Annotated in this window: 51 protein-coding genes and 1 tRNA gene (1 of these 52 only partly in view); 19 read left to right on the top strand and 33 right to left on the bottom strand. The window is 59.0% G+C overall.

Features of this window, described 5'->3' with window-relative positions; genetic code table 11:
* Nucleotide 1: 1 nt before the first annotated feature.
* Both NOM67_RS20965 and orn read right to left on the bottom strand, forming a co-directional pair.
* Nucleotides 2-74, bottom strand: a tRNA-Gly gene (locus NOM67_RS20965).
* A gap of 178 nt (nucleotides 75-252) precedes the next feature.
* Nucleotides 253-798 carry an oligoribonuclease gene (gene orn / locus NOM67_RS20960; protein WP_124241374.1) on the bottom strand — a complete coding sequence of 182 codons (546 nt, stop codon included), beginning with the start codon at nucleotides 796-798 and terminating at the stop codon, nucleotides 253-255.
* Nucleotides 799-889: 91 nt separating this feature from the next.
* Between orn and rsgA the strand changes: the two genes are divergently transcribed.
* The 5 genes from rsgA to NOM67_RS20935 are packed head-to-tail and all read left to right on the top strand — an operon-like array spanning nucleotide 890 to nucleotide 3,733.
* A complete protein-coding gene (gene rsgA, locus NOM67_RS20955) occupies nucleotides 890-1,924 on the top strand; it encodes a small ribosomal subunit biogenesis GTPase RsgA (protein ID WP_033135848.1) in 1,035 nt (344 codons plus the stop codon).
* A 28-nt stretch (nucleotides 1,925-1,952) separates the two neighbouring features.
* On the top strand, nucleotides 1,953-2,825 hold the full coding sequence (gene asd / locus NOM67_RS20950) for an archaetidylserine decarboxylase (protein ID WP_201907702.1): 873 nt from the start codon (nucleotides 1,953-1,955) through the stop codon (nucleotides 2,823-2,825).
* Complete coding sequence (locus NOM67_RS20945) at nucleotides 2,822-3,073, top strand: VF530 family DNA-binding protein (RefSeq protein WP_005341005.1); 252 nt, start codon at nucleotides 2,822-2,824, stop codon at nucleotides 3,071-3,073. The genes asd and NOM67_RS20945 overlap by 4 nt, the downstream gene beginning before the upstream one ends.
* Before the next feature lie 4 nt (nucleotides 3,074-3,077).
* On the top strand, nucleotides 3,078-3,341 hold the full coding sequence (locus NOM67_RS20940) for a DUF2960 domain-containing protein (RefSeq protein ID WP_042031708.1): 264 nt from the start codon (nucleotides 3,078-3,080) through the stop codon (nucleotides 3,339-3,341).
* A gap of 2 nt (nucleotides 3,342-3,343) precedes the next feature.
* On the top strand, nucleotides 3,344-3,733 hold the full coding sequence (locus NOM67_RS20935; protein WP_209297922.1) for a hypothetical protein: 390 nt from the start codon (nucleotides 3,344-3,346) through the stop codon (nucleotides 3,731-3,733).
* 85 nt (nucleotides 3,734-3,818) lie between these two features.
* Here the strand turns inward: NOM67_RS20935 and NOM67_RS20930 are convergent, their stop codons facing one another.
* The 5 genes from NOM67_RS20930 to gpt all read right to left on the bottom strand — a co-directional run bounded on the left by NOM67_RS20930 (nucleotide 3,819) and on the right by gpt (nucleotide 8,679).
* Nucleotides 3,819-5,072, bottom strand: coding sequence for a glutamate-5-semialdehyde dehydrogenase (locus tag NOM67_RS20930; RefSeq protein WP_255939957.1), 1,254 nt, complete (start codon nucleotides 5,070-5,072; stop codon nucleotides 3,819-3,821).
* A 34-nt stretch (nucleotides 5,073-5,106) separates the two neighbouring features.
* Nucleotides 5,107-6,210 carry a glutamate 5-kinase gene (proB, locus tag NOM67_RS20925; protein WP_005338991.1) on the bottom strand — a complete coding sequence of 368 codons (1,104 nt, stop codon included), beginning with the start codon at nucleotides 6,208-6,210 and terminating at the stop codon, nucleotides 5,107-5,109.
* A 157-nt stretch (nucleotides 6,211-6,367) separates the two neighbouring features.
* Nucleotides 6,368-6,760 carry a sigma factor-binding protein Crl gene (gene crl, locus NOM67_RS20920; RefSeq protein WP_042031710.1) on the bottom strand — a complete coding sequence of 131 codons (393 nt, stop codon included), beginning with the start codon at nucleotides 6,758-6,760 and terminating at the stop codon, nucleotides 6,368-6,370.
* A 62-nt stretch (nucleotides 6,761-6,822) separates the two neighbouring features.
* Complete coding sequence (gene frsA / locus NOM67_RS20915) at nucleotides 6,823-8,091, bottom strand: esterase FrsA (RefSeq protein ID WP_041210452.1); 1,269 nt, start codon at nucleotides 8,089-8,091, stop codon at nucleotides 6,823-6,825.
* 120 nt (nucleotides 8,092-8,211) lie between these two features.
* Entirely contained in the window at nucleotides 8,212-8,679 is a 468-nt protein-coding gene (gene gpt / locus NOM67_RS20910; protein WP_033114875.1) for a xanthine phosphoribosyltransferase, read from the bottom strand.
* Between the two features lie 966 nt (nucleotides 8,680-9,645).
* Here gpt and NOM67_RS20905 point away from each other — a divergent pair.
* A complete protein-coding gene (locus NOM67_RS20905; RefSeq protein ID WP_255939954.1) occupies nucleotides 9,646-11,097 on the top strand; it encodes an aminoacyl-histidine dipeptidase in 1,452 nt (483 codons plus the stop codon).
* Nucleotides 11,098-11,173: 76 nt separating this feature from the next.
* Here the strand turns inward: NOM67_RS20905 and djlA are convergent, their stop codons facing one another.
* From djlA to NOM67_RS20890, 3 genes are read right to left on the bottom strand one after another with little or no spacing between them, the layout of a single operon-like run.
* Nucleotides 11,174-12,007 carry a co-chaperone DjlA gene (djlA, locus tag NOM67_RS20900; RefSeq protein WP_255939952.1) on the bottom strand — a complete coding sequence of 278 codons (834 nt, stop codon included), beginning with the start codon at nucleotides 12,005-12,007 and terminating at the stop codon, nucleotides 11,174-11,176.
* Nucleotides 12,008-12,026: 19 nt separating this feature from the next.
* Nucleotides 12,027-12,695 (bottom strand): N-acetylmuramate alpha-1-phosphate uridylyltransferase MurU, encoded by a 669-nt coding sequence (gene murU, locus NOM67_RS20895; protein WP_201966934.1) that lies wholly within the window; start codon nucleotides 12,693-12,695, stop codon nucleotides 12,027-12,029.
* Nucleotides 12,692-13,702, bottom strand: coding sequence for an aminoglycoside phosphotransferase family protein (locus tag NOM67_RS20890; RefSeq protein ID WP_255939948.1), 1,011 nt, complete (start codon nucleotides 13,700-13,702; stop codon nucleotides 12,692-12,694). The genes murU and NOM67_RS20890 overlap by 4 nt, the downstream gene beginning before the upstream one ends.
* A 174-nt stretch (nucleotides 13,703-13,876) precedes the next feature.
* On the opposite strand from NOM67_RS20890, the gene lptD reads away from it, so the two are divergent.
* The 6 genes from lptD to NOM67_RS20860 are packed head-to-tail and all read left to right on the top strand — an operon-like array spanning nucleotide 13,877 to nucleotide 20,650.
* On the top strand, nucleotides 13,877-16,333 hold the full coding sequence (gene lptD / locus NOM67_RS20885; RefSeq protein WP_255939946.1) for an LPS assembly protein LptD: 2,457 nt from the start codon (nucleotides 13,877-13,879) through the stop codon (nucleotides 16,331-16,333).
* 26 nt (nucleotides 16,334-16,359) lie between these two features.
* The gene (surA, locus tag NOM67_RS20880) at nucleotides 16,360-17,658 is read left to right on the top strand and encodes a peptidylprolyl isomerase SurA (protein ID WP_043851821.1); all 1,299 of its coding nucleotides are present in this window, start codon (nucleotides 16,360-16,362) and stop codon (nucleotides 17,656-17,658) included.
* A complete protein-coding gene (gene pdxA, locus NOM67_RS20875) occupies nucleotides 17,658-18,653 on the top strand; it encodes a 4-hydroxythreonine-4-phosphate dehydrogenase PdxA (protein ID WP_255939944.1) in 996 nt (331 codons plus the stop codon). Before surA ends, pdxA begins: the two co-directional genes overlap by 1 nt.
* Entirely contained in the window at nucleotides 18,643-19,455 is an 813-nt protein-coding gene (gene rsmA / locus NOM67_RS20870; protein ID WP_041210436.1) for a 16S rRNA (adenine(1518)-N(6)/adenine(1519)-N(6))-dimethyltransferase RsmA, read from the top strand. The genes pdxA and rsmA overlap by 11 nt, the downstream gene beginning before the upstream one ends.
* 4 nt (nucleotides 19,456-19,459) lie before the next feature.
* Nucleotides 19,460-19,822, top strand: coding sequence for a Co2+/Mg2+ efflux protein ApaG (gene apaG / locus NOM67_RS20865; RefSeq protein WP_201907587.1), 363 nt, complete (start codon nucleotides 19,460-19,462; stop codon nucleotides 19,820-19,822).
* Between the two features lie 6 nt (nucleotides 19,823-19,828).
* Nucleotides 19,829-20,650: a symmetrical bis(5'-nucleosyl)-tetraphosphatase gene (locus NOM67_RS20860; protein WP_042031768.1), complete on the top strand. Its 822-nt coding sequence runs from the start codon at nucleotides 19,829-19,831 to the stop codon at nucleotides 20,648-20,650.
* A 77-nt stretch (nucleotides 20,651-20,727) separates the two neighbouring features.
* On the opposite strand, the gene NOM67_RS20855 is transcribed toward NOM67_RS20860, so the two are convergent.
* The 6 genes from NOM67_RS20855 to rplU all read right to left on the bottom strand — a co-directional run bounded on the left by NOM67_RS20855 (nucleotide 20,728) and on the right by rplU (nucleotide 26,235).
* A complete protein-coding gene (locus NOM67_RS20855; protein WP_041210433.1) occupies nucleotides 20,728-21,228 on the bottom strand; it encodes a 2TM domain-containing protein in 501 nt (166 codons plus the stop codon).
* A 227-nt stretch (nucleotides 21,229-21,455) separates the two neighbouring features.
* Nucleotides 21,456-22,445, bottom strand: a complete 990-nt coding sequence (locus NOM67_RS20850) for a luciferase-like monooxygenase (RefSeq protein WP_255939941.1) — start codon at nucleotides 22,443-22,445, stop codon at nucleotides 21,456-21,458.
* Nucleotides 22,446-22,588: 143 nt separating this feature from the next.
* On the bottom strand, nucleotides 22,589-23,959 hold the full coding sequence (locus NOM67_RS20845) for a YjiH family protein (RefSeq protein WP_208736983.1): 1,371 nt from the start codon (nucleotides 23,957-23,959) through the stop codon (nucleotides 22,589-22,591).
* A 296-nt stretch (nucleotides 23,960-24,255) separates the two neighbouring features.
* Nucleotides 24,256-25,458, bottom strand: coding sequence for an Obg family GTPase CgtA (cgtA, locus tag NOM67_RS20840; RefSeq protein ID WP_255939938.1), 1,203 nt, complete (start codon nucleotides 25,456-25,458; stop codon nucleotides 24,256-24,258).
* A 190-nt stretch (nucleotides 25,459-25,648) separates the two neighbouring features.
* A complete protein-coding gene (gene rpmA / locus NOM67_RS20835) occupies nucleotides 25,649-25,906 on the bottom strand; it encodes a 50S ribosomal protein L27 (protein WP_005304202.1) in 258 nt (85 codons plus the stop codon).
* A gap of 17 nt (nucleotides 25,907-25,923) precedes the next feature.
* Entirely contained in the window at nucleotides 25,924-26,235 is a 312-nt protein-coding gene (rplU, locus tag NOM67_RS20830) for a 50S ribosomal protein L21 (protein WP_005304210.1), read from the bottom strand.
* Nucleotides 26,236-26,477: 242 nt separating this feature from the next.
* On the opposite strand from rplU, the gene ispB reads away from it, so the two are divergent.
* Nucleotides 26,478-27,449, top strand: coding sequence for an octaprenyl diphosphate synthase (gene ispB / locus NOM67_RS20825; RefSeq protein ID WP_255939930.1), 972 nt, complete (start codon nucleotides 26,478-26,480; stop codon nucleotides 27,447-27,449).
* A gap of 63 nt (nucleotides 27,450-27,512) precedes the next feature.
* Here the strand turns inward: ispB and NOM67_RS20820 are convergent, their stop codons facing one another.
* The 10 genes from NOM67_RS20820 to NOM67_RS20775 form a co-directional block, all read right to left on the bottom strand.
* A complete protein-coding gene (locus NOM67_RS20820) occupies nucleotides 27,513-27,704 on the bottom strand; it encodes a DUF2065 family protein (RefSeq protein WP_255939928.1) in 192 nt (63 codons plus the stop codon).
* A gap of 97 nt (nucleotides 27,705-27,801) precedes the next feature.
* The gene (hflC, locus tag NOM67_RS20815; RefSeq protein WP_041210428.1) at nucleotides 27,802-28,686 is read right to left on the bottom strand and encodes a protease modulator HflC; all 885 of its coding nucleotides are present in this window, start codon (nucleotides 28,684-28,686) and stop codon (nucleotides 27,802-27,804) included.
* 3 nt (nucleotides 28,687-28,689) lie between these two features.
* Nucleotides 28,690-29,838 (bottom strand): FtsH protease activity modulator HflK, encoded by a 1,149-nt coding sequence (gene hflK / locus NOM67_RS20810; protein ID WP_033114892.1) that lies wholly within the window; start codon nucleotides 29,836-29,838, stop codon nucleotides 28,690-28,692.
* Nucleotides 29,839-29,930: 92 nt separating this feature from the next.
* Nucleotides 29,931-31,217 (bottom strand): ribosome rescue GTPase HflX, encoded by a 1,287-nt coding sequence (hflX, locus tag NOM67_RS20805; RefSeq protein WP_042031773.1) that lies wholly within the window; start codon nucleotides 31,215-31,217, stop codon nucleotides 29,931-29,933.
* Between the two features lie 63 nt (nucleotides 31,218-31,280).
* Nucleotides 31,281-31,544 carry an RNA chaperone Hfq gene (hfq, locus tag NOM67_RS20800; RefSeq protein WP_033114894.1) on the bottom strand — a complete coding sequence of 88 codons (264 nt, stop codon included), beginning with the start codon at nucleotides 31,542-31,544 and terminating at the stop codon, nucleotides 31,281-31,283.
* Between the two features lie 73 nt (nucleotides 31,545-31,617).
* Complete coding sequence (gene miaA, locus NOM67_RS20795) at nucleotides 31,618-32,547, bottom strand: tRNA (adenosine(37)-N6)-dimethylallyltransferase MiaA (protein ID WP_255939925.1); 930 nt, start codon at nucleotides 32,545-32,547, stop codon at nucleotides 31,618-31,620.
* The gene (mutL, locus tag NOM67_RS20790) at nucleotides 32,537-34,408 is read right to left on the bottom strand and encodes a DNA mismatch repair endonuclease MutL (RefSeq protein ID WP_255939923.1); all 1,872 of its coding nucleotides are present in this window, start codon (nucleotides 34,406-34,408) and stop codon (nucleotides 32,537-32,539) included. Before mutL ends, miaA begins: the two co-directional genes overlap by 11 nt.
* Before the next feature lie 17 nt (nucleotides 34,409-34,425).
* Complete coding sequence (locus NOM67_RS20785) at nucleotides 34,426-35,979, bottom strand: N-acetylmuramoyl-L-alanine amidase (RefSeq protein WP_255939921.1); 1,554 nt, start codon at nucleotides 35,977-35,979, stop codon at nucleotides 34,426-34,428.
* A complete protein-coding gene (gene tsaE, locus NOM67_RS20780; protein WP_041210423.1) occupies nucleotides 35,970-36,443 on the bottom strand; it encodes a tRNA (adenosine(37)-N6)-threonylcarbamoyltransferase complex ATPase subunit type 1 TsaE in 474 nt (157 codons plus the stop codon). The genes NOM67_RS20785 and tsaE overlap by 10 nt, the downstream gene beginning before the upstream one ends.
* A gap of 11 nt (nucleotides 36,444-36,454) precedes the next feature.
* Nucleotides 36,455-37,966 carry an NAD(P)H-hydrate dehydratase gene (locus NOM67_RS20775; RefSeq protein ID WP_255939918.1) on the bottom strand — a complete coding sequence of 504 codons (1,512 nt, stop codon included), beginning with the start codon at nucleotides 37,964-37,966 and terminating at the stop codon, nucleotides 36,455-36,457.
* Nucleotides 37,967-38,026: 60 nt separating this feature from the next.
* On the opposite strand from NOM67_RS20775, the gene queG reads away from it, so the two are divergent.
* Nucleotides 38,027-39,181 (top strand): tRNA epoxyqueuosine(34) reductase QueG, encoded by a 1,155-nt coding sequence (gene queG, locus NOM67_RS20770; RefSeq protein ID WP_255939916.1) that lies wholly within the window; start codon nucleotides 38,027-38,029, stop codon nucleotides 39,179-39,181.
* Nucleotides 39,182-39,292: 111 nt separating this feature from the next.
* Nucleotides 39,293-40,036 (top strand): polyphosphate--glucose phosphotransferase, encoded by a 744-nt coding sequence (ppgK, locus tag NOM67_RS20765; protein WP_255939914.1) that lies wholly within the window; start codon nucleotides 39,293-39,295, stop codon nucleotides 40,034-40,036.
* 90 nt (nucleotides 40,037-40,126) lie between these two features.
* On the opposite strand, the gene NOM67_RS20760 is transcribed toward ppgK, so the two are convergent.
* Nucleotides 40,127-40,582: a hypothetical protein gene (locus tag NOM67_RS20760; protein WP_255939912.1), complete on the bottom strand. Its 456-nt coding sequence runs from the start codon at nucleotides 40,580-40,582 to the stop codon at nucleotides 40,127-40,129.
* A 483-nt stretch (nucleotides 40,583-41,065) separates the two neighbouring features.
* Between NOM67_RS20760 and metN the strand changes: the two genes are divergently transcribed.
* The 4 genes from metN (at nucleotide 41,066) to rfaH (ending at nucleotide 44,165) form a co-directional block, all read left to right on the top strand.
* Nucleotides 41,066-42,109: a methionine ABC transporter ATP-binding protein MetN gene (metN, locus tag NOM67_RS20755; protein ID WP_255939910.1), complete on the top strand. Its 1,044-nt coding sequence runs from the start codon at nucleotides 41,066-41,068 to the stop codon at nucleotides 42,107-42,109.
* Nucleotides 42,090-42,743: a methionine ABC transporter permease gene (locus NOM67_RS20750; protein ID WP_201912191.1), complete on the top strand. Its 654-nt coding sequence runs from the start codon at nucleotides 42,090-42,092 to the stop codon at nucleotides 42,741-42,743. Before metN ends, NOM67_RS20750 begins: the two co-directional genes overlap by 20 nt.
* A gap of 25 nt (nucleotides 42,744-42,768) precedes the next feature.
* Entirely contained in the window at nucleotides 42,769-43,569 is an 801-nt protein-coding gene (gene metQ, locus NOM67_RS20745) for a methionine ABC transporter substrate-binding lipoprotein MetQ (protein WP_041210417.1), read from the top strand.
* A 95-nt stretch (nucleotides 43,570-43,664) separates the two neighbouring features.
* Nucleotides 43,665-44,165 carry a transcription/translation regulatory transformer protein RfaH gene (gene rfaH / locus NOM67_RS20740; RefSeq protein ID WP_041210416.1) on the top strand — a complete coding sequence of 167 codons (501 nt, stop codon included), beginning with the start codon at nucleotides 43,665-43,667 and terminating at the stop codon, nucleotides 44,163-44,165.
* Between the two features lie 33 nt (nucleotides 44,166-44,198).
* Here the strand turns inward: rfaH and NOM67_RS20735 are convergent, their stop codons facing one another.
* From NOM67_RS20735 to arcB, 6 genes are all read right to left on the bottom strand, one after another.
* Nucleotides 44,199-46,172 carry a methyl-accepting chemotaxis protein gene (locus tag NOM67_RS20735; protein ID WP_156852477.1) on the bottom strand — a complete coding sequence of 658 codons (1,974 nt, stop codon included), beginning with the start codon at nucleotides 46,170-46,172 and terminating at the stop codon, nucleotides 44,199-44,201.
* Nucleotides 46,173-46,211: 39 nt separating this feature from the next.
* Nucleotides 46,212-47,423: an EAL domain-containing protein gene (locus NOM67_RS20730; RefSeq protein ID WP_156852478.1), complete on the bottom strand. Its 1,212-nt coding sequence runs from the start codon at nucleotides 47,421-47,423 to the stop codon at nucleotides 46,212-46,214.
* Entirely contained in the window at nucleotides 47,416-51,654 is a 4,239-nt protein-coding gene (locus NOM67_RS20725) for a transporter substrate-binding domain-containing protein (protein WP_255939905.1), read from the bottom strand. The genes NOM67_RS20730 and NOM67_RS20725 overlap by 8 nt, the downstream gene beginning before the upstream one ends.
* A gap of 236 nt (nucleotides 51,655-51,890) precedes the next feature.
* Nucleotides 51,891-52,094 carry a hypothetical protein gene (locus NOM67_RS20720; protein ID WP_033114907.1) on the bottom strand — a complete coding sequence of 68 codons (204 nt, stop codon included), beginning with the start codon at nucleotides 52,092-52,094 and terminating at the stop codon, nucleotides 51,891-51,893.
* Nucleotides 52,095-52,409: 315 nt separating this feature from the next.
* A complete protein-coding gene (dgt, locus tag NOM67_RS20715; protein WP_255939902.1) occupies nucleotides 52,410-53,774 on the bottom strand; it encodes a dGTPase in 1,365 nt (454 codons plus the stop codon).
* 33 nt (nucleotides 53,775-53,807) lie between these two features.
* Nucleotides 53,808-54,599, bottom strand: the 3' end of a protein-coding gene (gene arcB / locus NOM67_RS20710) for an aerobic respiration two-component sensor histidine kinase ArcB (protein ID WP_156852481.1). The gene runs 1,521 nt beyond the window's last position; only the last 792 of its 2,313 coding nucleotides appear in the window; the start codon falls outside the window, past its right edge; its stop codon occupies nucleotides 53,808-53,810.

Here is a 54,599-nt window from a genome sequence, read left to right as displayed (position 1 = left end):
GAGCGGGAAACGAGACTCGAACTCGCGACCCCGACCTTGGCAAGGTCGTGCTCTACCAACTGAGCTATTCCCGCAACTACCTTAAAACAGGCCGTACAGCATTTGGTTGCTTGCGCTACTGTACGGGAGCCGAATTATAAGAGCAGTCCTTCCAATTGCAAGGGCTTTTTTGTCTGGTTGCGCGCGTTCGCTCAAAAGCTGGCCGAACTGTCGATTTTAGCAGCCAGCGCATGACAAACCCTTGCCGGGGAATCAGATCTTGAAGACGTGGCTGCGATAGAACTGCAGCTCGGCGATGGATTCGCGGATGTCGTCCAGCGCCTGATGGGTGCCGCTCTTCTTGAACTGATCCAGCAGTTCCGGCTGCCAGCGGCGTACCAGCTCCTTGATGGTGCTGACGTCGACGTTGCGGTAATGGAAGAAGGCTTCCAGATCGCTCATGTGCTTGACCATGAAGCGGCGATCCTGACCGATGCTGTTGCCGCACAGCGGGCTGGTGCGCTCCGGCACCCACTGGCGAATGAACGCGAGGGTCTCGGCAACGGCCTTCGCCTCGTCATGCTGGCTCGCCTTGACCCGGGCCACCAGACCGCTCTTGGTGTGGGTGTTGACGTTCCACTCGTCCATCTTGGCCAGCTCTTCATCGCTCTGGTGGATGGCGATCACCGGCCCTTCGGCCAGCACGTTCAGGTCCTTGTCGGTGACGATGGTGGCAATCTCCAGTACCACGTTCTCTTCGGGGTCGAGACCCGTCATCTCCATGTCGATCCATACCAGGTTCTGCGCGCTGACTGTCATGATTACTCTCTCTGTTGGGAGGAATGGCGGAATTTTGCCAATTTGCATGTATCATACTGGCTTTGGATCTGTTCATAAACTGGCGAATCGAGTGGCAAAGAAAGCAAAACTCAATCTGGGTCAACAAAGACGCGTCCAGGCCAACCGCGAGCGTCGGCTGCAAAAAGAGCACACCACAGAGGTGGATGACACCCTGTTTGGCCCGGCCATCGAAGGGGTGGTGATCAGCCGTTTCGGTCAGCACGCGGACGTGGAAGCGAGCGATGGCACCATTCACCGCAGCAACCTGCGGCGCAGCAGCATCAGCAGTCTGGTGTGCGGCGACAAGGTGGTGTGGCGTCCCGGCCTCAATGCCGCCATCGCCGGCGTCATCGAAGCGGTGCATCCGCGCCACTCGGTACTGACCCGGCCGGACTTCTACGACGGGGTCAAACCCATCGCCGCCAACATCGACCAGATCATCATCGTCTCGGCGGTGATGCCCGAGTTCTCCACCAACATCGTCGACCGCTATCTGGTGGCCGCCGAGGATGTGGAGATCCGCCCCCTCATCGTGCTGAACAAGGTCGATATGCTCGATGATGCCGCCAGAGCGCGCATCGAGCGCCAGCTCGAAACCTACCGCAAACTCAATTACGAGGTGCTGCTGGTGAGCTGCGAGAGCGGTGAAGGGCTCGATGAACTGAAAGCCAAGCTCACCGACAAGATCAGCATCTTCGTCGGCCAGTCCGGGGTGGGCAAATCCTCGCTCACCAACGCCCTGATGCCGGGGCTGGATGTGCTCACCGGCGAGATCTCCGAAAACTCGGGGCTCGGCCAGCACACCACCACCACGGCGCGGCTCTACCACTTCCCGAGCGGTGGCGATCTCATCGACTCCCCCGGGATCCGCGAGTTCGCCCTCTGGCATCTGGAAGCCGACCGCATCACCTGGTGCTTCGTCGAGTTTCGCGACTATCTGGGTGGCTGCAAGTTCCGCGACTGTACCCACAAGGACGATCCCGGCTGTGCCCTACGGGCAGCAGTCGACAGTGGTGCCATCAGCGCCGATCGCTTCCACAACTATCACCGCATCCTGGAAACCATGCAGGAAGCCCGTCACGGTCGCCAACAGGCGCGCCTGTGACCCTGTTTAACCTACGTTGATGATGAACATGAGCATTACTGACAACCTGAAAATTGCCGGTCAATACTGTCTGCCCAAGCACGCCCTCTCCCGTCTGATCGGCAAGTTTGCCGCCGCCGAAGCGGGCAACATCACCACCAAAGTGATCGAGGCTTTTATCAAGCAGTACCAGGTCGACATGAGCGAGGCGCTGCACGAGAGCCCGGCCCACTACAAGAGCTTCAACGAGTTCTTCACCCGCGAGCTCAAGCCCGGCATCCGCCCCGTGGTAGAAGATGCCATGACCCTGGCGCTGCCGGTGGATGGCACCGTCAGCCAGCTCGGCCCCATCCAGCAGGGTCGCATCATTCAGGCCAAGGGCCACGACTACAGCGCCCGCGAGCTGCTGGGCGGCTATGAGGATCTGGTGGCGCCGTTCAAGGATGGCGACTTCGCCACCATCTATCTGGCGCCCAAGGATTACCACCGCATCCACATGCCGCTGGACGGCGTACTGGAGAGCATGGTGTTCGTGCCGGGGGATCTCTTCTCCGTCAACCCGCTCACCGCCGAGAATGTGCCGAACCTGTTTGCCCGCAACGAGCGGGTGGTGGCCACCTTCCGCACCCCGCACGGCCCGATGGCGCTGGTGCTGGTCGGTGCGACTATCGTGGCCAGCATCGAGACCATCTGGGCCGGCAACATTGCGCCGACCAAAGAGAAGAAGGTGGTGCGCTGGGACTACACCGGCGACGAGGCCATTACCCTGCAAAAAGGTGCCGAGATGGGTCTGTTCAAACTGGGCAGTACTGTCGTCTGCCTGTTCGGCCCGGGCATGCTGGCCGGTTTCGAACCTCATCTGACCAACGGGGTCACCACCCGCATGGGTCAGCCCTTTGCCAAGCTGGCGGAGCAGGCATGAGCGAGCAACCGAACGCCTCGCAGAAGAACAACCCGCTGCACGGGCTGACGCTGGAAGCCATCGTCACCGCTCTGGTCGAACACTACGGCTGGGAAGAGCTGGGGCAGCAGATCAATATCCGCTGCTTCACCCATGAGCCCAGTGTCAAATCCAGCCTGAAGTTCTTGCGCAAGACCCCATGGGCCCGGGAGAAGGTAGAGAGCCTCTACCTCTACGTTCAGCGCAAGCAAGCCAAATCAAAGGAATAACGCCATGGCGTTCAAGATTACCTACACCTACAAGAAGCAGGCCAAAACGATCGGCTATGCCAACGACAAGTTCAACAGCATCTATGATGCGGTTGCCGCTGCCGAAGGGATCGATCTCGCCAGCTTCCACGCCATGGAGGCTCAGCTGGCTCAAGTGTGCCGGCGCGACAAGAAGAGCGTGAAGGATTACCGGGAGAACTACTTCAAGGAGCTGGGGTTCTCCAACATCGTCATCGAACGGGACAATCTCGAAGAGGATCAGGAGTAACCATGCGAACCTTGACTCTGATGGCCGCCTCCCTGCTGCTGGCGGCATGCAGTACACCGGAACAACATCTGGTTGGCAGCGATCGCGACAGCCACGGCTGCATCGGCAGTGCGGGCTATCAGTGGTCAGCGCTGACCGGCAAATGCGTGCGTCTGTTCGAGCAGGGCATCCGGCTCAATCCGACCGATGCCAGCCAGACCAGCAGCGCGTTCGTGCTGTTCAACACCGATCAGAGCAAGGCCGAACTGACCCTGCCCACCGGCGAGCAGCACCAGCTTGCCCGTCAGGGCATGGAAGGCAACTGGTCGTGGCAGGGCAGCGGTTACACCCTCTTCCCCTGGAAGGGCTATGTGCTCAAATCCGGTGACAAGGTGATCTATCAGGGGGAGTAACCCGAACGCCTGATATCTTCCCGATATCCGCCAAATAAAATGCCGACCCAAGGGTCGGCATTTTTATATCTGAAACAACCGGTTATCAGGCGCGGCTAAGGTAATCGGCCTGCCCCACCCACTTGTAGCTGGTGAGCTCGGTCAGCCCCATGGGGCCACGGGCGTGCAGCATCTGGGTCGACACCGCCACCTCGGCCCCCAGCCCAAACTGGCCGCCATCGGTGAAGCGGGTCGAGGCGTTGACGTAGACCGCCGCCGAACCGGCCCCGTTGACGAAACGCTCGGCGTTGGCCAGATCGTTGGTCAGGATGGCATCGGAGTGACCGGCGTTGTGCTCGCGCATATGGGCCAGCGCCTCGTTCACATCCGCCACCAGCTTGACTCCCAGGGTCAGTCCCAGCCACTCGGTATCGAAATCCTCCGGCCCCGCCTCGCACAGGTTGTCGGCGCCCGCCAGCAGCGTCATGGCGTTGGCCGCGCCGACCAGCGTCACCTTGCGTTCATTCATCAGCGCCACCAGTTGCGGCAGGAAGGTGGCGGCCACCTTTTCGTGCACCAGCAGGGTATCGAGGGCGTTGCAGGCGGAGGGGCGCTGTACCTTGGCGTTGTCGATAACCGCCAGAGAGCGCACCAGATCGGCGCTCTCGTCGACGAAGATATGGCTGATGCCAAAGCCGCCGATGATGACCGGAATGGAGCTGTTCTCTTTGCACATCTTGTGCAGGCCGGCACCGCCACGGGGGATGATCATGTCCACATAGCGATCGAGGCGCAGCAGCTCGGCCACCAGCGCCCGATCCGGGTTGTCGATGTACTGTACTGCCGCCTCGGGCAGGCCGGAGGCCGCCAGCGCATGCTGGATAACCCGCACCAGCTCCAGATTGGAGTGGAAGGTCTCGCGACCGCCACGCAATATGCTGGCGTTGCCGGTCTTGAGGCAGAGGCTGGCGATGTCGATGGTGACGTTGGGGCGCGCCTCGTAGATGACGCCGATAACCCCGATGGGCACCCGACGACGGGAGAGGCGCAGGCCATTCTCCAGCACCCGGCTATCCATTTCGGCGCCGACCGGATCATCCAGCGTGATTACCTTGCGCACATCCGCCACGATGCCGGCCAGCCGGGCCGGATTAAGCAGCAGGCGATCCAGCATCGCCTCTGACAGGCCAGCCTCACGGCCTGCCGCGATATCCTTGTCGTTAGCCGCGAGGATCTGCTCGCTGCGCGCCTCCAGCTCGTCGGCGATGGCGGCCAGCGCCCGGTTCTTCTGCGCCGTGCTGACGGTAGCCAGCTGATAGGCGGCTTCACGGGCCGCCTGCCCCATTTTCTCCAGACTCATCTCATTTCCCTTTGTTCATGCCGTGCCGCCCTGATTAGAGCAGCACCATGTCGTCTCGATGGATAGCCACAGAGCCGTAGCCATAGCCCAATACCTGCTCAATCTGGTCCGAGTGGACGCCGCGCAGTTTATCCAGCTCCAGATGGTCGTAACGGCAGATACCGCGGGCCAGCTCGGCGCCCTTGGGATCAAGAATGCGCACCACATCGCCCCGAATAAAGTCGCCCTTGACCGCGACGATCCCCTTGGGCAGCAGGCTGGAACCTTTATCCTTCATGGCGGCGACAGCCCCCTGATCCACATGGACTTCGCCGTGAGGGGGTGGGCCTGCCAGGATCCAGCTCTTGCGCCCTTCCAGCGGGGAGGCCAGCGCCGGAAACAGGGTACCGATACGCTCGCCCTTGGCGAGACGGCCGATCACCTCCGGCATCTGGCCGGTCGCGATCACCACATTGACGCCGGCCCTGCGTGCCACATCGGCGGCTTGCAGCTTGGTGGCCATGCCGCCGGTACCGAGGCCACTGACACTGTCACCCGCCAGCGAGCGCAGGGTATCGTCGATGGTCTGCACCTCTTCGATGAGCTGGGCATCGGGATTGGTACGCGGATCGGCAGTAAACAGTCCCTTCTGGTCGGTGAGCAGGATCAGCAGATCGGCATCCGCCAGGATGGCGGCGCGGGCGGAGAGGTTGTCGTTGTCGCCCACCTTGATTTCAGCGGTCGCCACCGCGTCGTTTTCGTTGATGACCGGAATAATGCGGTGATCAAGCAGGGTCCGCATGGTATCGCGGGCATTGAGATAGCGCTCCCGATCTTCCAGATCGGCGCGGGTCAGCAGCATCTGGCCGATATGCAAGCCATAGAGGTTGAACAGATCCTGCCACACCCGAATGAGCTGGGTCTGACCGACTGCAGCCAGCATCTGCTTGTTGGGCAAGGTTGGCGCCAGTGGCGGGTGCCCCAGATGCTCACGCCCGGCGGCGATCGCCCCCGAGGTGACCACCACGACCCGATGGCCGTGACGGTGCAAGGCCGCACACTGTCTGACCAGCTCGACCATATGGGCACGATTGAGCTGGGAAGACCCCCCTGTGAGCACGCTGGTGCCCAACTTGACGACTATGGTTCTGTTTTCCATGGGAGCATAAAGGCTAAAAAAGTAAGGAATATCTTTATACCCACGGCCATGGAGCCCTGCAAGGCAATTCATGGTGCGGTGGAAGAGGAGAAAAAACGGGAGGAGAGAGAACTGGAGCCCTGCGAGTAACAGATGCAACTCGCAGGACTTCAGGGGATCAGGCTGCCGTTACGGTCAACTCGTTGGTGACCTGCTCGGCAGGAGACAAGTGACACTCAAGTGCGGCCAACTTGTCGCTGATGAGCTTGTAGAAGCGGTTGAGGGTGCGTTCCACCTCCACCTGATGCTTCTTGGGGATCGGCTTGTCGAGCCACTCGCCATCGGCATTGTAAAAACCGAACTGATAGTGATAGCGGAACTGGTGATCATCCTGCTCCAGCACCAGCCACCAACCCCAGAACTCCCGCTTGTCCGGCGCCGGTTTGGCGCTGACGCAGACAGACAAACAGTCGAAGCGGTAACGCCCCTCTTCACAGAGATCTTCGCGCAGATAGGGGCCAATGGCAGCAAACTGCCGCAGCAGCCGCTTGTAGGTCACTCTTTCAGACATGTTAACCTCCCTGTTAAACAAGCCGCGCCACCTGGTGATGGCGTCAGATTTTTAGCGCAATATCAGGCACACAGGTGCCGTTTCAACCACTCGACAATCTCATCCAGCGCCTGGTCATAGACCTCCAGCAAGGGCTGTTTGTCAAACACGATGGCCTTGCCATTGCGGCTGGCCGACGCCAACGCCCGGACATCCTGCTCGGGACAGATGAAATCTCTCTTGTGTCCGATACTTAATATCGGCACCGATGTGCGAGTCCCGAGCAATCCTTGCGTTTTCAGTGAAAATACCTGGCACTTGGTACGCATGGTATCCCACTGGGCCGCATCGGCCCCCAACCGGTTGGCCAGACTGTCCCGCATCATGCGCGGGCATCGGGCAAACAACTCCTGATTGGTAAACACCTGATTGACCCCGGCCCCGACACAGACCACGGTTTTGAGCTTGAACGGCTCGATAAAGGCCAGCCGCGCCGCCACATTGCCCGCCAGTCGAAAACCGACCATGGCGATACGCTGGTGATCGACCCAGGCCACCTCGGAGAGGTAGTGCAGCACCGCCTGATGGAGACGGCTGGTATCCTGCACCAGTGGCCAGTGCTCGGCATAGCCGATGCCCGGCATATCCAGCGACAGCATGCCGATGCCGTTGGGTTCGAGCCGTTTGAGGTAGAAGTTGAGAAAATCGAGCTGCAGGGAGTCGATCCCCCCGCTGATGATCACCAGCGGCACCGGCTTGTCGGTGGCCGGCAGGTGGAGATAGCCCTGAATATTCTTGCCGCGAAATGGCACCTGGATCTCTTTGAGCGGTACCTTGAACAGCCGGCCTGCTTCGCGATAGGCCATGTTGCCGAGCAGCTGGGCCTGATCCGCCAGTTCATCATCTTTGAGATGGGGGTAACTGGCGATGGAGTAGTAGCGCACCGCCTTGAGCAGTTGCTTGAGAGCCCCTTCCTTATCGCCCTGCTCGCACAGTTCGCGGCCCTGCTTGAAATAGGTGCCAGCCACCTGGCTCCACTCGTAGATCCAGTTGCCGGGCACATAGCCCTTGATGGTATCGAGATAGCAGTCGTGGGTGCGCTCGCCGGTCGCCATGGCGATACGGGCCAGAGTCTGCTCCACCTCGACCGGATCTGCCCCCTGCCAGGCCCAGGATGGGCGGCGCAGCAGGCGATACCAGCTCTTTGACATGGAGCCGTCAATAAACATCTCGTCTGACTCGGCCTCGGCCAGTTCGGCAGGGCTGGAGTTGGAGATCTCGGAAGTTTCCAATACCTTCTTGACCCGGGTGAACAGTTTTTCGGTCAGATTAAGGTCGTCGTTCAAGTCCAAGATAATGTCTCTTTCAATCAGGCAATGGTTCATCTTAACCACTTTTACTGCCCGTCAGCCACCCCGCAACAGATTGATACACAAAAAAACAGGGCTCCTTCAAGGAGCCCTGTGAAACCATTACTCTTCGTCGCAGATTGGCGTGACAAACTCCAACGCCATATCCCACGGTTGCTCGATCCAGGTGTCCTGCGGAATGGCAACTTCGAAATCATCCAGCAGCGGCTCACCCATCGGCTTGGCAAAAATGGCGATGAACTTGGCTTTCGGGTAGAGATCGCGGATGGCCTTGGCGGTTGTGCCGGTGTCCACCAGATCTTCCACCACCAGCCAACCTTCGCCGTCACCGGCAGTGGTCGCACCCTTCACAACCACCAGCTCGCGCTGGTTGTCATGGTCATAGCTGGAGATGCAGAGGGTCTCTACGTTGCGGATGCCGAGTTCACGGGCCATCAGGGCTGCGGGTACCAGACCGCCGCGGCTGACCGCGATGATCCCTTTCCACTGGTTGGCAGGCAGTTGACGACGAGCCAGACGGCGAGCTTCACGTTGCAGGTTGTCCCACGACACATAAAACTTTTTCGGCATATTATCGATCTCGAATAGTTGTACAAAAACAATCACTTAAAATAATGGCATTCGAAAGTATCCTCTCGAATGCCAATAAATGGCGGCTCTTGTCCGGCTGAATTCAGATTGCACTTGTTCTGCCTGAGGGATGACCTCGGCAGCAAATCTGATAGCAGTGGAAGCAAGATGGACATATCCGGCGCTTGGGTCGATAAGAGTGCCAAAACCGCGGACAGGCTGTTGGGCCGATATGATAGCACCCTTTGCAGAGAAAATGCCTGGCAAACGTATGCCAAATTCAGGAAAAATTGGCCTCTTCATCTTCAAATGACCCAACCAGAGAGTCGAATGGCCAATCTTGCGCCCCTCTCGTCAGCGACAATTGGCGCTCTTTGACAAACGACAGATAAAAAAATAGCAGGGGGAGGATTGACCTCGCGCACCTGCTGCTTTGTCGTCTGCACCCAATCGGGTGACTTGCCCCTCAGGACAAGCTCGTCTTAGCGACGGTTGACGAAGGGGTTAGGGTAGCTGAAACCCTGGGTATAGAGAGATGGGGCGAACCAATAGGTAGAGTTGCTGCCTGGCATCTTGAATCTCCTGATTGCTTAACAAGTTACGTACCTTTATGCGGGCTCAAATCCTTGAACGAACACTCGGTTCCATGGAGGCGCACTTGCTTTGCTTCGGTTCCCTGGAGGCTTTCATCGTCATCCTGACGGGTGGCGAACCACGGGAGCTAATTTACCAGCCGGCACCGTAAATTCAATCTTTTTGTGAAGCTCGTCACATAAATATCGTTTCTGCCAAACAGTGTCACCCGAGCCTGACAATTGCACTGCCCCGGTGGCCACCGGCAGCACAACCGCCCTGCGATTTGCGCTAACCGCTCACATTTTTCTGCGATTGACTGTATTATCGTTATCCACTTTCCAGGCCCACTGACGGGGCCTCTTTCATTCCGTGCTGGTAAGGAGTCCTGACGTGGCACAACTAAGTTCCTTGTCCCCCCAACTGATTTGGCATTTCTTCGAACAGATCTGCTCCATCCCCCACCCTTCCAAGCATGAAGCCAAGCTGAGCGCCTGGATCGTCCAGTGGGCGCAAGGGGAAGGTCTGGCGGTCAAACAGGATAACGTCGGCAACATCATCATCAAAAAACCGGCTACCCCGGGGATGGAAAACCGCAAGGGCGTGGTGCTGCAGGCCCACATCGACATGGTGCCGCAGGCCAACGCCGACACCAAACACGACTTCGCGACCGATCCCATCGATGCCTATGTTGATGGCGAGTGGGTCACTGCCCGTGGCACTACCCTGGGAGCTGACAACGGTATAGGCATGGCCGGTTGCCTGGCCGTACTGGCGGACAAGACCATCAAACACGGCCCGCTGGAAGTGCTGCTGACCACCGACGAAGAGACCGGTATGACCGGCGCCTTCGGTTTGGAAGCGGGTTGGCTGGAAGGCGAGATCCTGCTCAACACCGACTCCGAAGAGGATGGCGAGGTCTATATGGGCTGCGCCGGTGGGGTGGATGCCAATATCCGTTTCCCGCTCGAGCTGGTTGAGGCTGCGGAAGGCGAAGCCCTCGAGCTGGCCGTCAAAGGGCTGCGTGGCGGTCACTCCGGTTGCGACATCCATCGCGGTCGTGGCAACGCCAACAAGCTGCTGGTGCGCCTGCTCAAAGCAGCCGAGCCGCTCGGTATCCGTCTGGCCGAGATCCACGGCGGCACCCTGCGCAACGCAATCCCGCGCGAAGCCCGTGCCACCCTGCTGGTACCCGCTGCCAGCGTAAACGAGTTCAAGGCGCTGGTTGACCGCTATACCGGTATCTACCAGACCGAGCTGGCCGCCACCGAGCCGAACCTGACTCTGCTGGTCAACAGCGCCGCCAAACCGGCCAAGCTGATGAGCGTCTCCCTGCAGCAGCGCCTGCTGGATGCCCTGATGGCCTGCCCGAACGGCGTGATGCGCATGAGCGATGCCATGCCCGGCGTAACCGAAACCTCTACCAACCTGGGGGTAATCAAGACTCAGGATGGCGAAGTGTATGTCCAGTGCCTGATCCGCTCCCTGATCGACTCCGGCCGCGAGAGCATCGAGCAGATGACCCGCTCCCTGTTCACCCTGGCGGGTGCCAGCTGCGAATTCACCGGTGCCTATCCGGGTTGGGCGCCGAACGTGGACTCCCCCGTCATGGCGCTGGTGCGCAACAGCTACCAGACCCTGTTCGGCACCATGCCCAACGTGATGGTGATCCACGCCGGTCTCGAGTGCGGTCTGTTCAAGAGCGCCTATCCGGAGTGGGACATGGTCTCCTTCGGCCCGACCATCCGCGGTGCCCACTCCCCTGACGAGAAGGTACACATCCCGGCAGTCGAGCGTTTCTGGCAGCTGCTGGTGCACGTACTGGAAGCCATTCCGGCCAAGTAAGACAGCCCAACGGCAAAACAAAAGCCCCGCACTGCTGCGGGGCTTTTTATTGTCTGCTCCAGCCTGACTTTGGCGCTTAACGAATGCCGCGGGCCTCGCGGATCCACTCCCAGGCTTGCTGGATCTCCTGGGTTTTCTCCTTGGCCATCTCCATCATCTCCGGCGGCAACCCCTTGGCGGCCAGCTTGTCCGGGTGATGCTTGCTCATCTCCTTGCGGTAGGCGCGCTTGATATCCTGATCGCTGTCGCTCTCGCTTACCCCCAGCAGCTGGTAGGCATTTTTGAGGCGATCCGCCGAGGGAGGCGCCTGCCGATACTGCTGGCTACCCGCGCCGCTCCCCTGATACTGACCATGAGCCTGATTGAAGAAGTTCATCTGCGCCTCGGCCATCGCCAGAATGCGGGCCAGCTCGATACGGCTGAAGCCCAGTTCATCAGCAATGGTGTGCAGGATGGCGCGTTCACCATCCTCTACCCGACCATCGGCAAAGGCGGCCTGCAGCTGTACTTCCAGAAAGAAGCGCAGGATATCGCGCTGGCCCTGGCTGGCACGACGAAACTCGGCCAAGGTCTCGCGCAGCGGGAAACCGGCCTCCTTGCCCTGCCGGAACGAATCCTGCGCGCGGCTGCGCAGCTCGCCGGAGAGACGCATCCGATCCATCAGATTGGAGGCGACCCGGATCTCCTGCTCGGTCACCTGACCGCTCGATTTGGCGATATGGCCCATCACCGAGAAGGTGGCATGGAAGAAGACAGCCTGTTGCTCCTGAGTCGGGGTACGGCGAAACGCCCCCTGCAGCCCCATGCCGCGATCGAAACGGTGGCCAATCCAGAGACCAATCAGGGCACCGATGATGTTGCCGAGCAGAAAACCGAAGAAGGCGCCCAGCACCTTACCCCAAATACGCATGGTTCAAGACCTCTTGATGTTATTGAGCGCGGCGCTGAAGCTGTTCGTCCAGCTCGCGCAGACGGTCGACAGTGCCGATATCGCGCCACTCGCCAGCCAGCAGGCAGCCACCTACCAGACCCTGCGCCATCCAATCCCGCAGCAGGGGAGCCAATTTGCGGGCACCGGCAGGCAGACCGGCAAAGGCTGCGGGCCGATAAAGGCCGACGCCGCTGAACGTGAAGGCGGGGGTGTCTACGACCTTGCCAGCCTGCAGGGCGAAGTCCCCGGCCGGATGCTGGGGAGGATTGGGCGCCAGCCAGAGGTGGGCCAAATGTTCACCCAAGGGCTGCTCAACCAGAGAGCGATAGTCGAGATCGAGCCAGGTATCGCCGTTGATCACCAGAAATGGATCATCCCCCAACAGTGGCAGCGCCTGGATGATGCCGCCGGCCGTCTCCAGTGCACTCTCCTCAGCTGACCAGTGGATGGTCACACCAAGCGCATTGCCATCACCCAGGGTCTCGACCAGCTTGTGGCCGAGCCAGGCGTGGTTGATCACCAGCTCGGTGACGCCGGCTGCTTTGAGCTTTTCGATATGGTGGACGATGAGCGGCTTGCCCCCGACAGCCAACAACGGCTTGGGCAGCAGGTCAGTCAGCGGACGCATCCGCTCGCCACGGCCAGCGGCCAGGATCATCGCCTTCATAGTTTCACCCCAGCGTTGGCGATCCCCGGCAATACCACCTGCTCGAGCCACAAACCAAAACGGGCCAGCACCGGATAGGCGCTACCATGGCGGCGACAGACATCCACCACGTAGCCGAGGGTACGGGGAATATCCTTGAGATAGCCGGACTTGCCGTCGCGATGATAGAGGCGGGTGAAGATTCCCGCCGCTTTCAGATGGCGCTGCATGCCAGTCAGGTCGGCATCGCGGCGGAAACTGGCGTAGTCGCGCTCGCCAAGCAGTCCCGCCTGCTGCAGAGTGGCAAAGCCATGTTGCATCCCCTGCTCGATCACCGCGTCCGGCCAGCGCACATAGCAATCTTTCAGCAGGGAAACCAGGTCATAGGTGAGCGGCCCGATGACCATATCCTGAAAATCGATGATGGCGAGTTCGCTGCTATCAGGAGTGTCTCCACCGCACACCATCAGGTTGCGACTGTGGAAGTCACGGTGCATGACCCCTTGCGGCTGAGCCAGATTGCAAGCGGTGAGGCAGGCAAAGGTCTCATCAAGCAATTGTTGCTCTTCATCGCTCAGGGTCAGTTGCAGATGATGGCCAAGCAGCCACTCGGGGAAAATGCTGTTCTCCCGCGCCATAAAGGCGGCATCGAAGGGCTCAAGCGCCAGATCTACCGACCCCAGTGTCGGCAACAGGTTTATCGCCTTGCCATACCAGGCCAGCACATTTTGCTCGTTCAAGCAGCTGATCAGCTGGGTATCGCCCAGGTCGCTGACCGCCAGCAAACCTTGTTCATAGTCAACGGCCTTGACCTCTGGCGCCAGGAGCTGACGTGCACGCAAGGCAGCTGCATTACGAACAAACTCATGATTTTTTTCGGTTTTCGGATTGGCATCCACCCATACCAGCCCTGCGCCACGGTAGTAGCGGCGGAAACTGGCATCACCGGAAATGAGGGTCAACTGAAGGGTGGCATCGCCTGAAATCTGGCGTGCCCACTGCAATAGCAGGGAATCGCGATCGTGCATAAGTCGGGGACCAAGGTGGAAAGCAGCACTTGGCTGTTAGCCCTGGCCGCAATAATGCTTTATCATTGCCGGCTAACATAAAGCAATGACATGCAATGTCAACTCGATGAAACCTGTCGTAAAATGCATGCCTTGGATCAACCGTATCTATCACGGATTGCACGAGTCTTTCACATGACAAAATGGACACTGGGATACCGTTATCCCATCGCCCTGACTATCAGCCTGGCACCGGCCCTGACATCCATGATGGTTCAGGCTGCCCCTTTTGAGACGCCGCCAGCCACAGGGATCCTCGACAGCCTCTGTTACGACTATGTCCCCAAGGTCGAAAAACCAGCCTCTGCCGAGGAGGCCAATGCGCTGCCGGTCGAGGTGGATGCTGACCGCCTCGAAGCCAAGCAGGGCGGCACCGCCGTCTATGAAGGGGACGTCAAGGTTCGTCAGGGGGTTCGCAAGTTCGACTCCGACTATGCCCAGCTCGACCAGAAGAGCCGGGATGTCATCGCCATCGGCAACATCTATTACAACGACGGTCAGGTGACCGTCACCAGCGACAAGACCCTCAAGTCGAATTTGGATACCAAGAACTCCGAACTGGAAGAGGGCAAATATCAGGTTCATGGCTCACCGGTGCGCGGCTTTGCCAAGCGGGTCACCATGACCAACAACAACCAGAACATCACCATGGAGGGGGCCCAGTACACCACCTGCCCCCCCGGTCAGGAGGTGTGGACCCTCAAGGCTGGCAGCATCGACATCGACCAGAAAGAGGTGTTCGGCGAAGCGTGGAACGCCAGCCTCTGGCTCTACGACTATCCGGTGTTCTACTTCCCCTATATCAACTTCCCCATCAAGGATGAGCGGAAGACAGGCTTGCTCTACCCCGGTTATACCCAGAGTTCCAGCAACGGCATGGATATCACCCAGCCCTTCTACTGGAACATAGCCCCCAACTACGATGCCACCATCACCTCCCGTTTTATGGACAAACGCGGCCTGATGGAGCAGGTGGAGTTCCGCTATATGCCGGATCCCGCCCACACTGGCACCCTCTACTTTGAAAACCTGGCGGACGACAAGCAGTATGATGCCGGCAACCCCAGCTTCATCAACACGTCGACCGGCACCCCTTACCTGTCCGATGGCCACCGCTATCTGATGAACGTGCGTCACGGCTCAAGCCTGATGGATGGTTCACTGCAATTTGGTGTCGATTACACTCAGGTGCGCGACAAGGATTACAACTACTTCAACGACTTCAGCCCGCCGGTGGGCACCCAGGTCGACAGCCAGTTGCAGCAATCCTTTACCGCCGGTTACTACCAGCAGAACTGGAACCTCACCTCAGAGGTGCGCCGCTATCAGATCCTGAGCCCCTACGCGCTGCTGCCCCACGAGATGCTGCCACGCATTGATTACAACTACTACCAGCAGGGCAAGTGGTTCGATCTGGCCTGGAACAGCGAACTGACCAAATTTGGTTATGACAGCGGCAGCGCCAGTGCCCAGCAGGCCGGTGAGCGTTACACCACCACCCGTCTGCACCTGGCTCCGACCCTGACCGTGCCTCTCATCGATGCCCCGGGCTACTACCTCACCAGCCAGTACAAGCTGATGTTTACCTCCTATAACCAGGAGGTGCCCAAGGATCTGGTCTACACGGATCGCTCGCGTTTTACCGACTCCAGCACTGGCCAGCTCACCCTGAAGGATGGCACTGTCAACCGTACCCTCCCCTCCTTCCGGCTCAAGGGGGGGCTCAACTTCGATCGCCCGCTCAACTGGTATGATGGCAAGGGCACCCAGACTCTGGAACCCGAGTTCCAGTATCTCTATGTTCCCTATCGGGATCAGGACGATATCGGGATCTACGACTCCACCACCACCCGTCAGGATTACTACAGCCTGTTCAGCGATCGTCGCTATGCCGGTCTCGACCGCATCAGCGACGCCAACCGGGTCACTGCCGGTCTCACCAGCCGGATCTACGACAACGTAGGTGACGAGCGGCTGCGTTTGGCAGTAGCCCAGGCCTTCGAGATCACGCCGCCCAAGGTTCGCCTCTATCCTTCGGATCCCGAGAGCACCAACTCTCGCTCCCTGCTCTCCTTTGAGGGGGATGCCCGGGTCACGGAACAGTGGTTTGCTCACGCTGGCACTCAATACGATACAGAGAAAAGTCAGTTCAGTGCGGCAAATGGCGCGGTGGAATACCGCAACGAGAAGTTCATCAGCCAGGTCAACTACCGCTTTATCAAGGATGGCAACAAGAGCTACTACAACAGTGCGGTGGCCGAAGACTTGAGCCAGGCAGGTTTGGTGATGATGGCGCCGATCGCCGATCAGTGGCAGATGTATGGTGGCTACTACCGTGACATCCAGCAAAACGTCAATATTGACCGCAAAATAGGCGTCAAATATGACTCCTGCTGCTGGAGCATCAACCTGAGTCTGGAGTGGCACAACCAGCCAGACAACATCACTCTGAAGCCCACCTCCGAGAAATCGATCGGTCTTCAATTCGAGATGAAGGGACTTGGCAGTGTAGGTACCGGTGGCCGCAGCGTCACGCTGGATACCGAGCTGTTGCCCTATGTTCGCCCGTTTAATCTGAAAGACCAGCAATGATGCTGGTCCAGCCTTGAGAGATGGATATGAAAAAGACCCTGATTGCCCTGCTGACCGCGGGTATGTTTGGCGCCATGAGTCAGGCGGCACTGGCGGCCCCCGAGCTGATGGACAAGGTGCTGGCCGTGGTCAACAAGGACGTGGTGCTTGCCAGTCAACAGGATGCACTGGTCAACAAGGTAAAGCTCTCCGCCCAAGAGAGCGGCCAGTCCCTGCCCGATGACGCCACCCTGCGCAAGCAGGCACTGGATCGCCTGATCCAGGAGAGTCTGCAGCTGCAACTGGCTGATCGCCAGGGCCTCAAGATCAGCGATACCCAGCTGGAGCAAGCTATCCAGGGGATCGCTGCCGACAACAAGATGACCATGGATCAGCTGCGTGCCCAGCTCGCCCGTGAAGGGATGAGCTATGCCCAGTATCGGGAAGAGGTGCGCCGCGAGATCCTGATGAACGAGGTACGCCGCAATCAGGTACGCCGTCGCATCAACATCTCCGAGCAGGAGGTGAAGCAGGTAGTCGAGATCCTGAAAAAACAGGGTCAGCAACAGAACGAATACCACGTCGGCCATATCCAGATCTCCCTGCCGGATAACCCCACCGCTGCCCAGCTGGATGCCGCCAAGAGCAAGATCGAGCGTATCCTGACTGCCCTCAAGCAGGGTGCAGACTTCCGCAAACTGGCCATTGCCGAGAGTAATGGGCCCAAGGCGCTGGAAGGTGGTGACTGGGGCTGGATGAGCCCGCAAGAGATGCCGACCCTGATGGCGGAAGCGGTACAGGGTGCCAAGAAGGGCGACATCGTCGGCCCGCTGCGCTCCGGTGCCGGTCTGCACATTATCAAGGTGTTCGATACCAAGGGGCAGCAGCAGGTGATGCTGACCGAGGTGAAGGCTCGCCATATCCTGATCAAGCCCTCCATCATCCTGAGCGAAGAGAAGGCCAAGGGGATGCTGGACGGCATTCTGCACGACATCAAGAGCGGCAAGGCAAGCTTCGCCAGCATGGCTGAGAAGTACTCCGAAGATCCGGGCTCTGCGGTACAGGGTGGCGAACTGGGCTGGTCTGATCCCAACGTCTATGTGCCCGAGTTCCGCGACATGGTCAACCGCCTGCAGCCGGGCCAAATCAGCGCCCCGTTCCGTACCAGCCATGGCTGGCACATCGTGCAGGTGGAAGATCGCCGTAGCCAGGACGCCACCGACAAGGCACAGGAGCAGCGTGCCTACCAGCTCATCTACAACCGTCGCTTCGTGGAAGAGTCCCAGGCGTGGCTGGACGAGCTGCGTGACGAGGCCTACATCCGTATCGAAGGCGCCGGTAGCTGATGAACTGCCGTCGTCTTGCCGTCACCCCGGGCGAACCGGCCGGGATTGGGCCCGATCTGGTGCTGCAGATTGCCCAGCAGGATTGGCCGCACCAGTTGGTGGTCATTGCCGATCCGGTATTGCTGCGCGAGCGGGCGGCCCTGCTGGGGCTACCCATCGAGCTTGAGCCCTATGATGCCAGTCAACCGGCACAACCGCAGCGAGCCGGCACCCTGACGGTATGTTCTGTCTCTCTCGGTACCGCTGTGGTACCGGGCGAGCTGAACGAAGGCAACGGCGCCTATGTGCTGGCGACCCTGCAGCGCGCCTGCGATGGCAACATGAGCGGCGAATTTGCCGCCGTGGTGACCGGGCCGGTACACAAGGGGATCATCAATCAGGCCGGTGTCTCGTTTAGCGGTCACACCGAATTCTTCGCCCAGCAGTCGGGCACCGCCGATGTGGTGATGATGCTGGCAACCGAGGGACTGCGGGTTGCGCTGGCGACCACCCATATCCCCCTTGCCTATGTGGCGATGGCTATCACGGAAGATCGCCTCGGCAAGGTGATCCGCATCCTCAATGCGGATCTCGCCACCAAGTTTGGCATCGCCAAACCCCGAATTTACGTCTGCGGCCTCAATCCCCACGCCGGGGAAGGCGGCCACCTCGGACGTGAAGAGATTGACGTGATCGAACCCGCTCTGGCCACGCTGCGCCAGGAGGGGATCGATCTGGTCGGCCCGTTGCCGGCCGACACCCTGTTCCAGGAGAAATACCTCAAGGATGCGGATGCGGTACTCGCCATGTACCACGACCAGGGGCTGCCCGTGCTCAAATACAAGGGCTTTGGCAGTTCGGTCAATATCACTCTGGGGCTTCCCTTCATCCGCACTTCGGTGGATCACGGCACTGCGCTGGATCTGGCAGGCAAGGGCCTGGCCGATTCGGGCAGCCTTGTCACCGCGATTAACCACGCCATCAAGATGGTAGAGAAAAAAAGATATGAGCAGTAAGGTGCACATGGGCCACACGGCCCGTAAGCGTTTCGGTCAGAACTTCTTGCACGATCGCTACGTGATCGACCAGATCGTGGCCGCCATCAATCCGCAGCCAGGCCAAAACCTGGTGGAGATCGGCCCGGGTCTGGCCGCGCTGACCGAGCCGGTTGCCGCCCAGATGGACAAGATGACCGTGGTCGAGCTGGACCGGGATCTGGCGGCGCGCCTGCGCGAGCACCCGACCCTGAAGGAGAAGCTCACCGTCATCGAAGCCGATGCCATGCGCTTCGATTTCAGCACCCTGATGGGTGAAGGCAAGGGGCCGCTGCGTATCTTCGGCAACCTGCCCTACAACATCTCCACCCCGCTCATCTTCCACCTGTGCGAGTTCGCCGATCGGGTCGAAGACATGCACTTCATGCTGCAAAAGGAAGTGGTATTGCGTCTGGCCGCCGGCCCCGGCAGCAAAGCCTATGGCCGTCTGAGCGTGATGACCCAGTACTACTGCCAGGTAATCCCGGTGCTGGAAGTGGGCCCGGGCGCCTTCAAACCGGCGCCGAAGGTGGACTCTGCCGTGGTTCGTCTGGTGCCGCACAAGAACCCGACCATCGTCGCCAAGGATATCCGTTGCCTGAATCGCGTCTGCACCGAGGGCTTCGGCCAGCGTCGCAAGACCATTCGCAACAGCTTCTCCAACTTCATCACCGACGCCCAGCTGACCGAGCTTGGTATCGATGGCAACCTGCGCCCAGAGAACCTCTCCCTCGAGCAGTTTGTCATGATCGCCAACTGGCTGGCGGATCAGCCAAAGGCCTGATCCGGTGGCACTCCCGCACATCGTTGTCCGCCCATACCCCTCGTATGTGGCGGATAGCAAAGACCCCTACCAGTTTCACTATCTGATCGAGATTGAGAATCTGGGGCCCGGCCCGGTGCAGCTGCTGCATCGGCGCTGGCTCATCACCGATGCCAATGGCAAGATGCAGGAAGTCTCGGGCCCCGGCGTAGTCGGGGAGCAACCCCTTATTGCCGAGGGAGAGACCTACCGCTACCAGAGCGGCGTGCCGCTGGCGACACCGCTCGGAGTGATGGAGGGGAGTTACACCCTGCAAGATGGCTCTGGCCAGCAGTTTGAGGCGCCAATCGCCCCCTTCACGCTGGCCATCCCCAACATTATCAACTGAGGTTTCATGGCGAACTGTTTTGTCGGTGACATCCAGGGCTGTTACGACGACTTGCGCCGTCTGCTGGATCTTGCCAAGTTCGATCCCGAAAATGACGTGCTCTGGCTCTGCGGCGATCTGGTCGCCCGCGGCCCGGACTCGCTCAACACATTGCGATTCGTCAAGGATCTGGGCAACCGTGCCGTTACCGTGCTCGGTAACCACGACCTGCACCTGCTGGCGGTGGCCAATGGCGTTGCACCGCTCAAGAAGAAAGACAAGCTGCAAAGCCTGATGGATGCGCCGGATCGGGACGAACTGCTGGAGTGGCTGCGCCACCGCCCGCTGCTGGCCGAACACCCCGACCTGCCCATCATGATGGTGCATGCCGGTATCTCCCCGGCGTGGGATGCCCGCACCGCCCGCAACTGCGCCCGCGAGGTAGAGAGCCTGCTGCGTGGCGATCAGTACCTGTGGCTACTGCACAACATGTATGGCGATCAGCCGGATGGCTGGAAAGATGATCTGGTCGGGATCGACCGCTACCGCTACATCATCAACACCTTCACCCGAATGCGCTTCTGCTACTTCGATGGCCGGCTCGACTTCAAATGCAAGAAGGGCCCCAAAGAGTCGACCCCGGGGCTGCGCCCCTGGTTCGAGCAGCGCGAGCATCACGTGGATGACCCCATTCTGGTGTTCGGCCACTGGGCGGCCCTGATGGGCAACACCGGCAAGAGCGATATCAAGGCGCTCGATACCGGCTGTGTCTGGGGCAACAGCCTCACTCTGTGGCGCTACGAGGATGATGCCCTCTTTGCCACCCCCTGCCCCACTCACGCCAGCTAGGGCAGTGGTTGCAAAAACCTGAATCAAAAAGAGAGCCCGGCAACTTGCCGGGCTCTCTTTTTCCACAACAGCTCTGGTTACAACTTGCGCCCCAACCGTTTCTCGATCTGGCGTCGCTCCCACTCCGGGCCAAACAGTTTGAAAGGCTCGAAGATCCGAATGGCATGGGACGCCAACCCCAATCCCCACCCCAGTGCCGGCCACCAGGCCCAGATATAACCCGGGTTGCTCAGGTAGTTGATGACAAACAACCCGCCAATCACCAGCAGATAGCTGGCGACATGGTGATAGAAGCCCTTGAGCCCCTCCACATACTTCATGGCGGCCCGCTCTTCAGCCGATACCTGCAATCCATCCTGTTCCATCGTGTCACTCCCTCTCATCTCATGCTCCTGTTGCCGTGTGCCGTCCAGTTGCGCCACATCGAGCTCAAAGACGGCGGCCAGGGCCTTGAGGGATTCCAGTCCGGGTTGCTGACCCTGCTCGATCCGCTGAATGGTGCGAACGCTCAGGCCGGTAAAGGCGGCCAACTGCTCCTGTGACCAGCCCCGCTGCAATCTCAACTTCCTGACGATCATCTCGAACTCCTTGTGGTTGCTTGACGGAGCCAGCATAGGGGCCGGAGGGTGGCACGCGACACGACAGCAGCCTGACACCAACCTGACTTTCCTTTTAATTCAGTGCATTAGATAAAGACTCGATATCCGGGATCCAGTTTCCCAACAGCCACCTAGCGAGAACCTGACAGCGAGGCGACACCAGACTCTCTCTGCAAGATAGCGCCTTTGTATGCGAGGAGGCGAGCTTATAGATCCCGCATCAACCCGGCTGCGATCTCGAAAGAGCGCAAGCGAGCCTGATGATCGACGATGGGGCCGTTGAACATCAGCTCATCGGCCCGGGTTTCCGCCAGCAGCGCCTTGAGGCCATGGCGGATCTGCTCCGGATCGCCAACCAGAGAGCGGGCAAGGGTCTGCTCCATCGCCATCAGCTCGCGCGGCGACCATTGCTCGCCCAACTCGGCAACCGGTGCTGGCAGCTTGCCCGCATCGCCACGATGGAGGCGCAGGAACTGCTGCTGCAACGTAGTGAACTGGAAGCGCGCCTCCCGCTCGCTGTCGGCGGCGATCATGTTGATACAGACCACCGCATGGGGCTTGGGCCAGCGAGCAGAGGGACGGTACTGGCTACGGTAGATTTCAAGTGCTTGCAGCAACATGGCTGGCGCAAAATGGGAGGCAAAACCGAACGGCAAGCCCATCGCCGCAGCCAGTTGAGCACTGTAGAGGCTGGAGCCCAGCAGCCAGACTGGCAGATGCAGCCCCTGCCCGGGGACCGCCTGCACCGCGCCTATCTCGTCGCCAAAATAACTCATCAGCTCGCGGACATCGGCCGGGAAGTCATCCACCTCACCGCTGCGTTGGCGTCTGAGGGCCCGCATGGTGCGCTGATCGGTACCGGGGGCGCGACCAAGGCCAAGATCGATGCGGTCGGGATAGAGAGAAGCCAGGGTGCCAAACTGTTCGGCAATGACCAGCGGCGAGTGGTTCGGCAGCATGATGCCACCCGCCCCGATCCGCAGGGTGCTGGTTGCCCCGGCAAGATGGCCGATCAACACAGATGTCGCGGCACTGGCAATACCCGGCATGTTGTGGTGTTCAGCCAGCCAGTAGCGGCGGTAGCCCCAACGCTCGGCATGTTGCGCCAGATCGCGCGAATGGTGGAACGATTCGGCAGGATGGGAACCCTCGGCAACCGGCACCAGATCGAGAAGGGAATAGGGGATGGCAGACATAAATACACTCCGTTGCATCACAATTTGCTAACAGAGGGGCACTCTACCATGAGATGTTCGAACGGAACACTTTCTGCCGAGGCAAACGCCAGATAGCAAAAGGCCACTCCATAGGGAGTGGCCTTTTGCTATGGTGGTTTGTATTAGAACAACAGATGGGCCATACCGGCAATCACGGGCAGGGTCACCAGGGTACGCATCAGGAAGATAATAAAGAGCTCCCACAACTTGACCGGGATCTTGCTGCCCAGCAACAGCGCCCCCACTTCAGACATATAGATAAGCTGGGTCACCGACATGGCCGCGATGACGAAGCGGGTCATCTCGCTCTCGATGCCGGACGCCAGCACAGCCGGGATAAACATGTCGGCAAACCCGACCATGATGGTCTTGGCAGCCGCTTCGGCCTCCGGCAGCTGCAGCAGTTCGAGCAAGGGAACGAACGGTGCACCCAGCCAGTTGAAGACGGGGGTATGTTCAGCCAGCATCAGGGCACAAGTACCGATCGCCATCACCACTGGCAGCACGCCAAACACCATGTCCAACGCGTTCTTCACCCCTTCCCGCACCACAGCGCCGAGATCGGTCATCTTCTCCGCCTTGGTCAATGCACGCTCGAGACCATAGCTCAGCACGCTGTGCTGATGCGGTACCGACTCCTGCTTGCGGCACAAGGGGGTGCCATCGATATAGACATCCCTCTTCCAGCAGAGCGGTGGCAGGCGTGGTACCACGATAGCCGCAACCACACCGGCCAGGCAGACGGTCAGGTAGAAAGGAACAAACATGTGCTCCAGCTTCACCTGCGAGATCACCACCAGACAGAAGGTGATGGAAACGGCAGAGAAGGTGGTACCAATGACGGCAGCTTCCCGCTGGGTATAAAACTTCCCTTCGTACTGCTTGCTGGTGAGCAAAATGCCGACGCTGCCATCCCCCAGCCAGGAGGCAAAGCAGTCCACTGCGGAGCGACCCGGCAGACGGAACACCGGGCGCATGATGCGGGTCATCATGGTACCGACGAACTCCAGCAGCCCGAAGTCGAGCAGCAGTGGCAACAGCAGGCCAGCGAAGATAAAGACGGAAAACAGCACTGGCAGCAGATCGTTGAGCACCAGCCCGCCGGTTGCGCCGGAGTGCAGCACTTCTGGCCCGGTCTGGAAGAAGGTCAGCAGTACGAAGATCCCGCCCAGCACCCGCACACAGGCCCAGAAGGGAGAGACGTTGAACAGGCTGTTGAGGAAAGGACGGCGCACCAGGATCGCCGGTTTGAACAACCAGGCGACGACGGTCATCAGCATGGTGGTGGTGATCACCGCGCTGACCATGGCAACCAGATAGTCGGCAAACACCCGCTGAACCAGCTTGGCCAGCACGGCTACCGGAATGGTAACATTCCCGTCATAGAGTACCGGAGTCATGAACAACAGGATCCCGATCAGCGAGGGGATCAAGAACATCAACAGATTGCGGCGGGTATTGACCGCAGGCGCTTCCAGACTCTTTTCCAACATAATCTACTGCCCTGACATAGCTAAAACTTATGCCGGATAATGCGCATATTCATGCACACCCAGCCAAACGGGGCGCAAGAATATCCCAATAGAATGGATTAAAAAAGCAATTTCAGATTAATTAACGAATAAATACCCAAATAAAACCGGCGTGAACGGGTAAGCAGGCATTTAGCGGAATATTAATTCACTAAACACTCTGCCTGCCCCAAGCTAATCAGGTATAGAGACCAGGCGCCAGCCATAAAAAAACCGGAGCCTCTGCAGGCTCCGGTTTTTGGCAAAGAACAACGAAATCAATCGCGGACGTAGATCACTTCCACGCCATCATCATCTTCGTCATCCCAGTCATCATCATCGAGGCTCTCGTCGAAGGCTATGGAGGCGGCCAGCGCTTCCGCTTCGGCCTTGGCCAGCTGGTTCTTGTGGTAGTCATCCCACTTGAACTCCACTTTCTCGATCGCCTCTTTGGCATCCTGCTCCAGTTGACGGGGCATGGTATCCAGCAGATCCAGAATGTCGTAGCAGACCTTCTTGGTCCCTTCCTTGCTGATGGCAGTGATGGCGTAGACCGGCCCTTCGTGGTTGAGGGCGGCTTTCACGCGATCCATCACTTCCTGAGCCTCTTCTTCCAGGATCAGGTCCATCTTGTTGAACACCAGCCAGCGCGGCTTGCCCGCCAGCTCGGGGCTGTACTTCTCCAGCTCACGCACGATGGTCACGGCATTTTCGGCCGGATCGGAACCATCAACCGGGCAGATATCCACCAGATGGATCAATACGCGGCAGCGCTCGAGGTGTTTCAGGAAGCGGATCCCGAGGCCGGCGCCTTCGGCTGCACCTTCGATCAGACCCGGGATATCGGCGATCACGAAGGAGCGTGAGTTCTCGCCACGTACTACGCCCAGGTTCGGCACCAGGGTAGTAAAGGGATAATCAGCAACTTTCGGACGAGCGGCTGATACGGCGCGGATAAAGGTGGACTTGCCGGCATTCGGCAGACCCAGCATACCGACGTCAGCCAGCAGCAGCAGCTCCAGCTTCAGAGTACGCACTTCACCCGGAGTACCGTTGCTCTTCTGGCGCGGCGCGCGGTTGACCGAGCTCTTGAAGCGGGTGTTGCCAAGACCGTGGAAGCCGCCTTTAGCGACCAGCAACTTCTGCTCGTGGTGAGTCAGGTCACCCAGCAGTTCGCCGGTATCTTCGTCGGTCGCACGGGTACCGACCGGCACACGCAGGATCTTGTCCTTGCCGCGACGACCGGTACAGTTGGCGCTCTGACCATTCTCGCCACGTTCGGCGGCATGGAAGCGCTCAAAACGGTAGTCGATCAGGGTGTTGAGGTTCTCGTCGGCGACCAGATACACGTCACCACCGTCGCCACCATCGCCACCATCCGGACCACCGTTGGGAATATATTTTTCACGGCGAAAGCTTACACAACCGTTACCACCGTCACCGGCATCGACTCGAATCTGGACTTCATCAACAAACTTCATAGGTAACCGTCACCTTAATTCGAAAAACCGATACGCAATTATAGTGGTACAGACCCCTGCGGGCGATACGCATCTTGCCTCACCGAGCCATCTCTGCGCCCGGGTCATCTGCGTTCCGTTTTTTCGTCATCATTTCGGAAAAACAAAAGCCCCGCCTGTTGGCGGGGCTTCGGATCCTTGCGGTCCGTAATTACTCAGCAACGATGCTAACGTACTTACGGTTCAGCGGACCTTTAACTTCGAACTGCACCTTGCCGTTCGCGGTAGCGAACAGGGTGTGGTCCTTGCCCAGACCAACGTTCTCACCAGCGTGGAACTTGGTGCCGCGCTGACGAACGATGATGCTGCCAGCCAGAACTGTTTCGCCGCCGAAGCGCTTCACGCCCAAGCGTTTGGCTTCAGAATCGCGACCGTTGCGGGATGAACCGCCAGCTTTTTTGTGTGCCATCTATCGGACTCCTCTAATTAAGCGCTGATGCCAGTGATTTTGACTTCAGTGAACCACTGACGGTGGCCCGCTTGCTTACGGTGGTGCTTACGACGACGGAACTTGACGATAGTCACTTTCTCGCCACGGCCGTGAGCCACAACTTCAGCTACAACCTTGCCACCTTCAACGAAAGGAGCACCTACTTTAAAAGTGTCGCCTGCAGCAACCATCAGAACTTCGTTGAAGTCGATGGTAGCGCCAGTCTCAACGTTCAGCTTTTCCAGACGAACGATTTGACCTTCGGCCACACGGTGTTGTTTTCCGCCGCTTTGGAATACCGCGTACATTTGATTAACTCCGTAAAGGCATGTCTTTTGCTCAAGGCAGACATGCACAAAAACCTATAACAATGGGCGGGCATTCTACGCAAATCGATCTGCTCAGGCAAGGCCATTTTCGCAAAAAGTTTATTTTGTGCGCATATCTGCCGCCGTGGATAAACGCTTAACTGTAACCCATTGTGAAATCGTGTAGAATCCCCAGCATTACTAAAAATCGCAGTTATTGCTGCTGTCACGTTACGAGACTTATGGACCAACAGACTATCCGTGCGCTCTGTGCCGCCGACATGACGGCGGTCAATGAACTGATCCTGGCCCGACTCCAGTCCGACGTTAGTCTGATCAATCAGCTGGGTTTCTATATTGTCAGTGCCGGCGGCAAGCGGATGCGCCCCATGCTGACTGTGATGGCCGCTCGCGCCTTGGGCTACGAAGGTGAGGATCACCTGAAACTGGCCGCCATTATCGAATTCATCCATACCTCTACCCTGCTCCATGATGACGTGGTCGATGAATCCGACCTGCGCCGTGGCCGCGAAACGGCCAACGCCCTGTTTGGCAATGCCGCCAGCGTCTTGGTGGGTGACTATCTCTACAGCCGCTCCTTCCAGATGATGGCCGAGCTCTCCAACCTGCGGGTGATGGAGATCCTCTCCGATGCCACCAACACCATCGCCGAAGGGGAAGTGCTGCAGCTGATGAACTGCAACGATCCGGATACCACCGAACAGAGCTATATGACGGTCATCTACTGCAAGACCGCCAAGCTGTTTGAAGCCGCGACACGCCTCGCGGCCGTGCTGACCCATCAGCCCGAGCCCGTCGAGCAGGCGATGACGGATTACGGCAAGTATCTGGGCACTGCCTTCCAGATCATCGATGACGTGATGGACTACTGTTCTCAAAGCGAAGAGATGGGCAAGAACGTCGGCGACGATCTGGCCGAAGGTAAACCGACCCTGCCGCTGCTGCGTGCCATGGAAGTGGGTTCGCCCGAGGAGCGTCAGCTGGTGCGCGATGCGATCGAGCACCGCAACGGCATGGAACACCTCGACCAGATCCTGGCCATTCTCGATCGTACCGGCGCGCTGGAGTACTCCCGCATGCGTGCCCGGGAAGAGGCTGACAAGGCGATTGCCGCCCTCACCATTCTGCCAGACTCCCAGCACAAGCAGGCTCTGGAAACACTGGCTCACATGGCCGTACAGCGCAGCGCCTGATCCCGTCACTGTTTTCATAAACAACAAGAGGCCGCATGGGCCTCTTGTTGTTTATGACGTTTGCTACCAGCCGCTCACCATCCAGAGGATCACTCCGCCCGCCACCACCAGCGAACCACCGATACGGCGCAGCTGCTCCGCCGGCTGATCGCTCAACAACCGCAACATCTGTTGCCACCCTCTTGGCATCAGCAATGGCCCGAGCCCTTCAAACAGCAGCAACAGGCCAATCCCTGTCAGTATGGATGTCATCATTGTGCCCTTCTCCCGTCAAAAACCACCTTCTCCGGTGGTTTGGCAGACAAATAAAAGGGCCTGACAATGCAGGCCCTTGGCAAGACAACTCCGGCGATTACTGCTTGGTGCCGTGAGGAGACTTGAGATAGCGGAAGAACTCGCTGTCCGGCTTGAGCACCATCAGCTCATTACCACCGGTGAAGCTCTTGCGATAGGCCTCCATGCTGCGCACGAAGCTGAAAAACTCGGGGTCTTTCTTGTAGCTTTCGGCATAGATCTTGGCCGCTTCTGCATCACCTTCACCGCGCAACTGACGCGCGTTACTCTCGGCATCCGCCAGCATGACGGTTACCTTGCGGTCGATATCGGCGCGCAGGATTTCGGCCTTCTCGCGACCCTGTGAACGATGCTCACGGGCTACCGCAGTACGCTCGGCACGCATCCGCTGATAGATGGAGTTGGAGACTTCCACCGGCAGGTTGATCTGCTTGATCCGCACATCCACCACCTTGATGCCAAGCTCGGAGGAGCGCGCCATCTTCTTCAGGGCATCTTCCATCACGGTACTGCGCTCACCGGAGACGATGTCCTTGATGGTGCGGTTACCGATCTCTGAGCGCAGACCGTTGTTGATCTTGCGCTTGAGCAGATCTTCTGCCTGCAGCTTGTTGCCACCACCGGTTGCCAGGTAGTACTTGGAGAAGTCCTCGATCTTCCACTTCACGTAGGAATCGATGATCAGGTCTTTCTTCTCGGAGGTGACGAAACGGTCGGCTTGGCTGTCGATGGTCTGGATACGGGCATCCATCTTGCGAACCTGATCGATGAGCGGCACCTTGAAGTGCAGACCCGGCTCATAGAGACGGGGCTCACCGGAATCAACCCGCTTCACCTTGCCAAACTGCACCACGATCCCCTTCTGACCTTCATCAACGATAAAGACAGAGGAGAAGCAGACCATGGCAGCCACAGCGATTGCACCAATAGCTAGCTTTTTCATCTATCAGTTTCTCCCTGAGCTGAAGCGGTCACCGCTACGCAGCGGCATCGGAGTGGAGTTGGCACCCTCGTTGGAAACAGGCGCAGGCTCTGCTACCGGCACAGTCGCAGGACGAGTCTGCTGAGCAGCTGCCGGCTTGCCAGTCAGCTTGTCGAGCGGCAGATAGATCATGCTGTTGTTGCCTGCTGGCATATCAACAATGACCTTGTTGGCCTGCTGATAGAGCTCTTCCATGGTTTCCAGGTAGATACGGTTGCGAGTCAGCTCGGGCGCAGCCTGATACTGGGGCAGCAACTCGTTGAAACGGGCCACTTCACCCTGTGCTTTCAGCACGATCTGGGACTTGTACGCTTCGGCTTCCTGCTCTAGACGCTTCACCTGACCACGGGCCTTGGGCTCGACTTCACGGGCATAGGCTTCCGCTTCACGGATGAAACGCTGCTCATCTTCCTGAGCGGAGATGGCGTCATCAAACGCATCCTTCACCTCTTCCGGCGGACGTGCCGGCAGGAAGTTGACGTCGACAATCTGCAGACCCATCTGGTAAGGCTCGATGATGCCATCGATCACCTGCCAGGTCTCCTGACGCACTTTTTCACGACCGGTGGTCAGCACATCATCCATCTTGGTGTGGCCAACCACGTAACGCAGGGCGCTATCGGTGGCCTGACTCAGACTCTCGTCGGCATTGGTCACGCTGAACAGGTACTGCTCCGGATTGACGACACGATACTGCACGTCCATCTCGACCCGTACCACGTTCTCGTCCTGGGTCAGCATAAAGCCGGACGCAGGCAGGGAGCGCACGGACTCAACGTCCACCGGGATCACCTGATCGATGAAAGTCGGCTTCCAGCGCAGGCCCGGCTCGACGATATGGGAAAACTTGCCAAAGCGCAGCACTGCACCACGCTCGGCTTCACGAATGGTATAGAAGCCGCTAACGACCCATACCACCACGGCGACAACCAGCGCGATGGAGATACCAAAGCGGCCTACATCGCCGCCAGATTTGCCACTGCCAAACAGGCCGCCAAAGCGACGACTCATTTTGCGCAGCATCTCGTCCAGATCAGGGGGGCCCTGATTCTTACCGTTATTCCCCCAGGGGTCACGGTCTTTGCCGTTGTTACCAGGCTCATTCCAAGCCATCAGCGTCTCCATTAATACATGCAGATGGATATCATCTCTATCGGGTCAATGCTCGTTGACGAAGCCGCCAGGCGGTTATCCTCATCAACGGTTCAATGCCTGATAAAGCGTTGTAAATTCTCACCTTCCTGTTTCACGAGGCGGTTCCAGTCAGCCAGTTGCAGGCGAACTTCCAGCACAAAATCCCCCTCCTCGCTAAAGCCTTCCTGCTCAATTCCTTTCAACTGATAGAGCGCACTGCGCAATCTCGCAGCAGAAGGTGGCAGTTGCAGGGTGTGGTGCACCATGGAGCCGGCCAGCAATTCGGTCAGCGCCGCAAACAGATACTCACACCCCTCGCCAGTCTGGGCAGACAGCCAGACCCGCAGCGGACGACCTTCATCATCCCGCTCCAGACCCGCCGGACGATCGGCCAGCTTGTCGATCTTGTTGCAGATCATCAGCTGGGGACGGTCATCTGCCTCGATTTCAGCCAGCACCTGTTGCACGGAGTCGATATTCTCCTGCATCTGCTCATCGGCACAATCCACCACATGGAGCAGCAGGTCCGCTTCGCGGGTCTCCTGCAGGGTCGCCTTGAACGCAGCGACAAGATCATGGGGCAAGTGTCGAATAAATCCAACCGTATCGGCCAAAATCACATCGCCCACATCCCGGATCACCAGTTTACGCAGGGTGGGATCAAGGGTTGCGAACAACTGGTCGGCAGCATACACGCTGGCAGCTGTAAGTTGGTTGAACAAAGTGGACTTTCCGGCGTTTGTATAACCAACCAGAGAAACTGTCGGTACTTCATTGCGGTTGCGGGCACGGCGTCCCTGCTCCCGCTGTTTGGCCACCTTGTCGAGCCTGCGCAAAATCGCCTTGATGCGCTCGCGCAACAGGCGTCGGTCGGTTTCAAGCTGGGTTTCACCGGGGCCGCGCAAGCCGATCCCGCCTTTTTGACGTTCAAGGTGGGTCCAGCCTCGAACCAGACGGGTAGAAAGATGACGCAACTGGGCCAGTTCGACCTGCAGTTTACCTTCATGGGTACGGGCGCGCTGGGCGAAGATATCAAGGATCAGACCGGTTCTGTCCACTACCCGGCACTGGAACAGACGCTCCAGGTTACGCTCCTGGGCAGGGGTCAGGGCATGGTTGAAGATGACGACGTCGGCATCCAGCATCTGGACCTGGTACGCAATCTCTTCAGCCTTGCCACTGCCGACAAAATACTTGGCGCTGGGCGCACTGCGGCTGGTCGTGATGACTCCCAGTGCATTGACGCCAGCCGAGCTCACCAGCATTTTGAGCTCTTCCAGATCCTCCCGCTCACCCTCATCACTGAAGTTGACGTGCACCAGAACGGCCTGTTCGCCAGCTTCATAACGGTCAAACAAGCGCTTGCTCCTTAACAGGTTTCATGATGAATCTGAGTTGGCGAGTCGACTCGCCCCGGGATATCACGCCTCGGCATCACCCTGTTCATCACCGGCGCCACCGGCAGCCTGCTGATGATGGTTGACGGCACGGGCCGGAACCACGGTAGAGATGGCGTGCTTGTAGACCATCTGGCTCACGGTGTTCTTCAGCAGAATGACAAACTGGTCGAAGGATTCGATTTGACCTTGCAGTTTGATGCCGTTCACCAAATAGATAGAAACAGGAATCCGCTCACGGCGCAGCGCATTCAAAAACGGGTCTTGGAGAGATTGCCCCTTAGCCATTTTTCTTTTCCTTATAGTTTGTTGTTTTTAAACACCGGATATTCAATATAACAACCTGATTATACAGGGAGTGTCAAGCCGCACCAGCGCGAGCAAGCACGCGGGCGAGGTTGTCAGACTCACCGGATTCCAGCCAGGTCACATCGGCCCAACCGCGCAACCAGGTCATCTGCCGTTTTGCCAACTGGCGAGTGGCAACAATGCCACGATAACGCATCTCATCATACTCTATCTCGCCGTTCAGGTAGTCCCACATTTGGCGATAACCTACACAGCGAATGGAGGGGAGATCCGGGGTCAGATCGCCACGAGCCATCAACGCCCGCACCTCCTGCTCGAAATTCCCCTGCAGCATCTTGTCGAAACGCTGTTCGATCCGCTGATGCAGCACGGCGCGATCGCTCGGGGCGATGGCAAACTGCTGCACCCGATAGGGCAGCGCCTCCCCTTGCACCTGGGTCAGCTCGGTGAGGGTCTTGCCGCTGATGCGGTAAACCTCGAGCGCCCGGCTGAGCCGCTGCGGGTCATTGGGATGAATACGCGCCCCGGCGACCGGATCGATACGCACCAGCTCATCGTGCAGCGCCTGCCAGCCAAGGCGGGCAGCCTCCTCTTCTATTCCGGCCCGAATGACGGTGTCGGCAGAAGGGAGCGGAGAGAGCCCTTCCAGCAGCGCCTTGAAATAGAGCATGGTACCGCCCACCAGCAGCGGAATGCGGCCGCGGTCGGCGATCTCCTTCATCTCCCGCAGGGCATCCTTGCAAAAATCGGCTGCCGAATAACTCATGGCGGGATCGAGGATATCGATCAGCCGGTGCGGGGCTCGTGCCAGTTCATCGGCGGTCGGCTTGGCCGTGCCAATATCCATGCCGCGATAGATCAGCGCCGAATCGACGCTGATGATGTCGCAGGGCAACACCTGACACAGTTCAATGGCGAGATCCGTCTTGCCGGAGGCCGTCGGCCCCATCAAAAAAATTGCGGTCGGCAAGTCACTCGCCATGTTCAAACTCCTCAAGCACAGCCGCCAGCGAGAGCGGGCGGGCCATGCGAATATCTGCCAGTTGGTCACTGAAATCGGCCACAAGTTCCGTCAGCAGACGACTGGCAGTTGAAAAATCGTATATTTTTTCGCGGCTTATCCCCTGCTCCACCAGCCATTGGCATAATACTTCAGCCTGCTGGCCAGCATCACTGTCAGATCCGCCCTCGATAATTTGCAGCAATTCGGGTAACAGACGCACCAGATCGGTCTGACGCAGCAGAGCAGGTACCCGCGTCAGGATCATGGTGTCACGCCCCCCGCTTTTCAACTCCAGCCCCATCCGTTTCAGCAGTCGCTCCTGCTCTTCTACCAGCGAACTCAGGTTCTTCGGCAGCTTGAAGGAAACAGGCAACAGCAGCGGCTGGGCTGCCAGCCCCTGGCCCCAGGTCTCCAGCAGCCAGTGGCGCAGCAGCAGACGCTCGGCGCGTATCAGCGAGAGCAGCGCCAGCTGACCATCCCGCTCGAACAGTAGATAAGCTTGCTCCACAAGAGTCAGTGCCCGGCACCCGCCCTGTTTTGAAACCGTCTGAGTGGCAATACCCGACTCGGGAGCTGAAGCGGTTGTGGCGATGGGCAGCGTGGTAAGCAAGGCCCCCATGCCACGCATCGCCTCCCGGCTCGGCGGCTCGGGTGGTTGATAATTGCTGGCCCGGCCTGCACCACCACCGCTCCCTTCCCGCACCTGCGCAGGCGCCCGATAGCTGTGTTCGGCGCCATACCACTCGGTACGCGGTGCCTGACCGGGATATTCGATCTGTGGGCTGACCGGCAGCTCGACCAGCGTCTCGGCCAGCGGCTGCTCTTGCTCATTGACGGCGCGGCCTTCGCGGCGCAAGGCGGTAAAGAGTGCCTGAAAGATAAAGTCGTGGATCAGCCGCGCCTGATGGAAGCGCACCTCGTGCTTGGCAGGGTGAACGTTGACATCCACCTGACGGGGATCCAGCTCGATATAGAGCACATAGGCTGCAAAGCGGTCGGCGGGCAGCAGCTCGTCATAGGCCTGACGAATGGCATGATTGATGAGCTTGTCGCGCATCATCCGGCCATTGACATAGGTGTATTGCAGATCGTTCTGCGGTCTGGCGCCTTCGGGGGTCGCCAGCCAGCCCCACAACCGCACATCGCTGTGCTCGCTCTCGACTGCCAGCGCATGGTGCATGAAGGGGGTACCGCAGACGGCAGCAAGACGCCGCTCCTGCTCCGGCACCGTATTGGCGGCCTTGTACTGGCGCACCACCTTGCCGTTGTGGCGCAGGATCAGGGTGACATCGAAGCGGGAGAGCGCGATGCGGCGCACCAGCTCGTCGATATGGGCAAGCTCGGTCTTTTCGCTGCGCATGAACTTGCGCCGCGCCGGGGTATTGAAGAAGAGATCCACCACCTCCACCGTGGTGCCCACCGGATGGGCCGCCGGCTTGACGGTGACGCTCATCTCGCGCCCTTCGGCCTGCGCCTGCCAGGCTTCGGCCTGCTCGGCGGTGCGGGAGGTGAAAGTGAGGCGGGAGACCGAGCTGATGGAGGCGAGCGCCTCGCCACGAAAGCCCAGGCTGTTGATCCCCTCCAGATCATCGAGGGTCGCCACCTTGGAGGTAGCGTGGCGCGACAACGCCAGCACCAGCTCATCCTTGGCAACGCCGCAGCCGTTGTCACGGATGCGGATCAGCTTGGCGCCCCCCTTGTCGATATCGATTTCGACCCGGTCGGCGCCCGCATCCAGACTGTTTTCCACCAACTCCTTGACCACGGAGGAGGGCCGCTCCACCACCTCTCCGGCGGCAATCTGGTTGGCCAGAATAGGTGGCAAAATACGGATCGGCATCGCTAGCTCCCGCTCAGTTATTGCTTGGGAATATAGAGCACCTGCCCTATCTGGATTTCCCGTGACTTGAGTTTGTTGATCTCCGCCAGTCTCGCCTGACTCACGCCGTACTTCTCGGCCAGGCGCGAGAGGCTCTGACCGCGCGTGACCACGTGGCGGATCATCTGCGACTTCTCGTTTTCCTGCACGCTGGTGACCGGAGCGCCGGTCTCTTTGGCCGCCTCGGAATAAGGCTTGATCACCCCGGCACCGGAGGAGCTGCCAGAAGCGCTTCCACTGTCGCGCACCGTCGCCGGCATCCGGTTGGTCACAACCGGCTGGGACTGAACTGGAGCCGACTTGCTCGCAACCTGCCTGGCTGGCGCAGGTTTGCTGACAGCCACCTGTTTATGGGTCGCGGCCGGGACGCTGGCGACCCCCTTGCCAGTGAGCATGGCCCCCTTGGTCGGGTGAGCACGGTAGTAGTTGCGGATCCCCTCGAAAATGGCGCGAGCCAGCTGATCCTGATAGCTGGCGGTAGCCAGCAGCTGCTCTTCCGCATGGTTGGAGATAAAGCCGGTCTCAACCAGCACAGAGGGAATGTCAGGGGCCTTCAGCACCGCCAGACTGGCGTGCTCGGGCGCTCTCTTGTGCAGCCGTGCCACCTTGCCCAGCGAGCGCAGGATCTGGCGACTGACGTCATAACCCTCGGCACGGGACTTGTCCATCGAGAGGTCGAGGAAGGTCTGCGCCAGATAGGGGTTGGGATCGGATTCGGCCAACACCTTGCCGACACCACCCAGCAGCTCACCCTGCTTCTCCTGCTTCTCCAGCCAGCTGCCCATCTCGCGGTTGGCGCGGTTGGTCGAGAGTACCCAGACCGAGGCGCCACGCGGGGTGGAGTTGTGGAAGCTGTCCGCGTGCACCGACACCAGCAGGTCGGCCTTGGCCTTGCGCGCGATCTCGGAACGCTTGTTGAGATCAACGAAGTAGTCACTGCGGCGGGTCAGCACGGCGCGCATGCCCGGCTCGCGGTCGATCAGTGCAGCCAGTTTCTGGGAGACCGCCAGGGTCACCCGCTTCTCATAGGTACGGCGCGGGCCGATGGAGCCAGGGTCTTCACCGCCGTGGCCTGGGTCGATGGCAATCACCACCCCTTTGCCCTTGCCGCCAACCGGCGTGGACTGCACCGCGGCAGCCGAGCGCTTCTCTTCATAGGGAAGGTCGATCACCAGACGGTGACCATAGGGGCCGGCAGGCGCCAGCGGAAAGACTACCGGCTTGATGGCAGAGCTGAGGTCGAGCACCAGACGCAGCCCCCCCTTCTCCAGCGGCGAACTTTCACGAATTTTACGCACCAGTTCGCTGCTGTTCTCGACCCGCGCCAGATTGGTGGCGTTGCTCGCCCCTTTCATGTCGATCACCAGCCGATCGGGGCCAGTCAGGGTGAAATAGTTGAAATCGGGGGCGCTGCTCATGTCGAGCACCACCCGGGTGTTATCAGGTGATGGCCAAATCCGCACGCTCTTGAGCTGATTAGCCCAGGAGGGTAACGCCATCAGGGAGAGAGCAATAACAAGGATCAAACGCACGTGGATGACAACCGTTCCAGAATAGCTTCGCCAGTAGCAGAACGAGCTTCAATCAGAGCTTCGCGCTGCTCGCCTACATAAGTGAGGGTGATTTCGAGATCAGGCGCCGGCAACCAGCCCTCGCCCTTCTCCGACCACTCCACCAGACAGAGGGTATTGGCGGCAAAATAGTCGCGAATTCCCATGAATTCCAGCTCTTCCGGATCGGCCAGACGATAGAGATCGAAGTGGTAAACCTGCCACCCCTCCAGCTCGTAGGGTTCCACCAGGGTATAAGTCGGACTTTTCACCTTGCCCTGATGGCCAAGCCCCTGCACCCAGCCACGGGTCAGGGTTGTTTTGCCAGCCCCGAGCGTCCCGTGCAAAAACACGGTCGTCGCCTGCTGGCAAGCCTTTGCCAGACGGCCTCCCAGAGCCACTGTTGCTGCCTCGTCCGGCAGTGTCATCATCAACTGTTTTGCCATGTTCTTCTTTTTTAACTTGTTATGGTGTCGGGATTAACCAGCTTGCGGATAAAGGGCAGCAGATCTGATGCCAGCATGCCACGCTCTCCATCAGCAGCAGCCAGATCGGCTGCCTCGCCGTGGATCACGGCCCCCAGCCAGGTTGCCAGGGTGGCAGACCAACCCTGAGCCAAAAGGGCGGCGATTATACCAGATAACAGATCGCCCATGCCGCCACTTGCCATGCCGGGATTGCCTTCATTGCACAAGGCAAGCCGCTCGCCATCATGGATGAGAGTCCCCGCCCCCTTGAGCAGCACCACTCCGCCGTAACGCTGTTGCAGCGCCCGCACGGCGGCAAACCGGTCTGCTTCAATCTCGGCAATGGAACACCCCAGCAGCCGCGCCGCTTCGCCAGGGTGCGGAGTGAGCACCCAATTATCCTGATGGCGGGGAGATTGCGCCAGCCAATTCAACCCGTCGGCGTCCAAAACCAGCGGCAATTGTTCGGTAAGGTGGCGGGCAAACTGCTGTCTGCCCCACTCCCCCTGACCCAACCCGGGGCCAATGACGCGAACCGAGGCCCAACCGCCGTCATCTTCTTCCTGCAGACTCATCAATTCAGGCTGATAGAGGCTGACTGCGGGTAATGCAGGGTGCTGGCTGACTCGCACCAGTCCAGCACCAGCCCGCAGACAGGCCCTGCCAGCCAGCACAATGGCCCCCTGCATGCCGCACTCTCCGCCCACCAGCAACACCTTGCCGTGGGAACCCTTATGCGAGGAGCGCTGACGCGGGCTCAGCAAGGATTGCAGCACCGGATAATCGAGCCGCCATGCTGCGGGGTGAATCTCCTCATCAGGCATGACACCAAGCGGGTCACAATCGAGCTGACCGGTCACATCGACCCCGTCAGCGGTGAGCAGCCCCTGCTTGATACCGATAAAGGTAAGAGTTCGGGTCGCCCGCACGGCAGCCCCCATGATCCTGCCGGTGTCGCCGTTGAGGCCAGAAGGAAGATCGACCGCCAGCACAGGTGCAGCCAACTCATTGATTGTTGCGACGATCTTTGTCAGTAACGGAGCAAGAGGTGTACTGACACCGGTGCCAAGCAGGGCATCGACAACCAGATCGGGAGGAGGAAATAGCGTCTGGTCGAACTGCTCTGCCAGCCAGACTTCACCACCTGCCGCCAGCCAGCTGTCGGCAGCGATCCTGGCATCCCCTTTCAGTTGGTCGGGAGAGCGAGCGGCGATCACCACCGGCTCAAGGCCACGTTCACGGGCAAGGCGGGCCAGCACATAGCCATCGCCGCCATTGTTGCCGGGGCCGACAAAAATCCACCAGCAGTTGCTCGCGGGCCAGTGGCTGCAGGCATAGGTACAAAGCGCCAGCCCTGCCCGCTCCATCAGCGCATAGAGGGGTTGCCCCTCACGCTCGGCCCAGCGCCGCTCTCGCGAGCGGATCTGTTCAGTCGACCACAGCCCCTGTGATAGACTGCTTCCCACTTTTTTGCACCAAGCGTCCCCGATGACCTCTACCATGATGGCTCCCGATCTGCTCTCTTTCGCTCCAAGTGCTCAAGTGCCGGGATGCCATGCAGCATGACAACACCTGATTTCAACCAGCTGGCTCAAGATATCAAGCTCTGGGCGAGCGAGCTAGGATTTGACCAGGTTGGCATCACCGACACGGATCTGCGGGCCGAAGAGCCGAAATTGCAGGCCTGGCTGGACGCCGGTTATCACGGCTCCATGGATTACATGGCGCGTCACGGCATGATGCGCGCCCGCCCCCATGAGCTGCTGCCGGGCACCTTGCGGGTCATCTCGGTGCGAATGAACTACCTCCCCTTCGAGGCAGGCTTTGCCGCCACCCTGCGCGACCCGACTCTCGGCTATATCAGCCGCTACGCCCTCGGCCGCGACTACCACAAGGTGCTGCGCAATCGCCTCAAACAGCTGGGTGACCGAATCGAAGCGCGCTGCGCCGAGCTGTTTCAAGGCACGTCTGACCCCCTTGGTGAGTGGCGCCCCTTTGTCGACTCCGCTCCCGTGCTGGAGCGGCCGTTGGCCGCCAAGGCTGGCCTCGGCTGGGTTGGCAAACACTCACTGCTGCTCAATGAGTCCGCCGGTTCCTTCTTCTTTTTGGGGGAGCTGCTGGTAAGCCTGCCACTCCCCATCGATGTGCCGGTGGAAAAAGAGCAGTGCGGCAAGTGTGTCGCCTGCATCAACATCTGCCCCACCAGCGCTATCGTCGCACCCTATGTGGTGGATGGCCGCCGCTGCATCTCCTATCTCACCATCGAGAACGACGGCCCTATTCCGGAAGAGTTCAGGCCCTTGATGGGCAACCGCATCTATGGCTGCGACGACTGCCAGCTCATCTGCCCGTGGAATCGCTACGCAGATGCCAGCCCGGAACCCGATTTCAGCCCCCGCCCCAGCCTGCATCGCCCGCCCCTGCTGGCGCTGTGGCGCTGGAGCGAGGCCGAGTTCCTCAAACATACCGAGGGGAGCCCAATCCGCCGCATCGGCTATCAACGCTGGCGCCGCAATCTGGCGGTAGCCCTTGGCAACGGCCCGACCGGCCCGGAGGTGATAGCCGCTCTGCAGCAAGCGCTGCCGGAAGCAGAGCCCATGGTGGCCGAACATATTGAATGGGCGCTGGCAACGCTGGCCAGACGTCAGGATGAAACGAACAAGAAAACCCGCCTGCTGATCCGTTGCATCGAAAAAGGTCTGCCGGATCACGCCTGAGTGATCTGCCCCTTGCCGGATTGCAGCAGTTTTTTCATGCTCTGCCGACCCACAAAGATCAGCACGCCATGGTTGAGCAACAATGGTCGGCACACAAAAAGGACATCACAGATGCAAATGTTGGGAGTGGATATTGGAGGCTCGGGGATCAAGGGCTGTCTGGTCGATACCGAAACCGGTGAGCTGATTGGCGAGCGCCATCGCATTGCCACACCACAGCCGGCCACCCCGGCCGCCATTGCCCATACCCTCAAGGCGCTGGTGGAACACTTCGACTGGAAAGGGTCGGTGGGCTGCGGCTTCCCGGCTACCATCCACAACGGCATTGCCAAGAGCGCAGCCAATATCGACAAGAGCTGGATTGAGACCGATGCCGAGCACCTGTTTGCCGATGTCACCGGCAAGCCCTGCTATGTGCTCAACGATGCCGACGCCGCCGGTCTGGCCGAGATGCGCTTTGGTGCCGGCAAGGATCGCAAGGGGGTTATCATCCTCATCACGGTCGGCACCGGCATCGGCACCGCTGTCTTCGTCAACGGTCACCTGCTGCCCAACACCGAGCTGGGCCATCTGATGCTGGAAGGGATGATCGCCGAGCACTACTGCTCCGACGCAGTGCGCAAACGCGAGGATCTCTCCTGGGGACGCTGGGGCAAACGCTTCAACAAATATCTGGCTCGCCTCGAGTTTCTCTTCTCCCCCGACCTCTTCATTCTGGGCGGCGGCAGCGCAGCCAAACTGGAGAAGTTCGTCGATCGCATCGAAACCCGGGCACCGCTCATTCCCGCAGCCAGCCTCAACCAGGCCGGAATTATCGGCGCGGCACTCTACGCCGCCGAACGACATCAGGGCTGATTGCACATCGGTGCCATGATCACCAGATAGAGAGAGGGCCCGGCAGCAATGCCGGGCTCTCTCTATCTGGTGATCGACCCTCTGTCCTTGCTACAAGTCATCGAGCTGGTGAGCACCGTGCACCAAGCGGGTCAGGCGGGTCTGCTCCAGTCGGGCCAAATTATCCAGCAATTCAGCCGTGCTCCGAGTCGGGCACTCCCGGGCCAGATGACCCAGTTCACCAATCAATTGCTCCTCCCAGCGGCAAACCAGGGCAACGATATCTTCGGTTCTGGCTGAAGCAGGCAACTCGCAGCACATAATCGCTGGCAACATGTCCTCGCTAAAGCTCTGATCCAGCCAGGTCTCCCGCACCGGGCCGCCCAGCTGGCTGGCGTACTCCTGCAGATGGACACTGGCGGCATCCTCCCGCCCTTGCAGATAGACCAGCAACATCCGGCAGCGTTCGCTATCCACCTGATTGGCCAGACGCCGGTAACAGAGACCTAGCTGGTGATGCACCTGCTCGAGGTAGTGCAGCAACTCTTTGATCTGTTGGAATCTCATCGCTCTGCCCTCCATGGGAAATCCGCAACCTCAGTATAAAAAACGGCCAGCCAAGCCCCAATCACGATCCGGCATCTTCTTGCGCTGCATCAAAATTGGCCGAGGTATATATAAGTGGGCAGACAGGGGGTTCAACTTTATGCAATTCTGGGGCTTGTGAGGGGTAGGCTCCACAGCCGGATAGTCGCGACAGGGATACCTAATAGAACAGAGCATCACACGCCATCAGCCAACTTTAATTCGGCTCTTTGGCTTCAAAGCGAAATTCAATATGGAATAACGCCAAACCCTGCTATTGCTTATCTGCCAACTGAAAATCCTTATCACTTTTTTAGACGTCTAGACGTAAAAACATGCGTTGACACAGCCATCCGGACATCTTAGCATCATCCCCCATGATGGCAGTGCAACCTAGTGAAACCTCTGCCCAATTTTCTCGCCTGTAGCGCCCTGTGCTGTAAGGCTGTTAGCACGGAAGAATCCATGATTAAGTTGATCGGTCTCAACAAAGTCTACGGTACAGGCAGTGACGCCGTGCACGCCCTGCGTGACGTGAGTCTGCATGTACCCCAAGGCAAAATCTTCGGGGTGATCGGTGCCTCCGGTGCCGGCAAGAGTACCCTCATCCGCTGTGTCAACCTGCTGGAGCGCCCGACTGAGGGCCAGGTGATTGTCGATGGCCAGGATCTGGTCACCCTGAGCGAACGGGATCTGACCCAGGCCCGCCGCCAGATCGGGATGATCTTCCAGCACTTCAACCTGCTCGCCTCCCGAACCGTGTTTGCCAACATCGCCTTTCCGCTGGAGCTGGCAGGCTGGAACAAGGATCAGATCAAGAGCCGGGTCGAAGAGCTGCTGGCGCTGGTCGGGCTGGAAGCCCGTGCCCACGCCTATCCATCCGAACTCTCCGGCGGCCAGAAACAGCGGGTCGCCATCGCCCGGGCGCTGGCCCCTGCCCCCAAAGTGCTGCTGTGTGACGAGGCCACTTCGGCACTCGATCCGCAGACCACCCGCTCGATCCTGACCCTGCTCAAGGAGATCAACGTCAAGCTGGGGCTTACCATCCTGCTCATCACCCACGAAATGGATGTAGTGAAGGGGATCTGTGACGAAGTGGCCATCATCAGCGACGGCAGCCTGATCGAACAGGGCGAAGTGGCCTGGTTCTTCAGCAATGCCAAGACCCAGCTGGCCCGCGATTTCATTCGCTCCACCATCCATCTGGAGGTACCGCAGGAGTATCAGGATCGGATGAGCAATGAGCGAGTGCCCGACAGCTACCCGCTGCTGAAGCTTGGCTTTACCGGCAGCACGGTCGATACACCCCTCATCTCCGAGGCGAGCCGCCGTTTCAATATCGATATCAGCATTCTGAGTGCCGACATCGAGTACGCAGGTGGCGTCAAATTCGGTTTCCTGCTGGCCGAGCTGTTCGGGGATGAAGCCCAGTGCGAGGCGACCCAGCAGTTCCTCATCGACAATCACATTCAGCTGGAGGTAATGGGTTATGTCCGAAGCCATGATTAATCTGCTCATCACGGCCCTGGGCGACACCCTTATCATGGTGTTTGCCTCCGCCCTGTTTGGCTGCCTGCTCGGCCTGCCGCTCGGCGTGGCACTGCATGTGACCAAAGCTAGCCAGATCCTGGCCAACCCGCTGCTCAACCGCACCCTGGGCATGGTGGTCAACGTGGGTCGCTCGGTGCCCTTTATCATCCTGCTGGTCGCGATTATTCCGCTGACCCGGCTGATTGTCGGCACCAGTATCGGCACCATCGCCGCCATCGTGCCGCTGACCGTCGGTTGCATCCCCTTCATCGCCCGTCTGGTGGAAGGTGCCCTGATGGAAGTCCCCGACGGCCTGCTGGAAGCGGCCAAGGCGATGGGCGCCAAGCCATTGCAAATCATCACCAAGGTGCTGCTGCCCGAGGCCCTGCCCGGCATCCTCAACAGCGTCACCATTACCCTCGTCACGCTGGTGAACTACTCAGCCATGGCTGGTGCCATCGGTGGTGGTGGTCTCGGTGATGTGGGCATCCGTTACGGCTATCAGCGCTTCGATCCGACCGTCATGCTGGTCACCGTCGTGATACTGGTCGTGCTGGTTCAACTTATCCAGAGCGCGGGTGAGCGCCTGGTCAACAAATGTGATCATCGTTAATCGTCGATTTCTGACAGGAGGTTTTATGAAATTTGGCATCAAATCCGTTGCGGCAGCCCTGCTGGCTGGTCTGGTACTGGCCGGTTGCGGTCAAAAGGAAGAGAACAAGACCCTGAAAGTAGGCGCCATTGCCGGCCCTGAGACCGAGCTGGTCGAAGTAGCCGCCAAGGTGGCAAAAGAGAAATATGGTCTGAACGTCGAGATCGTCAACTTCTCCGACTATGTCACCCCGAACGTGGCGCTGAACGATGGCAGCATCGACATCAACGCCTTCCAGCACAAACCCTATCTGGATGCACAGGTACGTGATCGCGGCTTCAAACTGGTACCGGTCGGCAACACCTTCGTCTACCCGATCGCCGGTTACTCCAAGAAGCTGAAGTCTCTGAGCGAGCTGAAAGATGGCGCCCAGATCGCGGTACCGAACGATCCGACCAACCTTGGCCGCTCCCTGATCCTGCTGGCCAAGCAGGGCCTGATCACCCTGAAAGATGGTGCTGGTCTGGAGGCGACCGTACTCGATATCGCCAGCAACCCGCGCAACTTCAAGATCGTTGAACTGGAAGCTGCCCAGCTGCCGCGCTCGCTGGAAGACGTGGATCTCGCCATCATCAACAACACCTTTGCCGGCCAGATTGGTCTGACCCCGACCGAAAATGGCCTGTTTGTTGAAGACAAAGAGTCCCCCTACGTCAACCTGATCGTCGCCCGCGACAACAACAAGGATGACGAGAAGGTCAAACAGTTCGTACAGGCCTTCCAGACCGATGATGTCTACAAGAAAGGGCTGGAGCTGTTCAAAGGCGGCCTGGTAAAAGGTTGGTAATTGCTCACTCGACAAAAAAGGCCACGCAATGCGTGGCCTTTTTTATTGCCGCCGCTATCATATCGGCGAGCACGGCAACACGAATATAACATCACATGAAAAAATGGTATCTGGCCTACTGCAAGCCAAAGGAAGAGGCCCGCGCCCGCGCCCACCTCGATGCCCAGGGCATCGAATCCTACTACCCCATGGTGGAAATCGAGAAACTGCGTCGGGGCAAGCGAGTCCCGGTAAAGGAACCCATGTTTCCCAACTACCTCTTCATCTACGTCGATCTGGAAGAGGTAACTCCGGTCACCCTGAAATCGACCCGTGGCATCAGCCGGATCATCCACTTCGGCAGTGAATGGACGCCCATCAGCAACAAGCTGGTCTATCAGCTGATGAGCCGCGATGACAGCGACGAGGCGCGAGCCAGCTACGCCAAGCTGCCAAATGCGGGCGATAAGGTATTGATTGAAGAGGGGCCATTGGCAGGGTTTGAAGCCATCTATATGGAGCCGGATGGGGAGAAACGGGCCATTCTGCTGGTCAGTCTGCTCAATAAAGAGACCACCAGCAGCTTCGAAAACCACGCCTTCAGACGTATCGACTAAGAGGTGGGCAGGATGTCCTGCCCCCCCCCCCCGTCACTCCAGCTCGAAACGGGCGATCACTGCCGTCAACTTGCCGGTATCACCCGCCAGACGGGCGACGATGCCCTCACCCTGCTGGCTCTGCTGACAGGATTGGCGGCTCAGAGCGGCAATATCCTCTACCGTTCCAGCCACTTCGGCGGCAACCTTGGATTGTTGCTCGGTCGCCGTTGCGATGGCCTCCAGCTGGCCAGATAGCTCTTGCACCAGCTGGTTCATCGCATTCAACGTCTCGGTTACCAACCCGACTGCATCACGCCCCTGCTCGACCAGCTGGGTGCCACCGCTCACAGTGGTGACGGTCTGGCGGGTTTGCTGGGAAATGGCGCTAATGGTCTGGCTGATCTCGGCGGTTGACTGGTGAGTGCGGGTTGCCAGCTGACGTACCTCATCGGCGACCACGGCAAAACCGCGTCCCTGATCTCCGGCCCGCGCCGCTTCTATTGCCGCATTAAGGGCCAGCAAGTTGGTCTGCTCGGCAATGGTGGCGATAACTTCGGTGATCTGGCCGACCTGCTCGCTCTGCTTCTCAAGCAATCCCATCGCGTGATTGGCTTGCCCAATCATGGCGGCGATCTGCTGCATGGCATCTGTCATCCGTGCCAATGCATTCTGTCCCTGCCGGGTTTGCTGCTGCACCTGATGGGCACTATCGGCTGCATTGGCAATATTGCCCGCCACCTCTTTCGTACTGACCGACATCTGCTCGATAGCGCTGGCGACCGCTTTTACCCGAATATCCTGCGCGGTCAAATCGGTCACTATCGCCTGAGTTGTGCTGCCAACATCCTGACAGGCGACGTCTACCTGTCCCACAGCCCCCTGCAGCTCGCTCACCAGATTGCGCAGCTGGGCCGACATCCGGTTGATGGAGCCGGTCAAACCGCCCAGCTCATCCTGCCTCAGTACGGGCAAGGGGTTGGCAGCCAGCTTGCCGTCGGCGACCTCACCTGCCCGCACAACCAGACTGGCAATGTCACGAGTCAAACGACGACTGAAGAGCCACGCCACCAGCATGCCAAGCACGATGGAACTCCCCGTTGCCAGCAACAGAGTACGAGTGATGGAGTGGCCAGCCTGCGTCATCTCTCCTGAGATTGCAGTTACTTTGCTGCGGGTCTCCCCTACCTGTTTGGCCAACCGCTCGTAGAGGATCTCCTGCATCGGCTCAATCTCTTTTGCCATCAGATAGTTGGCCTGATCCCAATCCGGTGCTTGCCGCTTGCTGATGACCTGGCCCACCAGCTCCGAGAAGGGGGTACCCATCTCCTCAAACAGCTGCCAGAGGCTGCGCTCGGTTTCGGAAAAGAGACTGGACTGCTGCTTGAGTTCCGCCACCCGTTGCTGATGGAACTTGTAATAGTCCTCATACTTGCTGCGATATTCCGGGTCGCCGGAAATAAGAAAATCTCGCAGGGCGGAGAGCGCATTTGACAAGCTGTTGTAGGCATCTCCCACCTGCTTGAGCAACATGCGGCGATCTCCCGATAGCTGATCCTGAGGAGTCGCCACCTCTTCATTGGCGAAAGATTGCAGCTGATCGAGCGCAGCTTCGGCAAGCGGCCCGGCCTCCTGCAGCATCAGGGTATGTGCTGGCAGATTCTCCTCTGTGTGGGCAATCGCCCATACCTTTTCCTGACTGCTCTTGAAACTCTTGAGTGACTGTACCAACCCCACATCAAACTGCTGGCTGGTAATAACCTGCCAGGCCCCCTCCCACTCCTGCTTCAATCTGGCTGCTTGGGCGGGGTCCTTGCCAAGAATGAGATAACCACGCAGAGCCGAGACGGTGGCGACCAGCGCTTTCTGGCTGGCCTCATCCCGCTGCAGAGCCGGCAGCGCCTGTGCCAACAGCATCTGCTGGGATTGATTGATCTGGTTTAGACGGTAGTAGACCAGCGCAGAGGAGAGGGCGATCAGAAGATTGATAAATCCAAAGCTGATCAGAAGCTTGTGTGAGATTTTCATGAACATCCTTGTTCAGATGAGGCCCGCAGGCCAAAAGAATCAGATCGATATAAGTGTAGGCAATCTCTCCTGCCAGGAGCGGTGCCACTCCTGCAATTCACTGCGCGGCATCGGTCTGGCAGAGAAAAAGCCCTGACACACGTCACATCCAAGTTTTGCCAACTGTTGCCAGGTCAACTCATCCTCGACCCCTTCCGCCACCGATTTAAGCCCCAGCTTGCGGGCAAGCTCGATACTGGACTCGATAATGGCCAGACGGGATGGATCTGCGTAGCAGCGATCGACGAAGGATCGATCCAGCTTCAACTCGGTAAAAGGCAACAGGGCCAACTGCTGCATCGATGAGTAGCCGGTGCCGAAATCATCGATAGAGAGACCGAATCCATGCATCCGCAGTCGGGTCAGCACTTCCAGCGACTTGCCCACATCCTGCACGAAGGAGCTCTCGGTCACTTCCAGAGTGATCAGTTCTGGATTGATGCTCCAGCGCTGACATTGCGCGATCAGGGAGTTGCAGAGATCCCCCTCAATCAGCGAGGTGGTTGAAAGGTTCATCGACAAGTTGAGTGATAGACCGGTCTCCTCCCAGAGATGACCATCGCGCAGCGACTTGTTGATGATGATTTCGGTGAGTTGATCTATGAGCCCGTTGTTTTCCGCCAGCGGAATGAAGCGACCCGGCGAGACCAGGCCATATTCCGGATGCTGCCAGCGTGCCAGAGCCTCCATCCCGACCCATTCGCCGGTGGCAAAGCTGACTTTCGGTTGATACCAGGGGACGATTTGGTCATCATCCAGCGCGCGTCGCAGTTCATCCAGCCCAAGCCGATGCCCATCCTCTTTTTGGGCCTGCTCCTGACGAGGAGACCACGACTCGATCAACACTTTTAACTGTTGCTTGGTCGATGGTTTTTCGATACGGCCCAGCACCTGCAAACCATAGGCGGCACTCATCCGCAGCACAGCTTCCACGACGTCATCCTCCAATGCACTGGAGAGAATGATGCCTCCGCTGAATCCTCCCAGGGAGAGGCGGCGCAACAGCGCCATTCCATCCATGCCGGGCATGCGCAGGTCACAAAAAAGGATATCAACCGAGTGACGCTGGCACAGCTCAAGTGCCTCCTGCCCATCACGAGCCTCCAGCAACTGTTGATAACCCAGGTCACGGATCTGGTGCATCAGGGCCTTGCGTTGAAACGCATGGTCCTCGACAACCATGATGACCAATTCATCGTGTACGTTATTCATCGAGCCATAATCCAATTTCGTGGGAGATTGCGTTCATCAATACCTGTACCCCGCAAACCAACTCTTCCAGCTCCTCCGTCTGCTTCAATCGTGCGGCCGATTCGAGTCTGGCGGCCTGTGCTGCCAGCTCTTGCAGCCCCACCATGCGTGCGGCCCCCTTGATACGGTGGGCCGTTTCTACCAGCGCCTGAGTATCGTGGCAAGTCAGTGCCACCATCATATCCTTGCCATCCTGACGGTTGGAATCGAGATATTCTTTTGCCATCGCCCGGGCAGCCTCCTCATCACCAAAGAGCCCTTGCCAGCGTTCCGCCTGCTCGGCGATTTGCTGCTGTTCTGCGGGTCCTTCTGTTGAGACTGTAGCCACATCAGTCAGCCAGTGTGCCAATAGTTGACGCAGGGTCTCGAGAGGATATGGCTTGAACAGCATGTCACTCATGCCTGCCTCAACCATCCGCGCACTCGCCTCTTCCGAAGTATCAGCCGTTACCCCGATTATGGGCGCAGTCACTCCCTGGGCTCGCAACGCTCTGGCCAGACTATAGCCATCCATCACCGGCATATGACAATCAGTCAGCAGCAGAGAGAAATCCTGCCCCTGCCATGCCCGCAAAGCCTTCTCGCCATCCTCAACCACCTGCGCCTCTATCCCGAGAATGGCGAGCTGTCTGGCCAGCAGAGCACGGTTGACCGGATGATCGTCGGCCACCAGCACCCTCCCTCCCAGCTTCTCCCCAAGTGCCGTGAGCATGGGGGTAACCTGCTCATTGAGCAATTCGTTGCAACTCTCCAGCAGCAGATCCGGATAAAGAGGTGAGAGTCCCAGTCGCCACCAGTGAGCAGCACCGAGACGCCCGCGAAGCGCCTCGCGGGGAGACACAATGATCCCTTTGAGAGCCCTTTGTTGAAGCCAGCTTTGCCACTCGGGCCCCAGCGTCTGCTCCAGCCAAAGTTCGTCTGCCAGCAGCAATCCCTGCAAATCATCACTGAAATTCGACGCTTCAATGGGTTTGAGCTTGGCACCAAGACGTCTCATGGCCATCTCCAGCACCGGATCGTTGCTGAAATACCACCACTCGCTCCCAGCCAAAGCTGGCAGATCCCATTGTGGTTTCTGCAGCGGTACGGTGAAGGTAAAACTCGACCCCTCACCCGGCTTGCTGACCAGATGCAGGTTGCCCCCCATTTTCCGCACCAGCTGATCGCAGATGGCCAGCCCCAGCCCTGTACCACCGAAGCGGCGATTGATGTCTGACTCCACCTGTTCAAAAGGAGTGAAGAGCAGCGCCTGCTTCTCTTCGGCAATCCCGATACCGGTATCGGCGACCATAATGCTCAACAACCCGTCGAGGTAGTTAACAGCAAGAGTGATGCTCCCTTGCTCGGTGAACTTGACTGCATTGTTGAGCAGATTGGAGATAACCTGTCCTACCCTGACGCCATCCATCTCGGCCTGATCGGGCATGGATTGACCCCACTCCAGCACCACCTGCAACCCTTTGCTATGCGCGAGCGTCGCATGGCCACGGATCGCGTCACAAATAACGGATTGCACGCGACAGACCTGATAGTGCAATCGCAACTGGCCAGCCTCTATCTTGGAAAAGTCGAGGATGTCATTCACCAGATAGAGCAGGTTGTTGGTTGAAGTGACGACATTGCGCACCATGTAGCGCTGATCGTCATCCAGCTCGCTCATCTGCAACAGCTCCAGCATGCCGTGCATACCGGAGATGGGGGTTCTCAACTCGTGACTCATGGTGGCGAGAAAGCGGCTACGCGCCTGCATGGCCTGCTCGGCATAGGCTTGCGCCTCGCGCAACTGGTGCTCCTGCAGCTTGAGCGCCGTAATGTCCTGGATCACCCCGTTGAGGATCAGCTCCTGCTGCTCCTGGCGCACGAAACTGCCACGTACCTGCAGATAGCGATCCCCCTCCGGCCGCTCGACTTTGACCTCCAGATCAAGCGGGGCCAGGGTCTCGGCATGATTGGCCACCTTGCTGACAAAGTCCTGCAACGCCTCCTCGGTAAACCCGAAGATCTCTCCTCCCGACTCGGCAGCAAAAAGCTCCTGATGACTGACCCCGAGGATCTCGCGAGCCCCCTGGGAGGCATAGAGAAATCGTCCCTTGCCCGGCCCCTGCCACAGATACTGGTAGACAATGCCCGGCATACTGTCGGTAATCTGGGTCAGGCGGGTTTCCGCCTTGCGCGCCCGCGCCTCCGCATCCTTGATCTGGCTGACATCGGTGAGCACGGTCAACACCCCCAACATCTTGCCTGCCGGGTCGCGATAGGGAAGTTTGACGTACATCACATGAAACGGTGAACCATCGGCCCGCACACTGTTGCCCGCCCCCTCCAGCTTGCGGCCACTCTGCCAGACGGCTCGCTCCTCCTGTACCATCTGGCGACGAACCGGCTCGGGCATGTGCGCGAGATCGTCTCGCTGCTGCCCATCATGCTCGATGAAAAAGGTCTCGCGATAGGCTTGATTGCAAAGGGTGATATGTTGCTCGTTGTCACGCAGCGCCACCATTGTCGGCAAGGAGTTGAGCAGTGTCTGCACAAAAGAGAGCTGCTCATTCAACTTGCTTTCCGCAACCTTGCGCTGAGCAATCTGACGACGCAGGCTGCGCGCCCACAGCAACACCAGCAGACCCGAGGTACCAAGAGCCGCTACGGCAAAGGCCAGCCATTTGTATAGAGGGCTATTGTCCACCGCCATATTGACCGAGATGTTGAGCCAGCGGCGATCGAACAGCTGCCACTCTTCATCAGTAATGGTCTGCAGCAACTTGTCCATAATCCTGGTCAGCTCGGGCTGTGCAATATCGACCGCCATACTGATCGGCACCGAAAATTCGGGGCTCCCCAGCACAACCTGGTACTTCTCGTTGAATCCTTTCATCGCCTGCTGGCCAAGGTTGGTCATGGTCAGCAGTACATAATCGACCTTGCCCGAGTCGAGCAACTTCAGAAGATCTGCATCGCGGCCAACCTCAACAATCTTCCCGCCAAAGTTGCGAATCAACGATGCCTCGTAGGAACCTGTCACCCCCCCGATCTGACGCCCCTTTAAATCAGCCAGAGATTTCAAGCTGCGAGCACCGCTCCTGGCAACGATGTAGCTGTCAAACTTGAGGTAAGAGGAGGTAAAGGAGGCGAACTCCCGCCGATCCTTCAGGGGAGTCATCAGAGGGATCAAATCAATCTTGTGCGCTTGCAGTAGTTCGATGGACTCTTGCCAAGTGCGGGTCGGAACCAGCTCAAACCGGACACCGGAACGCAGGCTGATAAGCTTCATCAGGTCAGCGGCATACCCGTGCAATCTCCCCTCTTCATCGATCTCGCTGATACCGGAAAAAGAGGGAGCGACGGCAAACCGGATCACTTTTTTCTGTTTTAACCATGCCATTTCGGCAGGCTCCAGCAGCAGATCGACCTTGAAGCGGCTATCCCCCTCCGCCAGGCGCAGGCGGGAATCGGTCACCGGGATCCTCTGATATGCCTGCCAGATCCGCTCTGTCAGCTCACTATTATTTGAGCTGGTCGCAATCGTCAGGGCGCTGCTGCTCAACCAGCGAGGAGTCGCAATCCCCATGGTGTCCGGGAGGCGCTGCAGCTCCCGCACCAGAATAGGGCCCAGCGCCAGATAACCATCAGCCAGACCCAGCTTGACCATATAGGTTGCCTCATCACGGCTCTCGACCTGGGTCACGTTGGGCATTCCCAGCGATGCCAGCTCACGGCAACTGCCAAACCCGCGGATACAAACCCAGCGCATTTTTTTTGCCTGCTCGATCGTTAACCGCTGGTTGGGATGTTGCATCAGGATAGCGCGGCCATAAGAGCCGAGGTGACCGATATGGTTCACCCCCTCCACCGGCAAAGCATCAAGCTCCACCCCGACCAGCGCATCAACCTTCCCCTTCTTCAGCGCTTCCTGAGCTTCGATATAAGAGTTAAAGGATACGCAACGCAGCGTTAATCCCATCTCGGCGGCAATCCGCAGGGCCAGCTCCTTGAGTGGACCGGCGTACTGTTTCGATGGCACCTCGTAGATAAAGGGGGGATAACCCCCACGGGGGACACCCACCACCAGCTCCTGAGAGAAGCCCTGCTCATCAACCGCTCTTTGTTCCTCTTCGGGCGATGACTCTGCAGCAACATGCCAACTCAGCAGAAGCAGTGAGCAAAAAATCAGTAGGAGATGACAAGCGCGAGACATGAGCTATTTGTCCTGATGAGTGAGGCCAATACGATTCATCCTCGACCCTCTAGATAATGGCTCTAGCCGGTGAGAAAACAAACAGTTCCGCTATAAACGGGGCCAAGAGGATAGAGGGATATTGGCTGAATGTGAATAAACAATCCTTTTTAAAGCAAAAAACGTGACAGATTTTGGTCTGTCACGTCATTTTTTCGCAACGTTAAAAGATTGGGGGGAACAACGCCCCCACCACATCAGGTTATTCGATTCCCAAGCCGGAAGCCTGTTTGATACTCGCGCTCACGGATATGGGAGATCTGCCCCTCATACCCTTCCAGACCGATATCTTTCAGCAGGGCAGGCGAGAGATTGATCACAGCGAGACGACGCTCGACCTTGGCGATCCGCTTTTGTACCAAAGACTCGACGCTACGCAGTAAAACCAGTTCGATAGACATGACATTCTCCAGTTGAACATGCGGTTCTCCCGGAGAAAGTGGATATCACCCTGCGGGACAAACCGCGGGTGATAAAAAGACAGGGGTTACCTGTTTACGCCACGCGGTAAAAGAGCACGAGATTTCACGCCGCACGCAGTGCCGCGAGAGAATGCAAGATTTAGCATCTGATGGTGCATTTTCGTCTCCTTACCGGATAAAAGTTGAACAGGTTGCAGCAGTCTAAAAAAACTCCGAATTTAACACAAGCCTCTTGCGACTCCTTTTTAAACGTTTTTACGGCATTTTATGCTGCCCGAAAGGGAGTCCGGGTTATCAGATCCCCGAGAGCAGCCGGTACTCTTCCAGCACATAGGTATCCGTCATGCCGCTGACATAGTCGAGCAGCAGGCGTACCCGGTAATACCACTCCTGCTCCTGCTCGCAGACAAAACGCTCGTCCCGCACGGCCACTGCCAACCGATAGGCCTTGATATGGCGCGCCGAGAGGCGGTGATAGAGCCGCCGGGCAAAGAAGAGTTCACTCCCCCCCTCACCCGCCAGCAGACGGGAAAATTGCCCGGATGGCATTGCCAGCAGGCAAGAGTAAGTGGCGAGCACACCGCGCAGGGCGGCGTAGCCTTCCAGTTCGAGCGCCTCTACCTCGGGGCGCATGAAAACCTGCGCTCGCGCAACCTGCTTGAGGATATCGAGCACCCGCGCCGCGGGAGCCTGACCGTGGAGCAGGGCCTGCGGATAGCTCCCCTGCAGGATCGCCTCATGCTCGCTGATATAAGTGCTGGCCGCCAGCGCCACCAGATCTCTGGTCAACCGGTGACGAAAATGGGGGAAGAACCCCCAGCTGGAGCGCTGTGCATCACCAAGCAGGGTCGTCATGTAATCGCTGCCATCAGCGCTGCAGAGGGCAGCCAGCAGCTCATTCAGAGTGAGAATGCGCCTGTCTACCGCATCCTCCAGATCAGCGATGCAGTAGGAGATGTCATCTGCCGCCTCCATGATGTAGGCAAGCGGATGGCGGCAGCCTGGGGCCAGCCCCAGACTCTGGCCGAGGGCACGATAGAGGGGCTGTTCACTGAAGAAGATGCCGCGCTTGCTGCTCCAGCCATGATGCTGGCCGTAACTCACACCGGGTTGCGGCTGCTGCGGGTATTTGCACAGCGCCCCCAGCTGGCCGAGGGTAAGGTTGAGCTCGTGCAGGCTGTGTACCAACCGCAAGCTCTGGGCATTGCCGTCAAACAGCAGCAGATCCTGACGCAGCTCCGCCCACTGGGCCGAGGGGGGCTGTGCCAGTGCCTGCTGATAGAGGGGATCGAGCATTTCACCGAGCCACTGGCTCATCACCTGCTCGCCGAAGTGGCCGAATGGCGGGTTGCCCACGTCGTGCAAGAGGCAGGACATCTCCACCAGATTGATAAAGGCCCCCTCGCACACCACACCAGCTGGCAATTCCGCCAGAATGCGGCGACTGATCTGGCGGCCGGTCTCCTGCACCTCCAGCGAATGGGTGAGACGGCTGCGCACCGAGGCTTTCACATCGAGCGGAAAAACCTGGGTCTTCTGCTGCAACCGGCGCACCGGCGCCGCCTGCACTATGCGGGCGCGATCCAGCTCGGTCGCCTCCAGCAGATCCTCATTTCCCCAGGGGTGAATGCGCTCGGGGGTGATCAAACGGCTATACATCCTGTGGCTCCTTGCCCGCGGCTCCCATTAGATTCAAGACAACAACCAGCGGCGCAAACGGGCGATATCGCCCGGATATTCCCGGCGCAGCGTCTCAATCCAGTCTTCCACATTCTCCCACCAGGCGGGATGATCCGGGCTCTGGATCAGTTGCGCCGTCTGCTGCAGGCGACGCAGGCCGATGGAGCCTGCCGCCCCCTTGATCTTGTGCGCCTCCTCCACCACGCCAGCCTGATCCCGCGCGATCATGTTGGAGTCGAGCACCGCCATGTAGTCGGGCATCATCTTCTCGAACAGCTCGACGCTGGAGAGCAGTACCGGCTTGCCCACGGTATCGGCATAGTCGGTGAGGAAAGGGAGATCCAGCAACGCATCCTGAGCCACCGCATCAGCCTGCTCGTCCGCCTCGTCGTCGGCCAGATCGGCAAACAGGTGACCAATCACCTCACGCACCGCCTTCGAGCCGAGCGGCTTGTTAATCACATCCCGCATACCGCGATCCAGATAGTACTGGCGATCGCCGGTTACATTGGCCGTCAAGGCAACCATGGGCGGCAAACTTTCGCCGTAGCGCTCGAGCAGGGTTGCCGCCACATCGAACCCGGTCATGTCAGGCAGCTGGATATCGAGCAGGATGAGGTCGAAATCATCCGGGTTGGCCATCGCCAGCGCCTGGGAACCATCGCGCGCCACCTTGACCTGATGGCCGAGCTTGTTCAGCAGGGCGCAGGCAACCGTCACATTGAGCTCGACATCCTCCACCAGCAGGATGTCGAGGGAAGGCATCTCCTCCTCCGGTTCAGGCAACGCCTGTTCGACACAGGC

The sequence above is a fragment of the Aeromonas sp. SG16 genome, assembly GCF_024436135.1.
Classification (GTDB): domain Bacteria; phylum Pseudomonadota; class Gammaproteobacteria; order Enterobacterales; family Aeromonadaceae; genus Aeromonas; species Aeromonas jandaei.
Note: the sequence above shows the minus strand (reverse complement) of the source record. Positions and strands in the feature narration are given on the sequence as shown.

What these genes read in the sequence shown, in the direction of transcription:
- orn (WP_124241374.1), bottom strand. Translation starts at nt 798, where the DNA reads ATGACAGTCAGCGCGCAGAACCTGGTATGGATCGACATGGAGATGACG.
- asd (WP_201907702.1), top strand. Translation starts at nt 1,953, where the DNA reads ATGAGCATTACTGACAACCTGAAAATTGCCGGTCAATACTGTCTGCCC.
- NOM67_RS20945 (WP_005341005.1), top strand. Translation starts at nt 2,822, where the DNA reads ATGAGCGAGCAACCGAACGCCTCGCAGAAGAACAACCCGCTGCACGGG.
- NOM67_RS20940 (WP_042031708.1), top strand. Translation starts at nt 3,078, where the DNA reads ATGGCGTTCAAGATTACCTACACCTACAAGAAGCAGGCCAAAACGATC.
- NOM67_RS20935 (WP_209297922.1), top strand. Translation starts at nt 3,344, where the DNA reads ATGCGAACCTTGACTCTGATGGCCGCCTCCCTGCTGCTGGCGGCATGC.
- NOM67_RS20930 (WP_255939957.1), bottom strand. Translation starts at nt 5,072, where the DNA reads ATGAGTCTGGAGAAAATGGGGCAGGCGGCCCGTGAAGCCGCCTATCAG.
- proB (WP_005338991.1), bottom strand. Translation starts at nt 6,210, where the DNA reads ATGGAAAACAGAACCATAGTCGTCAAGTTGGGCACCAGCGTGCTCACA.
- crl (WP_042031710.1), bottom strand. Translation starts at nt 6,760, where the DNA reads ATGTCTGAAAGAGTGACCTACAAGCGGCTGCTGCGGCAGTTTGCTGCC.
- gpt (WP_033114875.1), bottom strand. Translation starts at nt 8,679, where the DNA reads ATGCCGAAAAAGTTTTATGTGTCGTGGGACAACCTGCAACGTGAAGCT.
- djlA (WP_255939952.1), bottom strand. Translation starts at nt 12,007, where the DNA reads ATGCGTATTTGGGGTAAGGTGCTGGGCGCCTTCTTCGGTTTTCTGCTC.
- murU (WP_201966934.1), bottom strand. Translation starts at nt 12,695, where the DNA reads ATGAAGGCGATGATCCTGGCCGCTGGCCGTGGCGAGCGGATGCGTCCG.
- NOM67_RS20890 (WP_255939948.1), bottom strand. Translation starts at nt 13,702, where the DNA reads ATGCACGATCGCGATTCCCTGCTATTGCAGTGGGCACGCCAGATTTCA.
- lptD (WP_255939946.1), top strand. Translation starts at nt 13,877, where the DNA reads ATGACAAAATGGACACTGGGATACCGTTATCCCATCGCCCTGACTATC.
- surA (WP_043851821.1), top strand. Translation starts at nt 16,360, where the DNA reads ATGAAAAAGACCCTGATTGCCCTGCTGACCGCGGGTATGTTTGGCGCC.
- pdxA (WP_255939944.1), top strand. Translation starts at nt 17,658, where the DNA reads ATGAACTGCCGTCGTCTTGCCGTCACCCCGGGCGAACCGGCCGGGATT.
- rsmA (WP_041210436.1), top strand. Translation starts at nt 18,643, where the DNA reads ATGAGCAGTAAGGTGCACATGGGCCACACGGCCCGTAAGCGTTTCGGT.
- NOM67_RS20860 (WP_042031768.1), top strand. Translation starts at nt 19,829, where the DNA reads ATGGCGAACTGTTTTGTCGGTGACATCCAGGGCTGTTACGACGACTTG.
- NOM67_RS20855 (WP_041210433.1), bottom strand. Translation starts at nt 21,228, where the DNA reads ATGATCGTCAGGAAGTTGAGATTGCAGCGGGGCTGGTCACAGGAGCAG.
- NOM67_RS20850 (WP_255939941.1), bottom strand. Translation starts at nt 22,445, where the DNA reads ATGTCTGCCATCCCCTATTCCCTTCTCGATCTGGTGCCGGTTGCCGAG.
- NOM67_RS20845 (WP_208736983.1), bottom strand. Translation starts at nt 23,959, where the DNA reads ATGTTGGAAAAGAGTCTGGAAGCGCCTGCGGTCAATACCCGCCGCAAT.
- cgtA (WP_255939938.1), bottom strand. Translation starts at nt 25,458, where the DNA reads ATGAAGTTTGTTGATGAAGTCCAGATTCGAGTCGATGCCGGTGACGGT.
- rpmA (WP_005304202.1), bottom strand. Translation starts at nt 25,906, where the DNA reads ATGGCACACAAAAAAGCTGGCGGTTCATCCCGCAACGGTCGCGATTCT.
- rplU (WP_005304210.1), bottom strand. Translation starts at nt 26,235, where the DNA reads ATGTACGCGGTATTCCAAAGCGGCGGAAAACAACACCGTGTGGCCGAA.
- ispB (WP_255939930.1), top strand. Translation starts at nt 26,478, where the DNA reads ATGGACCAACAGACTATCCGTGCGCTCTGTGCCGCCGACATGACGGCG.
- NOM67_RS20820 (WP_255939928.1), bottom strand. Translation starts at nt 27,704, where the DNA reads ATGATGACATCCATACTGACAGGGATTGGCCTGTTGCTGCTGTTTGAA.
- hflC (WP_041210428.1), bottom strand. Translation starts at nt 28,686, where the DNA reads ATGAAAAAGCTAGCTATTGGTGCAATCGCTGTGGCTGCCATGGTCTGC.
- hflK (WP_033114892.1), bottom strand. Translation starts at nt 29,838, where the DNA reads ATGGCTTGGAATGAGCCTGGTAACAACGGCAAAGACCGTGACCCCTGG.
- hfq (WP_033114894.1), bottom strand. Translation starts at nt 31,544, where the DNA reads ATGGCTAAGGGGCAATCTCTCCAAGACCCGTTTTTGAATGCGCTGCGC.
- miaA (WP_255939925.1), bottom strand. Translation starts at nt 32,547, where the DNA reads ATGGCGAGTGACTTGCCGACCGCAATTTTTTTGATGGGGCCGACGGCC.
- mutL (WP_255939923.1), bottom strand. Translation starts at nt 34,408, where the DNA reads ATGCCGATCCGTATTTTGCCACCTATTCTGGCCAACCAGATTGCCGCC.
- tsaE (WP_041210423.1), bottom strand. Translation starts at nt 36,443, where the DNA reads ATGGCAAAACAGTTGATGATGACACTGCCGGACGAGGCAGCAACAGTG.
- NOM67_RS20775 (WP_255939918.1), bottom strand. Translation starts at nt 37,966, where the DNA reads ATGGTAGAGGTCATCGGGGACGCTTGGTGCAAAAAAGTGGGAAGCAGT.
- queG (WP_255939916.1), top strand. Translation starts at nt 38,027, where the DNA reads ATGACAACACCTGATTTCAACCAGCTGGCTCAAGATATCAAGCTCTGG.
- ppgK (WP_255939914.1), top strand. Translation starts at nt 39,293, where the DNA reads ATGCAAATGTTGGGAGTGGATATTGGAGGCTCGGGGATCAAGGGCTGT.
- NOM67_RS20760 (WP_255939912.1), bottom strand. Translation starts at nt 40,582, where the DNA reads ATGAGATTCCAACAGATCAAAGAGTTGCTGCACTACCTCGAGCAGGTG.
- metN (WP_255939910.1), top strand. Translation starts at nt 41,066, where the DNA reads ATGATTAAGTTGATCGGTCTCAACAAAGTCTACGGTACAGGCAGTGAC.
- NOM67_RS20750 (WP_201912191.1), top strand. Translation starts at nt 42,090, where the DNA reads ATGTCCGAAGCCATGATTAATCTGCTCATCACGGCCCTGGGCGACACC.
- metQ (WP_041210417.1), top strand. Translation starts at nt 42,769, where the DNA reads ATGAAATTTGGCATCAAATCCGTTGCGGCAGCCCTGCTGGCTGGTCTG.
- rfaH (WP_041210416.1), top strand. Translation starts at nt 43,665, where the DNA reads ATGAAAAAATGGTATCTGGCCTACTGCAAGCCAAAGGAAGAGGCCCGC.
- NOM67_RS20735 (WP_156852477.1), bottom strand. Translation starts at nt 46,172, where the DNA reads ATGAAAATCTCACACAAGCTTCTGATCAGCTTTGGATTTATCAATCTT.
- NOM67_RS20730 (WP_156852478.1), bottom strand. Translation starts at nt 47,423, where the DNA reads ATGAATAACGTACACGATGAATTGGTCATCATGGTTGTCGAGGACCAT.
- NOM67_RS20725 (WP_255939905.1), bottom strand. Translation starts at nt 51,654, where the DNA reads ATGTCTCGCGCTTGTCATCTCCTACTGATTTTTTGCTCACTGCTTCTG.
- NOM67_RS20720 (WP_033114907.1), bottom strand. Translation starts at nt 52,094, where the DNA reads ATGTCTATCGAACTGGTTTTACTGCGTAGCGTCGAGTCTTTGGTACAA.
- dgt (WP_255939902.1), bottom strand. Translation starts at nt 53,774, where the DNA reads ATGTATAGCCGTTTGATCACCCCCGAGCGCATTCACCCCTGGGGAAAT.